Source organism: Actinoplanes sp. 13, assembly GCF_056134165.1.
This window is the reverse complement of the sequence record NZ_JBVYOQ010000023.1, coordinates 56,056-112,793: the sequence shown is the minus strand read 5'-3', so window position 1 is coordinate 112,793 and position 56,738 is coordinate 56,056. Positions and strand designations below refer to the sequence as shown.

General features: G+C 71.4%; 50 protein-coding genes and 2 pseudogenes (2 of these 52 only partly in view). 33 read left to right on the top strand and 19 right to left on the bottom strand.

Annotated features, from left to right (window positions below; translation table 11 throughout):
• Positions 1-1,752, bottom strand: the 5' portion of a protein-coding gene (locus tag AC0NH5_RS32855; RefSeq protein ID WP_474410819.1) for an SCO7613 C-terminal domain-containing membrane protein. Its footprint begins 3,426 nt before the window's first position; the window shows 1,752 of its 5,178 coding nt (coding positions 1-1,752); it begins with the start codon at positions 1,750-1,752; the stop codon falls past the left edge of the window.
• Positions 1,753-1,983: 231 nt separating this feature from the next.
• On the opposite strand from AC0NH5_RS32855, the gene AC0NH5_RS32850 reads away from it, so the two are divergent.
• Together AC0NH5_RS32850 and AC0NH5_RS32845 are read left to right on the top strand one after the other, a co-directional pair.
• A complete protein-coding gene (locus AC0NH5_RS32850) occupies positions 1,984-3,138 on the top strand; it encodes an acyl-CoA dehydrogenase family protein (RefSeq protein ID WP_474410818.1) in 1,155 nt (384 codons plus the stop codon).
• 289 nt (positions 3,139-3,427) lie between these two features.
• Positions 3,428-3,748 carry a hypothetical protein gene (locus AC0NH5_RS32845; protein WP_474410817.1) on the top strand — a complete coding sequence of 107 codons (321 nt, stop codon included), beginning with the start codon at positions 3,428-3,430 and terminating at the stop codon, positions 3,746-3,748.
• On the opposite strand, the gene AC0NH5_RS32840 is transcribed toward AC0NH5_RS32845, so the two are convergent.
• Complete coding sequence (locus AC0NH5_RS32840) at positions 3,712-4,794, bottom strand: FAD-dependent oxidoreductase (protein ID WP_474410816.1); 1,083 nt, start codon at positions 4,792-4,794, stop codon at positions 3,712-3,714. The genes AC0NH5_RS32845 and AC0NH5_RS32840 overlap by 37 nt on opposite strands.
• A gap of 130 nt (positions 4,795-4,924) precedes the next feature.
• Here AC0NH5_RS32840 and AC0NH5_RS32835 point away from each other — a divergent pair, with 130 nt between their 5' ends.
• On the top strand, positions 4,925-5,767 hold the full coding sequence (locus AC0NH5_RS32835) for a helix-turn-helix domain-containing protein (RefSeq protein ID WP_474410815.1): 843 nt from the start codon (positions 4,925-4,927) through the stop codon (positions 5,765-5,767).
• A 6-nt stretch (positions 5,768-5,773) separates the two neighbouring features.
• Here the strand turns inward: AC0NH5_RS32835 and AC0NH5_RS32830 are convergent, their stop codons facing one another.
• From AC0NH5_RS32830 to AC0NH5_RS32820, 3 genes are all read right to left on the bottom strand, one after another.
• Entirely contained in the window at positions 5,774-6,508 is a 735-nt protein-coding gene (locus AC0NH5_RS32830; protein WP_474410814.1) for a hypothetical protein, read from the bottom strand.
• Between the two features lie 170 nt (positions 6,509-6,678).
• Entirely contained in the window at positions 6,679-7,368 is a 690-nt protein-coding gene (locus AC0NH5_RS32825; RefSeq protein WP_474410813.1) for a class I SAM-dependent methyltransferase, read from the bottom strand.
• Positions 7,365-8,408 (bottom strand): alpha/beta hydrolase, encoded by a 1,044-nt coding sequence (locus tag AC0NH5_RS32820; RefSeq protein WP_474410812.1) that lies wholly within the window; start codon positions 8,406-8,408, stop codon positions 7,365-7,367. The genes AC0NH5_RS32825 and AC0NH5_RS32820 overlap by 4 nt, the downstream gene beginning before the upstream one ends.
• A gap of 96 nt (positions 8,409-8,504) precedes the next feature.
• Between AC0NH5_RS32820 and AC0NH5_RS32815 the strand changes: the two genes are divergently transcribed.
• The 3 genes from AC0NH5_RS32815 to AC0NH5_RS32805 all read left to right on the top strand — a co-directional run bounded on the left by AC0NH5_RS32815 (position 8,505) and on the right by AC0NH5_RS32805 (position 13,691).
• On the top strand, positions 8,505-9,533 hold the full coding sequence (locus AC0NH5_RS32815) for a LacI family DNA-binding transcriptional regulator (RefSeq protein ID WP_474410811.1): 1,029 nt from the start codon (positions 8,505-8,507) through the stop codon (positions 9,531-9,533).
• A gap of 124 nt (positions 9,534-9,657) precedes the next feature.
• Positions 9,658-11,520 (top strand): ricin-type beta-trefoil lectin domain protein, encoded by a 1,863-nt coding sequence (locus AC0NH5_RS32810; RefSeq protein ID WP_474410810.1) that lies wholly within the window; start codon positions 9,658-9,660, stop codon positions 11,518-11,520.
• Complete coding sequence (locus AC0NH5_RS32805) at positions 11,520-13,691, top strand: carbohydrate-binding protein (RefSeq protein WP_474410809.1); 2,172 nt, start codon at positions 11,520-11,522, stop codon at positions 13,689-13,691. Before AC0NH5_RS32810 ends, AC0NH5_RS32805 begins: the two co-directional genes overlap by 1 nt.
• Positions 13,692-13,768: 77 nt before the next feature.
• On the opposite strand, the gene AC0NH5_RS32800 is transcribed toward AC0NH5_RS32805, so the two are convergent.
• Complete coding sequence (locus AC0NH5_RS32800) at positions 13,769-14,770, bottom strand: hypothetical protein (RefSeq protein WP_474410808.1); 1,002 nt, start codon at positions 14,768-14,770, stop codon at positions 13,769-13,771.
• 59 nt (positions 14,771-14,829) lie between these two features.
• Here AC0NH5_RS32800 and AC0NH5_RS32795 point away from each other — a divergent pair, with 59 nt between their 5' ends.
• The gene (locus AC0NH5_RS32795) at positions 14,830-15,354 is read left to right on the top strand and encodes an acyl-CoA thioesterase (protein WP_474410807.1); all 525 of its coding nucleotides are present in this window, start codon (positions 14,830-14,832) and stop codon (positions 15,352-15,354) included.
• Between the two features lie 20 nt (positions 15,355-15,374).
• Positions 15,375-17,330: an acetoacetate--CoA ligase gene (locus AC0NH5_RS32790; RefSeq protein ID WP_474410806.1), complete on the top strand. Its 1,956-nt coding sequence runs from the start codon at positions 15,375-15,377 to the stop codon at positions 17,328-17,330.
• On the opposite strand, the gene AC0NH5_RS32785 is transcribed toward AC0NH5_RS32790, so the two are convergent.
• Positions 17,313-18,041, bottom strand: a complete 729-nt coding sequence (locus AC0NH5_RS32785; RefSeq protein WP_474410805.1) for a TIGR03089 family protein — start codon at positions 18,039-18,041, stop codon at positions 17,313-17,315. The genes AC0NH5_RS32790 and AC0NH5_RS32785 overlap by 18 nt on opposite strands.
• Positions 18,042-18,230: 189 nt before the next feature.
• Between AC0NH5_RS32785 and AC0NH5_RS32780 the strand changes: the two genes are divergently transcribed.
• Both AC0NH5_RS32780 and AC0NH5_RS32775 read left to right on the top strand, forming a co-directional pair.
• Positions 18,231-19,376, top strand: coding sequence for a glycosyltransferase family 4 protein (locus tag AC0NH5_RS32780; protein ID WP_474410804.1), 1,146 nt, complete (start codon positions 18,231-18,233; stop codon positions 19,374-19,376).
• Positions 19,377-19,398: 22 nt separating this feature from the next.
• Positions 19,399-20,520 (top strand): mannose-1-phosphate guanylyltransferase, encoded by a 1,122-nt coding sequence (locus AC0NH5_RS32775; protein WP_474410803.1) that lies wholly within the window; start codon positions 19,399-19,401, stop codon positions 20,518-20,520.
• On the opposite strand, the gene AC0NH5_RS32770 is transcribed toward AC0NH5_RS32775, so the two are convergent.
• The 3 genes from AC0NH5_RS32770 to cofD are packed head-to-tail and all read right to left on the bottom strand — an operon-like array spanning position 20,511 to position 23,016.
• Complete coding sequence (locus tag AC0NH5_RS32770) at positions 20,511-21,071, bottom strand: NUDIX hydrolase (RefSeq protein ID WP_474410802.1); 561 nt, start codon at positions 21,069-21,071, stop codon at positions 20,511-20,513. The genes AC0NH5_RS32775 and AC0NH5_RS32770 overlap by 10 nt on opposite strands.
• Positions 21,068-22,069, bottom strand: a complete 1,002-nt coding sequence (locus AC0NH5_RS32765) for a coenzyme F420-0:L-glutamate ligase (protein WP_474410801.1) — start codon at positions 22,067-22,069, stop codon at positions 21,068-21,070. The genes AC0NH5_RS32770 and AC0NH5_RS32765 overlap by 4 nt, the downstream gene beginning before the upstream one ends.
• Positions 22,066-23,016: a 2-phospho-L-lactate transferase gene (cofD, locus tag AC0NH5_RS32760; RefSeq protein ID WP_474410800.1), complete on the bottom strand. Its 951-nt coding sequence runs from the start codon at positions 23,014-23,016 to the stop codon at positions 22,066-22,068. The genes AC0NH5_RS32765 and cofD overlap by 4 nt, the downstream gene beginning before the upstream one ends.
• Before the next feature lie 105 nt (positions 23,017-23,121).
• Between cofD and AC0NH5_RS32755 the strand changes: the two genes are divergently transcribed.
• The 3 genes from AC0NH5_RS32755 to AC0NH5_RS32745 all read left to right on the top strand — a co-directional run bounded on the left by AC0NH5_RS32755 (position 23,122) and on the right by AC0NH5_RS32745 (position 27,352).
• On the top strand, positions 23,122-24,156 hold the full coding sequence (locus AC0NH5_RS32755) for a hypothetical protein (protein ID WP_474410799.1): 1,035 nt from the start codon (positions 23,122-23,124) through the stop codon (positions 24,154-24,156).
• A 107-nt stretch (positions 24,157-24,263) separates the two neighbouring features.
• Entirely contained in the window at positions 24,264-26,765 is a 2,502-nt protein-coding gene (locus AC0NH5_RS32750) for a bifunctional FO biosynthesis protein CofGH (protein WP_474410798.1), read from the top strand.
• Between the two features lie 329 nt (positions 26,766-27,094).
• Positions 27,095-27,352, top strand: a complete 258-nt coding sequence (locus AC0NH5_RS32745) for a WhiB family transcriptional regulator (protein ID WP_378029446.1) — start codon at positions 27,095-27,097, stop codon at positions 27,350-27,352.
• Between the two features lie 37 nt (positions 27,353-27,389).
• Here the strand turns inward: AC0NH5_RS32745 and AC0NH5_RS32740 are convergent, their stop codons facing one another.
• On the bottom strand, positions 27,390-27,896 hold the full coding sequence (locus AC0NH5_RS32740; protein WP_474410797.1) for a metallopeptidase family protein: 507 nt from the start codon (positions 27,894-27,896) through the stop codon (positions 27,390-27,392).
• Positions 27,897-28,052: 156 nt separating this feature from the next.
• Between AC0NH5_RS32740 and AC0NH5_RS32735 the strand changes: the two genes are divergently transcribed.
• Complete coding sequence (locus tag AC0NH5_RS32735) at positions 28,053-28,415, top strand: DUF3499 domain-containing protein (protein ID WP_474410796.1); 363 nt, start codon at positions 28,053-28,055, stop codon at positions 28,413-28,415.
• Positions 28,416-28,959: 544 nt separating this feature from the next.
• On the opposite strand, the gene AC0NH5_RS32730 is transcribed toward AC0NH5_RS32735, so the two are convergent.
• Entirely contained in the window at positions 28,960-29,796 is an 837-nt protein-coding gene (locus AC0NH5_RS32730; RefSeq protein WP_474410795.1) for a polysaccharide deacetylase family protein, read from the bottom strand.
• Positions 29,797-29,925: 129 nt separating this feature from the next.
• Here AC0NH5_RS32730 and AC0NH5_RS32725 point away from each other — a divergent pair, with 129 nt between their 5' ends.
• On the top strand, positions 29,926-30,447 hold the full coding sequence (locus tag AC0NH5_RS32725; RefSeq protein WP_474410794.1) for a GNAT family N-acetyltransferase: 522 nt from the start codon (positions 29,926-29,928) through the stop codon (positions 30,445-30,447).
• Positions 30,448-30,495: 48 nt separating this feature from the next.
• Here AC0NH5_RS32725 and AC0NH5_RS32720 read toward each other — a convergent pair whose 3' ends face one another.
• From AC0NH5_RS32720 to AC0NH5_RS32710, 3 genes are read right to left on the bottom strand one after another with little or no spacing between them, the layout of a single operon-like run.
• On the bottom strand, positions 30,496-30,867 hold the full coding sequence (locus AC0NH5_RS32720) for a DUF779 domain-containing protein (RefSeq protein ID WP_474410793.1): 372 nt from the start codon (positions 30,865-30,867) through the stop codon (positions 30,496-30,498).
• A gap of 2 nt (positions 30,868-30,869) precedes the next feature.
• Positions 30,870-32,393, bottom strand: a complete 1,524-nt coding sequence (exaC, locus tag AC0NH5_RS32715) for an acetaldehyde dehydrogenase ExaC (RefSeq protein ID WP_474410841.1) — start codon at positions 32,391-32,393, stop codon at positions 30,870-30,872.
• A gap of 44 nt (positions 32,394-32,437) precedes the next feature.
• Positions 32,438-33,697: a GAF domain-containing protein gene (locus tag AC0NH5_RS32710; RefSeq protein WP_474410792.1), complete on the bottom strand. Its 1,260-nt coding sequence runs from the start codon at positions 33,695-33,697 to the stop codon at positions 32,438-32,440.
• A 48-nt stretch (positions 33,698-33,745) separates the two neighbouring features.
• Here AC0NH5_RS32710 and nfi point away from each other — a divergent pair, with 48 nt between their 5' ends.
• The 13 genes from nfi (at position 33,746) to hpf (ending at position 48,075) form a co-directional block, all read left to right on the top strand.
• Positions 33,746-34,402: a deoxyribonuclease V gene (gene nfi / locus AC0NH5_RS32705; RefSeq protein WP_474410791.1), complete on the top strand. Its 657-nt coding sequence runs from the start codon at positions 33,746-33,748 to the stop codon at positions 34,400-34,402.
• Positions 34,403-34,452: 50 nt separating this feature from the next.
• The gene (locus AC0NH5_RS32700; RefSeq protein WP_474410790.1) at positions 34,453-35,832 is read left to right on the top strand and encodes a phosphomannomutase/phosphoglucomutase; all 1,380 of its coding nucleotides are present in this window, start codon (positions 34,453-34,455) and stop codon (positions 35,830-35,832) included.
• Positions 35,833-35,875: 43 nt separating this feature from the next.
• A complete protein-coding gene (locus tag AC0NH5_RS32695) occupies positions 35,876-36,055 on the top strand; it encodes a Trm112 family protein (RefSeq protein ID WP_474410789.1) in 180 nt (59 codons plus the stop codon).
• A 59-nt stretch (positions 36,056-36,114) separates the two neighbouring features.
• Positions 36,115-37,257 carry an SIS domain-containing protein gene (locus AC0NH5_RS32690; protein ID WP_474410840.1) on the top strand — a complete coding sequence of 381 codons (1,143 nt, stop codon included), beginning with the start codon at positions 36,115-36,117 and terminating at the stop codon, positions 37,255-37,257.
• A complete protein-coding gene (gene manA, locus AC0NH5_RS32685) occupies positions 37,254-38,438 on the top strand; it encodes a mannose-6-phosphate isomerase, class I (RefSeq protein ID WP_474410788.1) in 1,185 nt (394 codons plus the stop codon). Before AC0NH5_RS32690 ends, manA begins: the two co-directional genes overlap by 4 nt.
• Before the next feature lie 937 nt (positions 38,439-39,375).
• Positions 39,376-40,842, top strand: coding sequence for an adenosylhomocysteinase (ahcY, locus tag AC0NH5_RS32680; protein WP_474410787.1), 1,467 nt, complete (start codon positions 39,376-39,378; stop codon positions 40,840-40,842).
• Between the two features lie 182 nt (positions 40,843-41,024).
• The gene (locus tag AC0NH5_RS32675) at positions 41,025-41,873 is read left to right on the top strand and encodes a helix-turn-helix domain-containing protein (RefSeq protein WP_474410786.1); all 849 of its coding nucleotides are present in this window, start codon (positions 41,025-41,027) and stop codon (positions 41,871-41,873) included.
• Between the two features lie 50 nt (positions 41,874-41,923).
• Complete coding sequence (locus AC0NH5_RS32670; RefSeq protein WP_474410785.1) at positions 41,924-42,127, top strand: DUF397 domain-containing protein; 204 nt, start codon at positions 41,924-41,926, stop codon at positions 42,125-42,127.
• A gap of 110 nt (positions 42,128-42,237) precedes the next feature.
• The gene (gene mtrA, locus AC0NH5_RS32665) at positions 42,238-42,927 is read left to right on the top strand and encodes an MtrAB system response regulator MtrA (RefSeq protein WP_014688036.1); all 690 of its coding nucleotides are present in this window, start codon (positions 42,238-42,240) and stop codon (positions 42,925-42,927) included.
• 53 nt (positions 42,928-42,980) lie between these two features.
• On the top strand, positions 42,981-44,651 hold the full coding sequence (gene mtrB, locus AC0NH5_RS32660; protein ID WP_474410784.1) for an MtrAB system histidine kinase MtrB: 1,671 nt from the start codon (positions 42,981-42,983) through the stop codon (positions 44,649-44,651).
• Positions 44,651-46,447: an LpqB family beta-propeller domain-containing protein gene (locus tag AC0NH5_RS32655; RefSeq protein WP_474410783.1), complete on the top strand. Its 1,797-nt coding sequence runs from the start codon at positions 44,651-44,653 to the stop codon at positions 46,445-46,447. Before mtrB ends, AC0NH5_RS32655 begins: the two co-directional genes overlap by 1 nt.
• Before the next feature lie 10 nt (positions 46,448-46,457).
• Complete coding sequence (locus tag AC0NH5_RS32650; protein WP_474410782.1) at positions 46,458-47,177, top strand: ComF family protein; 720 nt, start codon at positions 46,458-46,460, stop codon at positions 47,175-47,177.
• A 283-nt stretch (positions 47,178-47,460) separates the two neighbouring features.
• Positions 47,461-48,075, top strand: a complete 615-nt coding sequence (gene hpf / locus AC0NH5_RS32645; protein ID WP_474410781.1) for a ribosome hibernation-promoting factor, HPF/YfiA family — start codon at positions 47,461-47,463, stop codon at positions 48,073-48,075.
• Here the strand turns inward: hpf and AC0NH5_RS32640 are convergent, their stop codons facing one another.
• Positions 48,076-49,146 (bottom strand): GNAT family N-acetyltransferase, encoded by a 1,071-nt coding sequence (locus tag AC0NH5_RS32640; RefSeq protein WP_474410780.1) that lies wholly within the window; start codon positions 49,144-49,146, stop codon positions 48,076-48,078.
• A gap of 185 nt (positions 49,147-49,331) precedes the next feature.
• Here AC0NH5_RS32640 and secA point away from each other — a divergent pair.
• Together secA and AC0NH5_RS32630 are read left to right on the top strand one after the other, a co-directional pair.
• Positions 49,332-51,852, top strand: a pseudogene (gene secA, locus AC0NH5_RS32635) (preprotein translocase subunit SecA); the annotation flags it as partial.
• Positions 51,853-51,932: 80 nt separating this feature from the next.
• Positions 51,933-52,238: pseudogene (locus AC0NH5_RS32630) on the top strand (SEC-C metal-binding domain-containing protein); the annotation flags it as partial.
• 263 nt (positions 52,239-52,501) lie between these two features.
• On the opposite strand, the gene AC0NH5_RS32625 reads toward AC0NH5_RS32630, so the two are convergent.
• Positions 52,502-53,086 carry an Rv3235 family protein gene (locus AC0NH5_RS32625; RefSeq protein ID WP_474410779.1) on the bottom strand — a complete coding sequence of 195 codons (585 nt, stop codon included), beginning with the start codon at positions 53,084-53,086 and terminating at the stop codon, positions 52,502-52,504.
• Positions 53,087-53,196: 110 nt separating this feature from the next.
• Entirely contained in the window at positions 53,197-53,406 is a 210-nt protein-coding gene (locus tag AC0NH5_RS32620; protein WP_474410839.1) for a helix-turn-helix domain-containing protein, read from the bottom strand.
• Between the two features lie 198 nt (positions 53,407-53,604).
• Here AC0NH5_RS32620 and AC0NH5_RS32615 point away from each other — a divergent pair, with 198 nt between their 5' ends.
• The gene (locus tag AC0NH5_RS32615) at positions 53,605-54,066 is read left to right on the top strand and encodes a DUF6912 family protein (protein WP_474410838.1); all 462 of its coding nucleotides are present in this window, start codon (positions 53,605-53,607) and stop codon (positions 54,064-54,066) included.
• Here the strand turns inward: AC0NH5_RS32615 and AC0NH5_RS32610 are convergent.
• Complete coding sequence (locus AC0NH5_RS32610) at positions 54,018-55,184, bottom strand: hypothetical protein (protein ID WP_474410778.1); 1,167 nt, start codon at positions 55,182-55,184, stop codon at positions 54,018-54,020. The two genes, AC0NH5_RS32615 and AC0NH5_RS32610, sit on opposite strands and share 49 nt — an antisense overlap.
• A gap of 393 nt (positions 55,185-55,577) precedes the next feature.
• Between AC0NH5_RS32610 and AC0NH5_RS32605 the strand changes: the two genes are divergently transcribed.
• Both AC0NH5_RS32605 and prfB read left to right on the top strand, forming a co-directional pair.
• Complete coding sequence (locus AC0NH5_RS32605) at positions 55,578-56,093, top strand: PadR family transcriptional regulator (RefSeq protein WP_474410777.1); 516 nt, start codon at positions 55,578-55,580, stop codon at positions 56,091-56,093.
• Between the two features lie 51 nt (positions 56,094-56,144).
• Positions 56,145-56,738 carry the 5' portion of a peptide chain release factor 2 gene (prfB, locus tag AC0NH5_RS32600; RefSeq protein ID WP_474410776.1) on the top strand. The gene runs 519 nt beyond the window's last position, so only the first 594 of its 1,113 coding nucleotides appear in the window; its start codon is at positions 56,145-56,147; its stop codon lies beyond the right edge, outside the window.

Genomic DNA, 56,738 nt, shown 5'->3' with positions numbered 1-56,738 from the left:
CCGGGCCGCGGCGACCGGCGCGATCGCCGCGCGCAGCGCGTCCACGGCCACGATCAGGCCGATCAGGGAGAGAGCCCCGGCCGACGCGTACTGCGGGCCGCGGCGGATCGGCTCGGCCAGCAGGCTGACGACGGCGCCGGTGACGGCGACCGTCGCAGCGGCCGCGACCAGGGTCCAGCGCGGGTCGATCACGTGCGCGATCCGGGCGATCGCGCCGATCACCGCGAGAGTGAGGATCGCGCCCGCGACGTTCATCGCCCGCGGGTGCTTGAGCAGCCGGGCGGCGGCCGTCGCGGTCGCCGCGGCAGCGATCAGGATGAGGCCGGAGCGCACCGCGTCGCCGGCCACCCGGGCCTGCAGGAGCGCCACCGACGAGTAGATCAGCGCGCCCGCGCAGGCCACGCAGAGCAGGAAGAACGTCAGCTCGCGCAGCCAGCCGGCGGACGGCGGGCTGGCGGGCGGGGCGAGCGGCATCGAACCGGCGGGCGGTGCGCCCTCCGGCCGGGGACCGGGGAAGATCCGGGTGGGCAGCCAGCGCCGCCGCGGCCGGGTCAGCCCCGGGATGATCAGATCCGGCTCCTCCGGGCGGGACTCCGGGCGGGGCGGGGCGTCCGGCGCGTACGCCGCCGGGTCGGCCGGGTCGGGCGCGCCCTCGCGGCGCGCGAACCGCTCGCCGTCGGCGTCCGCCTCGGCGAGCGACTCCCGGTCGGCGGCCACCGGCCGGCCCACCGGCCACCGGGGGACCAGCCGGCCGGTGCGGATCACGGTGGTGAGCAGGAGCAGGTCCAGCAGGGCCACGGTGGTCAGGGCCAGGCCCCAGCCGGCCGGGCTCTCGATGAACTGGTACGCCAGCAGTGGCGCGACCGGCTGGGTGGCGATGACAGTCGCGTACCGCGGCGCGGCGAGGCGCGTGACGCCGGCATAGATGAAGCCGGCCACCGCGGTCAGCGCGAACGTGATGCCCAGGTAGAGCGGGACCGGCACGTCCGAGCCGCCGGTCAGGTCGCTGCCGTGCAACGCGTACAGCGTCATCGGCAGCAGGATCAGGCCGATCGCGGCGATCGCCTCACCGGTCGAGGTCAGGCCGCGCCGGGCCACCCCCGGGGCGACCGACAGCGCGATCCCGGTGGCCAGCGCCAGGATCAGCGTGCGGGCGAACGGGTTCTCCACCGCGACACCGGCGAAGACCACGGCCGCCACTCCGAGCAGCAGCGCGCCGAGCACCAGCAGGATGTTCTGCACCGACTGGGTGGAGGCCTCGGGCGGATGCTCCATCGTGGCCAGCGGCGGGCGCCGCGGCCCGGGCGCGACGACCCGCTCGGTCGGCGGCGGGTCGTCGACCAGCATGGTGGCGCCGTCGGAGGCCACACCGGGAGCACCGGTGTACGCACCACCCGGCTCGGCCCAGTCCGGTGGCGGTGGGTCTGGGCGCCGCCGGGCCGGCCCGCCCCGGGGCGGCGCGTCACCACCGCTCTCCGCACGCTGGGCACCGGCCGTCTCCGCACGCGCGGCGCCGGGCGGGGGCGGCGGCGGGAACTCGTCGGTCCGCTGCCGGCGCACCCGGCGGCTCTTCACGCCCTTGGACTTGGTGGCGTGCGCCAGGATGTCCCGCTGGAACTGCGCAGCCTGGATCTTGGCCGCGATCTGCGTCCGCTCCTTGGCGGCCTGCATGTCACGTATCTTCAGATCCGCGATGGAGGCATCTATCCGAGCCAGTTCGTCGGCGTAGTCGGGCTCGTCAGCCTTCGCCACAAGACCTCCTTGACCAGCCGGCGGCGCTTGGTATTTGAAGCATGCCGGTACGACACCTCATTAGAACAGTCTCAAGCGGGTGGAGATCTGTGGAAACGACCCCGAACCCGGCACTTTTCCAGCATGACCCGACGGGGGCGGGGATATTCGGCACACCGGCCGCCTGTTGCCAGGAGCACGCTACGCGCCGGTAACATTGCGGCGGGACCGCCTGAGGGAAGGTTAAGGAGCATGGCTGATTTCGACGTGTACCGGCTTCCGGAGGACCACGAGACGATCCGCGCCGCGGTGCGCGAGGTCTGCGACGCGCGGGTCGCCCCGCACGCCGCCGAGGCCGACGAGACCGGCGACTTCCCCAAGGCGTCGTACGACGCACTCCGCTCGTCCGACTTCCACGCCCCGCACATCCCGGCCGAGTACGGCGGAGCCGGCGCCGACGCCCTGGCCACCGCGATCGTGATCGAAGAGGTCGCCCGGGCCTGCGCCTCCTCCTCACTGATCCCCGCGGTGAACAAGCTCGGCACCATGCCGCTGCTCATCGCCGGATCCGAGGACCTCAAACGTCGCTACCTGAGCAAGGTCGCGTCCGGCGAGGCGATGTTCTCCTACTGCCTCTCCGAACCGGAGGCCGGCTCCGACGCCGCGTCGATGACCACCCGCGCCGTCCGCGACGGCGACCACTGGGTGCTCAACGGCGTTAAGCGGTGGATCACCAACGCCGGCGTGTCGGAGTACTACACCGTCTTCGCGGTCACCGACCCGGCCGCCCGGTCCCGCGGCATCTCCGCCTTCGTGGTGGAGAAGTCCGACGAAGGCGTCAGCTTCGGCGCCCCGGAGAAGAAGCTCGGCATCAAGGGCTCACCCACCCGCGAGGTCTACTTCGACAACGTGCGCATCCCCGCCGACCGCATCATCGGCGCGGAGGGCACCGGCTTCGGCACCGCGATGCAGACCCTCGACCACACCCGGGTCACCATCGCCGCCCAGGCCATCGGCATCGCCCAGGGCGCGCTGGACTTCGCGCTGGCGTACGCCAAGGAGCGCAAGCAGTTCGGCAAGCCGATCGCCGACTTCCAGGGCCTGCAGTTCATGCTCGCCGACATGGGCATGAAGCTGGAGGCGGCCCGCCAGCTGACCTACACGGCGGCCGGCAAGAGCGAGCGCGGCGACGCCGACCTCACCTACTTCGGGGCGGCCGCCAAGTGCTTCGCCTCGGACGCGGCCATGGAGATCACCACCGACGCGGTGCAGATCCTGGGCGGATACGGCTACACCCGCGACTACCCGGTCGAGCGCATGATGCGCGACGCGAAGATCACCCAGATCTACGAGGGTACGAACCAGGTGCAGCGCATCGTGATGGCCCGCCAGCTCCTCAAGGACTGACGGCTGGAGCTTCGACGCTTCGTGGGATCGCCCGCACGATCATCGATGCGGGCGGCCCGCCTGCCGACACGTCAACCGTTCCAGGCCGGCCCCGGCCGCGCGGGCGTCAGCTTCGGCCGGGAGGGTGAACCAGAAGCGCCTCCCGCTGCACGGGTCGGCGTCCACACCGACGTCGCCGCCGTGGCGTCGCACGATGCGCTGGACGGCGGAAAGGCCTGGTTACCCCTGCTGGGTCGCTATCCGGGATCTTCCCGATGCACCTGGCCTGCGATGTTCCTACGTTCGATATATGAAGCGATTCGCCATCGGCGCACTCCGGGCCCTCGGCATCCTCGTCGGGCTGTACCTGGTGGCCCGCGCGGTCGCCGAGCCGTTCGTCATCGATGTCACCGACCCCGCCACCTACCGTGACGACTGGGGTGGCCCGGCCTTGGCCGGCGTGCTCGCCGTGCACATCGGCCCGGGCGTCCTCGCCGGCCTCGCCCTGTTCGGCGCGGCCCGGCGGAAGCTGGCCGCCCACCGTGACGCCGTCACCGCGGGGGACCGGGCCGGCGGCATCCCGGCGGTCGGTGCTCAGGCGGACGCCGGGACGCCCAGCAGCTCCCGGTAGTGCTCCACGAAGAACGTGCTCTTGAACTGGGCGGTCATCTCCGCCCCCAGCACACCCATATCCGGGTCGTAGCTGACCCCTCCGGCCGGCCCGAGCGGCAGGACGATCGCATCAGGGGCGGCGTGGTACTCCGCTTCCGGCGGGCCGCCGGCGATCATCGACCGGATGTTGGCCGCCACCACCTCGGCGTGCTGTCCCGCGGCCCGCGCCATCTTGAGTTCCGGCACCGCGGTGACGTCACCCACCGCGAACACCGTCTCCTGCCCGGCGAGGCGCAGCTGCGGTGTCACCGTCAGGCGCCCGTCCGGCTGCCGGGCTGCGGCGAGCGCGGGGTCCAGGTAATCGGTGCGGACCTCGCTCCCGAAGCAGGGGAACCACAGGTCCGCGGCGAGCACGTCACCCGCGTCGGTGGTCACGGTGAAGGGGCGCGGGCTTCCCGGCTCCGGCGCCGGCAGGGCGCGAAGAGACGTTCCCAGGCGCAGGCGTACGCCCAATGCCGCCAATTGTTCCCGCAATCCGGTCCGGAACTCGCCGGGGAAGCGACCGCCGATCAGGTCCGTGCCGCGATCGAGCACGGTGACCGCCTTCTCCGGCCAGGTCGTCTTGATCTCACCGGCGAACTCCAGCCCGATCGCGCCCGCCCCGAGCAGCAGCACGTGTGAGGAGCGCAGCAGCGCGTCCCGCGCCCCGGACAGCCGGGCGGCGGCCGCGTCCCGGTCCAGGGTGTCGATCTTCGCGGGGAACGGCGCGGTCGAGCCGGTGGCCAGCACCACGAAGTCGGCGGGGAGCCGGGCGCCCGAGGCCAGTTCGACCTCGGTGGCTCCGACCCGGTACGCCCGGTCCCGCACCACCCGGCCGCGGGACAGCAGTCCGTCGTACCCGATGAAGATCTGCTCCTGCCAGGCCGGGTCGACCGTCGCCCGCAGCGCGGCGACGTTGTGCACGAAGGTCTCCCGGGGTTCGACAAGCGTGACGTCCGCGACGTCGTCCAGCGCCCCGGCCACCGTGATCCCGCCGTAGCCGCCGCCCACCACAACCACGTTCATGTCATTGCCTTCCTCGCCGTCGATGTCGTCGGGTCGACCCTGGCCCGCGGGCGGGGCGGTGGGGAGGCCGTGGTCAGGGTGGTAGCGCCGGGGACACCCTGGCGGGCCGCGACGTTGTTACCGTCGGTGGGTGAGCGACAACGAGCTCGGCCTGTTCCTGCGCAGCCGCCGGGAGGCGGTGACCCCGGCCGACGCGGGCCTGCCGGCCGGATCCCGGCGGCGTACGCCCGGGTTGCGCCGTGCCGAGGTCGCGATGCTGGCCGGTGTCAGCATCGAGTACGTGATCCGGCTCGAGCAGGGCCGGGACCGGCATCCTTCGGCGCAGGTGCTCGCCGCGCTCGCCGGGGTGCTGCGGCTCAGCCCGGCCGAGCGGGTCCACCTGCACCGGCTGGCCAAGTCCGGCGATCCGGGCTTCTCGTGTCGCGGCGACGCCGGGCCGGCCCGGACCGTGCGTCCCACCGTGCGGGCGCTGCTGGATCAGCTGGAGCCGGCCGCCGCGGTGCTGGTCAACCAGCTCAGCGACGTGCTCGCGCACACCACCGGGTTCGCCCGGTTCGCCGGCCCGCTCGGGCTGCTGGACGGCGACCCGCCCAACCTGGCCCGGTTCGTCTTCACCGATCCGCGGGCCCGGACCGCCTATCCGGACTGGGCACACGTCGCCGACCAGCAGGTCGCGGCCCTGAAGCAGGGCCCGTTCCGGGCGGACCCGCACGTCGCGGCGCTCGCCGACGACCTGACTGTGCTGGCCGGCACGGAGTTCACCCACCGGGTCGAGACCGTGCCCGGCCTGCCCCGGGCGAACGGCGTGCTGCGTGTTGTGCACCCGGACGCCGGGGCGCTGCGCCTGGCGTACGAGACTCTGGAACTGTCGGCGGACGACGACCAGCGGCTGATCGTGCACCTGCCGGCCGACGAGGCGACGGCCACGGCCCTGAGCCGGCTCAGTGAGCCGCTGCGCCTCGTCGCGGGGTGACCGCCTCTACTTCCTGGTCAGCTGGTCGAGGTCGATGACCTCGTCGGCCGGGGGCCGGGTGATGCCGGTGGCCGGCTCGCCGACGCCACTGATCACCAGCTCGGCGTTCGACTTGGCGTTGGTGAGACGCAACGGGTACGGCTCGCCGGTCGTCGCGATCCAGAAGACCCCGTCCGGGTCGGCGGAGTCCTTGAGGCCGATCGCCGGGACGCCGCCGATCTCCTTCTCCTCACCCTTGGACAGGGTGCCGGTGGGCCGGAGGATCTCCTCGACGGTGCCGATGGTGAACAGGGACGAGAACGTCGGGTCGTTGTCGGCGCCGGCGATCCAGCGCCGCGAGAGTGCCTCGCCCACCGCAGCGCCCTGTTCGGGGCCGAGGCCTTGGACGAAGAACTGCTCGTTGCCGCGCAGGAACTTGTCGCTGCCGACGGCGAGCAACTCCACCTCCATCGCTCCGAAGGCCATCTTGCCGGCCAGGTCGGCTCCGTCGACCGAGAAGTCGAGCTGGGAGGTCTGGTCGCCGTCGATCATGGTGCCGTTGATCCGGTAGGACCTGGCCGCGGTGAGTGAGGTCTTCGCACGCTGGAGGATCTCGTCCGCGCTGAGCGCTGCGACGCCGTTGTGGGCCGGGGCGGGCGAGGTGACCTGCTCAGGCTTGTCGCTGTTGCCTGATTGGCAGCCGGTCAGCGCCAGGAGCGCCACGGCCGCGGCCGCCGCGCTCTTGAGGAAGATGGGTGGCAAGTGTCTGTCCTGTCCTGTTCGGCCCCGAGTCCGGACATCCTCACACACGGAGGTCTGTACCGACCCTGCGGCTGGTCCCGAGGGCTGTTTCAGGTCGTTGCAACGGGCCGGTTCCCCGGCAGAGGCCGAGCGCACAGCGGCTCCGGGAGCCGGCCGCCGGAGTCGGGGTGTCAGGGGGCGGCGCAGAAGAGCATCGGGTTGGGTGCGGGGCGGTGGACGACGTCGTCCAGGGCGAGAAGGCGCTTGGCGACGGAGAGTTCGGCGTACTCCTGCGGCGCTGCGGCGGCGGACACGGTGAAGTGCGGGGCGTCGTGCGCGGCGAGCCAGTCGAGCACCACCCGGCCCTCCCGGGACGGGGTGGTCGCGGAGTGGAAGACGTCGTGCACGGCGACCGGGGTGCCGGGGCGCAGCCGGTCCAGCAGGTGGGTGCGGTACCAGCGGGCGAACGGCGCGGTGTGCACCGAGTCGATGAACAGCAGGTCGATGCTGCCGGGATCGAGGTCGCCGGTGGCTCGCACGTCGCACTGGTGGAACCGCCAGCGCCCGGCCGCCAGCGACTCCGGGATCCGGTCGCGGGCGTGACCCGTGGTGTCGTACGTGTCGAGCGTCCCGTGCCCGTTGTCGGCCAGGGCACGCAGCAGCCAGGTGGTCGACCAGCCGTACTCCGCGCCGATCTGCACCACCCGCTGCGGGCGGGCGTCCCGGATCAGCAGGTAACTGATCTCGGTCTCCGCGTCGTCGAGACGCGGCTTGATATTCGGGCCTCCGGTCAGCAGCGCTGCCTGAGCGTGCCGGGCGGCGCGCAGGGCGTCGGCGTGCTTGAAGTAGAGGCCGACGACCGTGTCCATGTCGATGGTCATGCGGCACCTCCGGCCTTCTTAGTTCCCGCGAAACGGCTGCTCATGCCCAGAGTGATCGCCGCCATCGCGCGCAGCGAGGACGTGCCGGGCCGGAAATATCCGTCGTGGCCGGCGGTGTCCGCGCAGGGCAGCGGCAGAGCCCCGAAAGCCGGGTCGATCGGCAGGCGGCCGTGACCGAGTCCGAGGATCTTCACCCCGGGCAGCCGCCGGGTCCAGTCGTCCGGCGCGCTGCCGGCCCAGACCCGGGCGCCGGTGCGCAGCGCAGCCCGGTCCGGCACGCCCATCCCGGGGCTGCCGATCGCCACGATGTCGGTGACCTGGGGCCCGAGGTGGGCGGCGGCGCGGGCGGCGACGATCGACCCGTAGCTGTGGCCGATCAGCGTGATCTGCCGGTCCGGCCGGTCCTGCGACAGGCCGGCGACCAGACGTTCCAGGGCGAGCGCGCCGGACGCGGCCCGGTCCTCGCGCAGGGCCTCCCGTCGTACCCCCTCGGGTGTGTCGTATCCCAGCCAGGCGATCACCGCGACCGGCGCGCCCGGAGCGAGCGACCGGATCTGATCATGTAGTTGCTGTGCCTGCCAGGCCGGCGCCCGGTGGCGCAGCCCGCCGAGGCCGGTGTCGAAGTTCGCCAGGTCGGTCTCGACGCCGGGGATCAGCACCGCCACCCGGGTCGCGGTGGTGAGATCGCCCAGCACCTCGGCGACCAGGCCGTCGCCGCGCCGGTCCAGGGCGAGGAGTTGCCGGCCGGCCCGGGCCGGATCCTGGTTGGCCGCGTAACGCCGGGCCGGCGGCACGCCGTCGAGGTTGCCGACCACCTCCGGATAGCGGCGGGCCAGTTCGTCCGCCTCGGCCGGCGGCAGCTTCGCGAACCAGTCCGCGATCTGGGCGGCGGTGGTGGTGGCGGGGTCGGGCAGCCCGCGGGGGTCGGCGAGCCATTCGGTCTGCCGGGGCAGGGGCGTGGTGGTCGCTCCGGTGGGCCCGAAGAGCCACAGCGCCGGGGCGGTGAGCAGCAGTGCCGAGAGGATCCACAGGCGATTCATGGTCGGTGAAGGTAGGTTCGCGGAATCGTCGGGTTCATCAATCCCGGGAGCGAGAAGACCCCTAGCACCGAGGTATCAGCGTCTATGCTCGCGGCGATGAAACAGGGGGATGAAACAACAGCGCGCCGGGCCACCGTCCGTGACGTGGCCGCGCAGACCGGGCTCTCCATCGCCACGGTCTCCCGGGTGCTGAACGGCCGGTCAAATGTCGCGCCGCACACCCGGGACCGGGTGCTCAGCGCGATGGGCCGGCTCGGCGGGCAGGCGCCGCGGCGGCGCGGCAGCCGGGCCGAGCGGGCCACCGGCGTCTATGTGCGCTGTCCGTACGTGCTGACCGACTACTTCGGACTGATCGTGTCCGCGGTGGCCGAGGCACTCGAGCCGCACGGCCTCGAGGTGGTCCTGAACGCCGGGGTGTCCGCCCAGCGTGACCGGGTGCTGGAGGGCCTGCACACCCGGCGGGACACGGCCGGCGCGGTGCTGATCCTGCCGCCCGAGCCGGGCGCCGAGCTGATCCGGCTGCGGGACCGCGGGTTCCCGTTCGTGGTGGTGGACCCGCGCACCCCGCCGCCGCGCAACATCGCCGCGGTCTCCGCCGCGCACTTCGCCGGCGCCCGCCTGCTCACCGCGCACCTGGTCGAGCTGGGACACCGCCGGATCGGCATCATCGGCGGGCCCCGGGACTGGCTGGCCAGCGAGAACCGGTTCGCCGGCTATCTCTCGCCGCTGGCTGACGCGGGCGTGCTGCAGGCGCCGGAGCTGACCCGGTTCGTGGCCGAGCCCACCACCGAGCTGGGGCACCGGGCCGCGGCCGAGCTGCTCGACCTGCCGGACCGGCCGACCGCGCTGGTCGCCTTCAACGACAAGATGGCGGTGGGCGCGTTGCGCGCGGCGGCCGAGCGGGGCCTGCGGGTCCCCGCGGATCTGTCGGTGGCCGGCTTCGACGACAGCGAGCTGGCGGAGGCATGTCACCCGATGCTGACCACCGTGCGGCAGCCGCTCGGCGAGATGGGGCGGATGGCGGTCAACCTGTTGCTGCGGATGCTCGGCGGGCATCGGCTGGACGCGTTGCACGTGGAGCTCGCCACCGAACTCGTGGCCCGCGACTCCACCGGCCCTGTCTGACGTGTTTCACGGTTCCGGAACCGGAACGATGCTTTCCGGAACCGCATCTCATTGACTGGTCTTAATTGCCGAAGGTTTCCTTCCTGTTACATCGTCCCCCGTTTCGATGCACCAGGAGGTCCCCATGTCCCTCCGCAGGATGCTGCTGGCGGCAGCTCTGGGAGTGTCCGCCGGCACTGTCGCGGCCGCTCCGCCGGCCCTCGCCGCCGGCGAGACCGTCAGCGTCCACCTCACCACCACTTCGGACAGTGGCGGCCGCACCGTCACTCGCGGCCTCCAGCAGCAGCCGAACATCGCCTTCGGGCCGGCCGGTGGCACCGCGAACCAGACCATCACCGTCAACGAGGGCGTGACCTACCAGACCTTCTCCGGTGGTGGCGCGTCGATCACCGACACCACCGCGTACCTGCTGCGGGGCGGCCCGGTCAGCGCGGCCACCCGGGACAGCGTGATGCAGAAGCTGTTCAGCCCCACCCAGGGCATCGGCCTCTCGTTCGTCCGGAACCCGATCGGCGCCTCCGACCTGTCCCGGCCCGGCAACGTGTCGCTCGACGACACCTGCTGCGACCTCGGCGACTTCGGCGCCAACGGGTACGACACCGACGTGCGGCTGCTCACCCAGCAGGCCCGGCAACTGAACCCGGCGCTGCGGGTGAAGGGCGTACCGTGGAGCGCGCCCGGCTGGATGAAGGACAACGGCCGGATGGACCAGATGGGCTGGCTCAAGTGGGAGCACTACCCCACGTACGCCCAGTACCTGGTCAAGTACATCCAGAGCTACCAGGCGGCGGGCGTGCCGGTGAACTACATCTCGGTGCAGAACGAGCCGAACTGCTGCCAGGCGGCGAACCCGGCCGCGATGAACTACCCGGGCATGGCGTGGAACCCGTCCGGCCTGGTCGAGTTCACCAAGAACCACGTGTACCCGGCGTTCCGGGCGGCCGGCATCACCACGAAGGTGATGGTCCACGACTGGAACTACGGCGACTACGCGAACTTCGGCGCGGCCGTCCTCGGTGACGCCGGTGTCCGCAACGACCCGCTCTTCGGCGGCATCGCCTGGCACGGGTACTTCGGCGACCCGGCAGTCGGCAGCCAGGTGCACGCCCAGTACCCGTCGGTGCCCCAGTTCAGCACCGAGCACTCCGGCGGCACCTGGATCGGCAACCAGCACGACGAGGACCTGAACGACATCGTGAACTACGCCCGGAACTGGAGCAGCAGCCTGGTCAAGTGGAGCCTCGCGCTGAACCAGAACATGGGCCCGCACAACGGCGGCTGCGGGACCTGCACCGGCCTGATCACCGTGCAGGAGGGCGGCAGCCGGGCCGGCCAGGTCGATTACACCGTCGAGTACTACACGACCGGTCACCTCACCAAGTTCGTCAAACCGGGCGCGGTGCGGATCGAGTCGAACAACACCGCTGTGCAGAACGTCGCCTGGCGCAACCCGGACGGCTCGAAGGCCCTGATCGCGCACAACGGCGGCACCTCGGCGCAGTCGGTGCGGGTCAACTGGTCCGGACAGTCCTTCGTGTACACCCTGCCGGCCCGCACCACCGCCACCTTCACCTGGTCCGGAACCGGCACCGGGCCGCAGCCGGCCGGCGGCACGATCACCGGGCTGGCCGGCAAGTGCGTGGACGTGGCCGGCGCGGCCACCGCCAACGGCACCCCGATCCAGCTCTACACCTGCAACGGCAGCACCGCCCAGCAGTGGACCCGGGCCGCCGACGGCACGCTGCGGTCGCTCGGCAAGTGCCTGGACATCACCGGGCCCGGCAACGCCGACGGCACGGTCACCCACCTCTGGGACTGCCACACCGGCAGCTCGCAGAAGTGGACGTACGACAGCGCGACCCAGCGCCTGGTGAACCAGTACGCGAACAAGTGCCTCGACGTCACCGGCAACACGTCCGCGGACGGCACGCGGCTGCAGATCTGGACCTGCACCACCGGCGCCAACCAGAAGTGGGTGCTCAACTGATGCTGTTCAAGTCACTCGTCGTGGCCTCGGTCGCGGCAGCCTCCCTGACCGGCCTGCCGGCGCACGGCACCCGGGTCGAGGGCACCTATTCGACGGCCTCCGTGCACTGGGGTGCGCTGCCGGACGCGCGCTGGACCCGGGGCGACAAGCCGGCCGACACGACCGTGGTCATCGACCCGGCCCGGACCCGGCAGGAGTACACCGGCATCGGCTTCTCGATCGACGAGACCAGCGTCTCCAACCTGTGGAAGCTCACCCCGGCCGAACGCGAGCGGGCGATCCGGTTGCTCGCCGACCCGCGCACCGGGGCCGGACTCGACCGGTTCCGGCTGACCATCGGCAGCCCCGACCTGATCGAGCACCGGCCGTTCTGGTCCTACGACGAGCTGCCCGCGGGCGTCACCGAGGACTGGGATCTCCGGTACTTCTCCATCCAGCGCGACATCGACCTGCACATGGTCGAGACGGTCAAGCTGATCCAGAAGTACAACCCGAAGGCCACCTTCCTGGCCTCGGCGTGGAGCGCGCCGGCCTGGATGAAGACCAACAACCGCTTCCTCGGCGAGGTGGCCCTCAAGCCGGGCAGCACCACCGAGTACTACCAGGTGGGGAAGCTGCGGGACGACTGCATCGAGGTGTTCGCGCGGTACTACGTGAAGTACCTCCAGGCGTACGCGCGGCACGGCATCAGGATCGACGCGATCACGATGCTCAACGAGCCCGGCATGGACGTCGTCTACCCGGCCATGGACATCACCGTGGAGCAGCAGAAGAAGCTGGCCGTGGCGATCAAGCGGGAGTTCCGGAAGGCGGGGCTGCGCACCGGCCTCTACGTGCACGATTTCAACTTCTGGGACTGGCGGGACCCGAACAGCACCGCTACCAAGAACTATCACCGGATCTTCGAGGACCCGGCCACCCTCCGCGCCTCCGACGGGATCGCGTTCCACCCGTACTGGGGTGACCCGGCGGTGATGCGGGAGGCGTACGAGGAGTTCGGCAAGCCGGTGCACCTCACCGAGACCAGCGACCTGTCACCGGCGACCGTGCTGGCCGACCTCCGCCTGGACGCCGGCTCCTACATCCTCTGGGCGCAGGCCACCGACCAGGACGGCGGAACCCTGCACTGGACCGACAAGCGGGACAACGACGTGGACTGGGACGAGGTCGCCCGCACCAGCAAGTGGCCGAACCGTCTGGTCAAGGTGGACACCACGACCCGGACCTTCACGGTGCGGGACGAGCTTTACCAGCTGGGACAGTTCGCCCGGTACCTGCGGCCGGGGCACGTGCGGGTGCAGTCCAGCGGGACCGGGGACGGGATCAGCAACGTGGCGTTCCGGGACGGGAACGACCATGTCGCGGTGCTCAGGAACGCCAACGCGGTGGACACGTCGGTCGAGGTGGTGATCGGCGGGCGGTCCTTCGTGACGACGGTGCCGGCTCACGCGTACGCCACCTATCGGTGGACCGACGACAAGCGCCCGTCGCGGCACAACCGTGCGCCGGTCCTGGCCGGCGTGCCCGGCGTGGTGGCCGACCAGTACACCACCGTGACCCTCCCGCTGCGGGCCGGCGACCGGGACGGCGACCGGCTCTCCTACTACGCCACCGACCTGCCCGCCGGGGTGCGGCTCGATGCGAAAACCGGTGTCCTCACGCTCACACCGACGGCTGCGGGCGAGATCGACCTCACGGTCGCGGTCACCGACGGGCGGCGGTACGACGAGACGACCGTCCACGTGACAGTCCGCCCCAAGGGCGCACCCGCCGGCGTGACGGTCGAGGCCGAGGGCTACGCGGAGCAGCACGGCTGGACCGAGGGCGGGGCCACCTTCATCGAGACCAACGCCGCGGCCAGTGGCGGGCGCAACGTCGGCTGGACGGCGGCCGGCAACTGGCTCGCCTACCGGTTCGACCCGGCCGAGTCCGGCACCCATCAGCTGGAACTCGGGGTCGCGACCGGTCTCGGGGCCGAGGTGCCGCAGGCGATCTCGATCCGGGACGCGGCCGGGCAGGTGCTCGCCACGGTCACGGTCCCGGACACCGGCGGCTGGGGGACGTACCAGCCGGTGCGGGTTCCGGTCACGCTGTCCAGTGGAGATCAACTCCTCACCGTCTACTGTGAGGCGGGAGGGTTCAATCTGGATTACCTCCGGCTGACTAGGTAGGGGCTCTGGTCAGCCGCTCGACTGCCGGAGGCGGGCCACAAGCCCGGCCTCCGGCAGTTCTGTGTCCGCCCTCGGAGTCAGTCCTTGGCGGGTACGGCCAGCGCCTCGGTCTTGTCGTCGGCGAGCTGGTGGGTCTCCTCGTCAGCCGCGGTGACCTTCAGCTCCGGAGTCTTCCCGGTGGGGAGAACAGTCGTCGGCTCGGACTCCGGCTCGGGCTTCGCAATCTTCTTCGCCGCCGGGACGGCGAGCACAGTGGTGGGCTCGGCGGCTGCCTCGGCCGGCGCGGCGGGGAGGGTCACGGTGGGCTCGGCGGGTGCGGCGGATGCGGCGGGTGCGGCCGGGACAGCGGGCAGGGCCACGGTCCGGTCGGCAGCCGGCACCGGGACAGCCGGGGGCATCGCCACGGTGCGGTCGGCGGCATCCGCCGGGGTGGCCGGTGGAATGGCGATCGTGGGGTCAGCCGGGACGGCCGGCGGGATGGCGACCGTGCGGTCCGCGGGGACGGCCGGCGGGATGGCGACCGTGCGGTCCGCTGCCGCGCCGTTCATCGGGACGGTCAGGTCGGCCGCCCGGCTCGCGCCGGTGCGCAGGACCGTCGTCTCGGCGATCGACGCCGGGATCCCGGCCACCTTCGCCGAGCCGCGGAACCGGATCTCTCCGATGATCGGCAGGACCGGCGGCTCGTACCGGGCCCAGCGGCGGGCGCTCAGCGCCGTGCCGAGCAGCGGGATGGCGAGCAGCGCGGCGAGTCCGTACCCGGGCCGGCTCAGGTCGAAGCCCTCCTTGGCCACCTCCGGCGCCCACAGTGCGGCGTACGCCTGCGGGGAGTTCCACGCCCAGATCGTCACGCCCAGATAGGCGGCGCCGGCGAGGACCGGGCCGGCCGGGGACACCGGGGCGAACGCGAGGATCGCGAACAGGATGCCGGCGAAGATCAGCAGCAGCAGGCCGGTGATCGACTCGGCGGCGAACAGCTCCCGGCCGCGGCTGGACAGATCGTGGGTGAAGCCCACTCCGGCGAGCACCCAGACGGACGGGGCCAGCACGAGCGCATAGAGGATGGACCTGAGGTGACGCATGATCCGGCACGCTACCCGGCCCGGGCAATGGCGCCGAACGACGTCGTAACGTACCCGCCATGGAAGAACAGCAAGCCGGACGTCCCATCTCGCACTCCAGGGTCACGCTGAGCCGGATCATGACCGCGGTCGACGTGAACCTCTACGGGACGGTGCACGGCGGCGTGCTGATGAAGTTCGTGGACGACGTGGCCGGGGCGGCGGCAGCCCGGCACAGCGGCGGCACCGCCGTCACGGCCGCGATCGACGAGATCGTGTTCCTGGAGCCGGTGCGGGTGGGTGACCTGGTGCACGCGTACGCCCAGGTCAACTGGACCGGCATCAGCTCGATGGAGGTCGGTGTGAAGCTGGCCGCCGAGCGCTGGGACGAGGTCGGCGCCACCCCGATCCCGGTGGCGACGGCCTATCTGGTGTTCGTGGCGGTGGACGTGGCCGGCCATCCGCGCCGGGTGCCGCCGGTGCTGCCCGAGGACGTCGCCGATCAGCGGCGGTTCAACGAGGCGCTGATCCGCCGGGATCACCGGCTGGCGCGCCGCCGGGCGATTCAGAAAGCACGTGCCGAAGACCATCCGGCGGCCGACTGATCGACCGTTAGGGTGTGGTGATGACGACAGGAGAGGTGACGGCGGGCACAGTCCTCCGGGAGCCCGCGGCGGACGCCCGGGAGACCACCCGGATCGGCCACTATCTGACGTGGCTGGAGCGCGAGCGCGGGCTGACGTTCGGCGACTACGCGGCGCTGTGGGAGTGGTCGGTCACCGACCTGTCCGGCTTCTGGCAGTCGATCTGGGACCACTTCGGTGTGGTGGCGCACGAGCAGCCGACGGCCGTGCTGGGCGACGCGACCATGCCGGGCGCGACCTGGTTCCCGGGCGCGACGCTGAACTATGCCGAGAACGTGCTGCGGATGCCCGGGCGCGGAGCTGACGAGACCGTCGTTCTCGCGTACTCCCAGAGTCGTGAGCCGATCCGGCTGACCGCCGCGCAGCTGCGCGATCAGGTCCGCCGGGTCCGTGCCGGGCTGCGGGCCCGGGGCGTCGGCAAGGGTGACCGGGTCGCGGCCTACGCCCCGAACATCCCGGAGACCTATGTGCTGATGCTCGCGACCGCGAGCCTCGGCGCGATCTTCTCGTCCTGCGCGCCGGAGTTCGGCGCCCGCAGCGTCATCGACCGCTGGAGCCAGATCGAGCCGAAGGTGCTGGTGGCCACCGACGGCTACCGCTACGGCGACAAGCCGATCGACCGTGGCGCGGAGATCGCCGCGATCACGGCGGCGATCCCGTCGATCGAGCACGTCGTCACGATCGGCTATCTGCACGGTGGTGGCGACTGGCACGAGCTGGACGGCGACGAGCCGCTCACCTTCGAGCCGGTCCCGTTCGGCCACCCGCTCTACGTGCTCTACAGCTCCGGCACGACGGGACTGCCCAAGCCGATCGTTCACGGACACGGCGGCATCCTGTTGGAGCACCTCAAGATCCTGGCGCTGCACCACGACCTGGGCCCGGCCGACCGCTTCCTGTGGTTCACCACCACCGGCTGGATGATGTGGAACTACCTGGCCAGCGGCCCGGCCGTCGGCGCTTCCACAGTGCTGTTCGACGGGCACCCCGGCTGGCCGTCGCTGTCCGCGCTGTGGGACCTGGTGGACACCGCGGGAGTGACCTATTTCGGCACTTCAGCGCCGTTCCTGATGGCCTGTCGCAAGGCCGGCCTGGTGCCCGCCAAGACGCTGAAAGGCGTCGGCTCCACCGGCGCGCCGCTGCCGCCGGAGGGCTTCGCCTGGGTCTACGAGGCGGTCGGCCGGGATCTCGCGCTGCACTCGCTCTCCGGGGGCACCGACGTCTGCACCGGCTTCGTCGGCGGATCGCCGCTGCATCCGGTGCGGGCCGGGGTGATCGCCTGCCGCGCCCTCGGCGCGCGGGTCGAGGCCTTCGACGGCGCCGGCAAACCGGTGGTCGGGGAACTGGGCGAGCTGGTGATCACCGCGCCGATGCCCAGCATGCCGGTCGGCTTCTGGAACGACCCGGACGGCAGCCGGTACCGCGAGGCGTACTTCGACGTCTTCCCGGGCGTCTGGCGGCACGGCGACTGGATCACCATCGGCGAGGACGGCTCCTGTGTGATCACCGGGCGCTCGGACGCCACGCTCAACCGGGGCGGCGTGCGGCTCGGCACGGCCGAGTTCTACTCGGTCGTGGAGAGCCTGCCGGAGGTGGCCGACTCGCTGGTCGTCCACCTCGACAAACCCGGCGACCCCAACGGCGAGCTGCTGCTGTTCGTGGTGCCGGCCGAGGGCGCGTCGCTGGACGACGCGCTGCGCGGCCGGATCGCACGTGAGCTGCGTGCCGCGCTCTCCCCACGGCATGTTCCCGACGCCGCCTATCAGGTACGCGCGGTGCCGCGCACGCTGTCCGGCAAGAAGCTGGAGGTGCCGGTGAAACGGATCCTCACCGGCACCCCGGTGGAGTCGGCGGCGGCCAAGGGCGCGCTGGCCAACCCGGAGTCGCTGGAAGGCTTCGCCGAGCTGGCCCGCACCCGCTCAGACCAGGGTCACTGAGACCTTCTCGGTGCCGGCGCGCGACTCCAGCTTTGCCCGGTCCAGATTGGCGCAGAGGACCACGGACGCGCCGGCCACCAGCGGGGCGAGCAGCCAGTCCGCGAGACGCGGGTGGGCGGCGGTGTCGATCAGCACCCGGTCGCCGGCGCCGACGCCCAGCTCGGCGGCCCGCTCCCGGGCCGCCTCGACCGCCTCGGCGTGGCTCAGCTCGTACGGCCCGGCGACGGCCAGGTCGGCGGGGGAGACCGGCGCGCCCCGGTAGTGGTCGCCGTGGTTGCGGACCTCGGTCACGTAGTCGGCGTACCCGTCGGGGAGGGTGCGCAGCGGCATCGCCAGCGGGAGCAGGCCGGTGGCGTACCGGTCCGGGGTGGCCCAGCCCGCCGCCGCGTCGACGCGGTCCGGGGTGGTGAAGAGCGCCTCGACCGGTTGAGCGGCGTCGTCGCCCAGATCGGCGGCCACCCCGGCGGCCGCCGCACCGAGGAAGAGGGCCGCGGTCTGCCAGTGCGGCGGCAGCAGCAGTGCCACTGTGTCGCCCGGCCCCAGGCCGACACCGTCGATCAGCAGGTTCGCGGTCTTGGAGACCCAGTTGTCCAGGGTCGCCCCGGACAGTTCGGTGCGGTCGCCGGTGGCGTCGTCGTACCAGGTGAGCAGGGGCGCGGCCGGGTCACGGCGGACCGCCTCCGCGAACGCCTTCGGGATCGTGTTCGTCACCGTCCTCACGATAGATGGATCACTGTCCGTGAGCGGTTCGGAGCGCCGTCGGGGCGCCGTCGGCGTGCCGGTGTCGCGGTCCCTCTCCGACAGGCTTCCAGGCGTACCCTCGACAGTGACGTTGGCGACCCGCAACGTCCTCAGTCCCACCGCAGCTTCGGTACGTCAGAGACGCCAAGGAGATGCCTCGTGACCCCCGGTCGCCCCCCGCGAGTGCTGGTCGACGCCACAAGTGTCCCCGCCGACAGAGGCGGTGTCGGCAGATACGTCGACGGCCTGCTCGGAGCCCTCGGACAGTTCAGTCCCGACCGCGTCCAGCTCGTCGTCGTGGCACAGCGTTCGGACGCGGAGCGTTACCGCCGCATCCTCCCCGACGCCGAGGTGATCCCCGGCCCGGCGGCGATCGCGCACCGCCCGGCCCGCCTGGCCTGGGAGCAGACCGGCCTGCCGCTGCTCGCCCAGCAGATGGGCGTGCAGGTGCTGCACTCGCCGTTCTACACGTGCCCGTTGCGGGCCGGCTGCCCGGTCACCGTCACGGTGCACGACGCGACGTTCTTCACCGAGCCGGAGCACTACGACAACACCAAGCGGACGTTCTTCCGCAGCGCGATCAAGACGTCGCTGCGCCGGGCGGCCCGGGTGATCGTGCCCAGCAAGGCGACCCGGGACGAGCTGATCCGCCTGCTCGACGCCGACCCGACCCGGATCGACGTGGCGTACCACGGGGTCGACCAGTCCGCGTTCCACATGCCCAGCGAGGGCGAGAAGGCCCGGGTCCGGGCGCGTCTGGGGCTCAGCGACTCGGGATACGTCGCGTTCCTCGGCGCCAAGGAGCCCCGCAAGAACGTGCCGAACCTGATCCGGGGCTGGGCCCGCGCGGTCGCCGACTGGCCGAACCCGCCGGCCCTGGTCCTCGCCGGCGGCCAGGGGCACGACGACGACATCGACCGGGCCGTCGCCGAGGTGCCCTCGCATCTGCGGCTGCTGCGCCCCGGCTACCTGCGCTACGCGGATCTGCCCGGCTTCCTCGGTGGCGCGCTGGTGGCCTGCTACCCGTCCTTCGGCGAGGGCTTCGGCCTGCCGATCCTGGAGGCGATGGCCTGCGGCGCCCCGGTCCTCACCACCCCGCGGCTCTCGCTGCCCGAGGTCGGCGGCGACGCGGTGGCGTACACCACCGAGGCGCCCGAGCGGATCGCCGAGGACCTGGCCGACCTCCTGCACGACGCCCGGCGCCGCGAGACGCTCGCCAAGGCCGGTTTCGACCGGGCCAAGGAGTTCACCTGGCAGTCCAGCGCGGAGGTGCATGTGACGACGTGGAACCGGGTCGCTGCCTGATCCTGAACTAAACTTTCCGCACATGAGCGACGAACAGGCTGTGCTGTACGGGGTGGTACTGGCCGGGGGCACCGGAACCCGCCTCTGGCCACTGTCACGCGCCGGTCATCCCAAGTTTCTGCATCAACTGACCGGTACCGAAGCCTCCCTGTTGCAGGCCACGGTGGACCGGCTGGACAAGCTGGCCTCCCCCGAACGGACCTTTGTGGTGACCGGCGTGGCCCACGCCGCAGCGGTGTCCCGGCAGCTCACCGCCGTGCCGGCCGACAACGTCCTGATCGAGCCGTCGCCGCGCGACTCGTGCGCCGCGATCGCGCTGGCCGCCGCGGTCATCGCCCGGCGCGACCCGGAAGCCGTCATGGGCGCGTTCGCCTCCGACCACCTGGTCGCCGACAAGGCCCAGTTCGCCGACGTGATCCGCAAGGCGGTCGTCGGTGCGCAGCAGGGCCTGTTGATGACTCTCGGTATCACCCCGACCCGCCCCGAGACGGGGTACGGCTACCTCCAGTGCGGCGGCGAGGCCGGCGAGGGCGGGGTCCTGAAGGTCGAGGAGTTCAAGGAGAAGCCGACGTTCGAGGTGGCCGAGAGCTACGTCAAGTCCGGCAACTACCTGTGGAACGCCGGCATGTTCGTCTGGCGGGTCGACGCGTTCCTGGCCGAGCTGTCCCGGCAGCAGCCGCAGCTGGCGGCCGGGGTCAACCGGATCGCGAAGGACTGGGACACGGCCGGCCGCGAGGAGGTGCTCGGCGAGGTCTGGCCGACGCTGCCGCGGATCTCGGTGGACTACGCGGTCATGGAAGGCGCGGCCGCGGTCGGCCGGGTCGGCACCGTCCCGGGCGACTTCGGCTGGAACGACGTCGGCGACTTCCACACCCTCGGCGAGGTGCTCACCGCGGATCCGGCCGGCAACGTGGTGGTCGGGCGGGCCGGCGACGACATCGAGCGGCCGACCGTGCTGCTGCGCGACTCGGAGAGCCTGGTCGTGCTGCCGAACTCGGGCCGGCTGGTGGCGGCCCTGGGCGTCCGCGATCTGATCATCGTGGACACCCCGGACGCGGTCCTGGTCTGCCCGCGGGAGCGCGCGCAGGAGGTCAAGCACCTGGTCGACGAGCTCAAGGAGCTCGGCCACCACGGTTACATCTGATTCCTGGCCAGGGCCGGCGCGATCTGCCGCACGGTCCCTGCGGCCAGCGGGGCGGGCAGGTCGTCCGCGGTGAACCAGCCCAGGTCGGCGGACTCGTCGCTGATCCGCTCCACGGCGCCGGCCGGGCTGCGCACCAGGAACCGGACGTCGAAGTGCACCGAGGGCTCCGCCGGCGCGCCGTCAGCCGCCCCGCACCGGACCTCGTGGACGTCCACGTCGATCGGGTCCGGGTCCACGGTCAGCCCGGCCATCCCGGACTCCTCGGTGGCCTCGCGCAGGGCGGCGGCGGCCAGCGTGGTGTCACCGGGCTCGCAGTGCCCGCCGAGCTGCATCCACATGCCGAGCCGGCCGTGCAGGCAGAGCAGGACCCGGCCGGCCTCGTCGACGACCAGGGCGCTGGCCGTGACGTGACCGGCCCGGTGCGCCCGGGTCATCGCGGCCGGGCCGTCGGCCAGCAGGTCGAGGGTGCGCTTGCGGGCCAGGTCGGCCTCCTCCGAGGTGGCCGTCCAACCGGCCAGGACGCGGACGGCGTCCTGATAGAGGGCGCTCATCCGGCGAACCTCAGCGTCACACCGTGCTCGTCGATCTCGGCCGTGGTGGCGATGTCCTCGGCGGCCAGGGCCGCCCGCAGCCGGTGCGCGTCGGAGCCCAGCCGGATCAGGGCGGCCGGGCCGTCCGCGCCCGGGGTCAGCCGGATGCCGTCGGTACGCATCTCCAGGAGGGCGTCGAGCAGGCCTTCCACCACGCCGAGAGCACGGCCGACCGCCGCCGGGGTGGCTGTGCTGCCCGAGGTGGTCCCGGCCAGCCGGGCGGCGTCGCGCCGGCCCTCGGCGCGCGCCTCCGCGGTGCCCAGGCTGAACATGTCGCTCTCGGCGTCGCGGATCAGCACGGCGGCGCCGGATCCCGCACCCGATCGCGGATAGCCGCGCACCACCGCCACCGGCACCCGGTCACGCTTGCCCTTCACCAGCTCGGCGGCGGCGGAGAGCTCGTCGACCACCGCCATCTGGGTGAGGCTCAGCTCGTTGCCGTACGGGTCGATCTCGCCCCGGTGGTCGCGCAGCGCCTCGATGCCGGCCGCGCCCAGGGCCACGTCGGTCAGCCCGTTGCGCCACGCCCGGCCCATCGTGTCCGAGACGATCACGGCCACGTCCAGACCGCGGCGCCGGAACCCGTCACGCAGCGCGCGGGCCGAGCCGTCCGGGTCGGCCGGGAGCAGCACCAGGTGCGTCTTGTCGACGTTCGAGGCGTCGATGCCGGCGGCGGCCATCACAAAGCCGTGGTGGGTCTGCACGATCGTGGTGGCGCCCCGGCGGGCCACCACCCGGGCGGTCTCGCCGGCCAGCGCCCGCTGCCGGGCGTCCTCCCGCTCCTGCCCGTCGGCCGGCACCTCGACGAGCCGGCCCTCGGCCTTGGAAACGATCTTGCTGGTCACCACGAGCACGTCGTCGTCGGCCAGCCACGGCGCGGCGCTCATGATCGTCTCGACCAGGTCGTCGCCGGCGACGACCTCGCCGATGCCGTGCACCGGGAGGATCTCCAGGCTCATCGGGCCAGCTCCAGCGCCGCGGCGACCATCCGGGCGGTGGCCTGCTCGTCGGTCATCCAGAGCGGCACGGCCCTGGTGCGCACGCCGGTGATCTCGGTGCCCGCGTCCGACTCGTCGACCAGCCAGCCGTCCAGCAGCCCGCCCTCGGCCCGGGGGCCGTACATCCGGCCCACGCCGGCCGCGGTGACCTCGACATCGAGCGTGGCCAGGCACTTGTCGGCCATACCGCGCACCGCCGCACCGCCGATGATGGGCGACACCCCGATCACCGGCGCCGGGCCGTCCGCCACAGCGTCCTTCAGCTGAGGTACGGCCAGAATCGGCGCGATGCTGACCACCGGATTGCTCGGGGCGACCAGGATCACGTCGGCGCCCGCGATCGCGTCCAGGACACCGGCGGCCGGCTTCGCCGCGTCGGCCCCGCGGAAGACGAAGTTGTGCGTCGGCACCTCACCGCGGTACCGCACCCACCACTCCTGGAAGTGGATCGCCTTGCGTTCGCCCTCCACATCGGCGACCACGTGCGTCTCCAGCCGGTCGTCGGTGGCGGGCAGCATCGTGATGCCGGGCTGCCAGCGCTCGCAGAGGGCGGCGGTGACCGCGGACAGCGGGTAACCGGCGTTGAGCATCGTGGTTCGTACCAGATGGGTCGCGGTGTCCTTGTCGCCCAGCCCGAACCAGGACGGCTCCACGCCGTACTTCGCCAGCTCCTCCTTGACCACCCAGCTCTCGCCGACCCGGCCCCAGCCGCGCACCGGGTCGGCCGCGCCGCCCAGCGTGTACATGACGCTGTCCAGGTCGGGACAGATCTGCAGGCCGTGCATGCGCACGTCGTCGCCGACGTTGACCACCGCGGTGACTTCCGCTCCGACGGCGCGGGCGTGCGCGCGCACGCCGAGGAGGAACCGGGCGCCGCCGATTCCCCCGGTAAGGACCACGATCCGCATCCCCTCATCCTCGCGCACCCGCGTCACGCCGGCGGGTTGCGGGTCTCGGTTTACGCTGTGCGGACCTCGACGGGCCCATCTCGATCACCGCACCGGGAGCACAACGTGACCACTCCACCGCAGCCCACGCCGACCGGCGAGAAGCCGATCGGGCAGTTCCTCCGGCCGCTGCGCGACCTCGCCGTGTACGCCTTGATCGGGCTGCCGGCCGTGCTGCTCTTCGTCGCCGTCATCGATCTGTTCGGCACCGAGCTGATCGCGCGCACCCGGTACAGCTTCGCGAGCTTCGTGAACCTGGTGACGATCTTCTTCCCGCTGGCGGCCGTACTGCTGGCCCTCGGCGTGAAGCCGGCGCACCCGAAGTCGCGCCTGATCGTGCTGACCGCCCTGATCGAGTACGGGGTCGCGGCCTTCTTCGGCCTGATCTTCGGGGTGCTCTTCGGGATCAGCGGCATCGCCTCGGACGACCCGGGCGGGGCCTTCACCGAGCTGCTGGCCCGGATCACGTGGCTCGCCGTGTTCGGTCTGGCCGGGTACGCGATCGTGCAGATCTGGCGGGGCCTGTTCTCGGCGCCCAAACCGCCGCCCGGTGTCTACGGCCAGCCGCAGTACGGGCAGCAGCCGTACGGACAGCAGCCGCCGTTCGGGCAGCCTCCGTTCGCCCAGCAGCCGCCGTTCGGGCAGCCTCCGTTCGGGCAGCCGCAGCCCGGGCCGCAGTACGGGCAGCCGTACGGCCAGCAGCCGCCGCCGGGACAGCCGCCGTTCGCTGCGCCGCAGCCCCCGTTCGCCGCGCCGCAGCCCCCGTTCGCCGCGCCGCAGCCTCCGTTCGGGGCGCCGCAGCCGGGACACCCGGCTCCGGTCTACGGCCAGCCCGTCCCGTCGGCCCCGCCCGCTCAGCCTGCCGGGCAGCCGGCCTGGAACCAGCCGGCGGTGCCCGCCCCGCCGGTCGGCGCGCAGCCGCCCACCTCGGGTGCTCCGGCCCCCGGCTCGCCGGCCCCGGCCGCGCCGGGCTCGCCGGTCGCCGCCGCGCCGTACTCCGAGCCGACCCAGGTCGTGCCGCAGGCCGAGGACCGCACCGCGACGCTCCCCGACGACCGGCCCGGCTTCGGCCCGGCCGGCCAGGACCCGCCCCGGCAGTGATCTCACGCCGGTGATTCGATGCCGGGCACGGGCAGCGTGTCCCACGACACTTCCCGTGCCCGGCGACCACAGGGGCAACCGACACGATTCCGGCCTAGGCTGCTCACGTGGTAGAGGTCAACGTGGAACCGGTACCGACCCAGGCGAGCATCCGCCGCGCACTGCGCCGTGCCGCTGACGGGAAAGCGATCGACGTCGAAGAGGCGACCGCGTTGCTCGCGGCCACCGGAGACCAGTTCGACGAGCTGCTGGCCATCGCCGGCAGCGTGCGCGACGCGGGCCTGCGCGAAGCCGGCCGGCCAGGCGTCGTCACGTACTCCCGCAAGGTCTTCATCCCGCTGACCCGGCTCTGTCAGGACCGGTGTCACTACTGCACGTTCGCGACCGTGCCGCACCGCCTGCCGGCCGCCTTCCTGGAGCGCGACGAGGTCCTGGAGATCGCCCGTCAGGGCGCCGCCCAAGGCTGCAAGGAGGCGCTCTTCACGCTCGGCGACCGGCCCGAGGAGCGCTGGCCGGCCGCGCGGCAGTGGCTCGACGAGCGTGGTTACGACTCGACTCTGGATTATGTGCGGGCCTGCGCGATCGCGGTGCTCGAAGAGACCGGCCTGCTCCCGCACCTCAACCCGGGCGTGATGAGCTGGGCCGAGCTGCAGCGGCTCAAGCCGGTCGCGCCGAGCATGGGAATGATGCTGGAGACCACCGCCACCCGGCTGTGGTCCGAGCCGGGTGGCCCGCACTACGGCTCGCCGGACAAGGAGCCCGCGGTCCGGATGCGGGTGCTCGACGACGCCGGCCGGGTCGGCGTCCCGTTCACCACCGGCATCCTGATCGGCATCGGCGAGACCCCGGCCGAGCGGGTGGACTCGCTGTTCGCGATCCGGCGGGCCGGCCGGGAGTACGGGCACATCCAGGAAGTGATCATCCAGAACTTCCGCGCCAAGCCGGACACCGCGATGCGCGGCATGCCCGACGCCGAGCTGCGCGAGCTGGCTGCCACGGTGGCGGTGGGCCGGATCATCATGGGCCCGCGGGCCCGGCTCCAGGCGCCGCCGAACCTGATCGACGACGAGTTCGCGCTGCTGCTGCGGGCCGGTATCGACGACTGGGGCGGCGTGTCGCCGGTGACACCGGACCACGTCAACCCGGAGCGACCCTGGCCGCAGATCGATGTGCTGCGGGAGAAGTCGGCGGCGTCCGGCTTCGAGCTCAAGGAACGGCTCACGATCTACCCGGAGTACGTGCGCCGGGCCGAGGAAGGCTGGCTGGACCCGCGTCTGGCCGCCCACGTGTCCGCGCTGGCCGGCCCGGACGGCCTGGCCCTGCCGGTCTCCCCGGCCGGGCGGCCCTGGCAGGAGCCGGACGACGCGTTCGGCACCGGGCGCACCGATCTGTTCGCGGCGATCGACACCGAGGGCCGCACCGGCGACCGGCGGTCCGACTTCGACGACGTCTACGGCGACTGGGACGAGGTGGCCGCGCACGTGAAGAGCGCGCCCGCCACGATGCCGACCGACGTGGTGGCGGCGTTGAAGCTGGCCGCCGAGGACCCGGCCGCGCTGCTGCTGCCGAAGCACGAGGACAAGGCCATGGCGCTGTTCAACGCCGACGGCCCGGCCCTTGACGAGCTGGCCCGGATCGCTGACGACCTGCGCAAACACGTCAACGGCGACGACATCACGTACGTGGTGAACCGCAACATCAACTTTTCGAACGTCTGTTACGTGGGCTGCCGCTTCTGCGCGTTCGCCCAGCGCGAGCGGGACGCCGACGCGTACCGGCTGTCGGTCGAGCAGGTCGCCGACCGGGCGGAGGAGGCGTGGCGGGACGGCGCCTCCGAGGTCTGCATGCAGGGCGGCATCGACCCGAAGATGCCCGTCACGGCCTATGCGGACCTGGTGCGGGCGGTGAAGCAGCGGGTGCCCGGGATGCACGTGCACGCGTACTCGCCGATGGAGATCGTGACGGCCTCGGCGAAGGCCGGCGTGCCGATCCGGGAGTGGCTGACCGAGCTGCGGGAGGCCGGGCTCGGCACCATCCCGGGTACGGCCGCGGAGATCCTCGACGACGACGTGCGCTGGGTGCTGACCAAGGGCAAGCTGCCGGCCCAGACCTGGGTCGAGGTGGTCACCACGGCCCACCAGGTCGGCATCCGATCAAGTTCGACCATGATGTACGGCCATGTCGACCACCCCCGGCAGTGGCTCGGCCACTTCCGGGTGCTCGCCGGCATCCAGGACGAGACCGGCGGGCTCACCGAGTTCGTGGCGCTCCCGTTCGTGCACACCAACGCGCCGATCTACCTCGCCGGCATCGCCCGTCCCGGTCCCACCTGGCGGGAGAACCGGGTGGTGCACGCGATGGCCCGGATCCTGCTGCACGGCCGCGTCCACAACATCCAGTGCTCGTGGGTGAAGCTCGGTGACGAGGGCACCCGGGTGATGCTCAACAGTGGATGCAACGACCTCGGCGGCACCCTGATGGAGGAGACGATCTCCCGGATGGCCGGGTCGGAGCACGGCTCTGCGCGGACGGTTGCCGAGCTCAAGGAGCTGGCAGCGGCGGCCGGCCGGCCCGCTGTCGAGCGCACGACGGTGTACAGCCGCAGGTGACGGCGTGATCCATTCGGCGGACCCGAGTCGGGGGACCCCCTGCCCCTAGGTCACAAAACGGGTTAAATTGGACGCGAGGGGTCGGGCCTGCGTTACCTTCCGGTGGCTCCGGGAGATATGGCAGGAACGGGACCGTGGAGCGTCCTCGACGCTTGAGGAAACGGGCCTATTTAGCAGGTTCGGCTTGACGACGCACGTCTTACACGCGTGTAATTTTGGTGGGGTTGTGGGGACGATGTGGGATTTTTACGTCGAACCCACAGAAACACGCCGCGTGCGTGGGGGGTCAGCGTCGGCTTCGGCCGACGCGGGAAAATGGAGGCACGCCGATGGAAGCGCAGGTTGAAGGGGTCGACCTGCTCGGGGACGCGCCCGAGTGGCAGGAGCGGGCATTGTGTTCGCAGACCGATCCCGAAGCATTCTTCCCGGAGAAGGGCGGCTCGACGCGTGAGGCGAAACGCATCTGCGGCCGCTGCGACGTGAAGGCTGACTGTCTGGAGTACGCGCTGGGCCACGACGAACGGTTCGGAATCTGGGGTGGACTGTCCGAACGTGAACGTCGCAAGTTGAAGCGCCGGGTGGCCTGAGCCAACGACCGGCCGGCTCCGGGGGGCGCCACGCCGGTCAGGCCAGCTCGTCCGGATCCACCCCGAGCAGGTTGGCAACCTGCTCGATGATCACGTCGTGAACGAGGTCGGCGAGGTCCTCGCGATCCATCGCCCGGAACTCCAGCGGGCGCCGGTACAGCACGATCCGGGGCGGCAGCTCATGCCGTCCCGGACGGCCGGGCAGCAGCCGGGCCAGGGGCACCTCGCCGTCCTCGAGCACGTCGGAGTCGTAGACGTTCAGCTCCGGCGGCACATCCTCGACCGCGAACTCGACGCCGGCCAGCTCCTTCGCGTACCGCCGCTCCAGGCCCTCGACAGTGTCCAGCACCAGATCGTCGAAGATCTCCGCCTTCGTGCGGGCCAGCGGCACAGTTGCCGGCACCAGGCGGCCGCGCAGGCCACGCCCGTGCCGGTCGCGCCGGGCGGGACGGCCCGGGCCGGTCGCACGCGTCGCCTTCGGGTCCGTCCGGCGGCGTTCGGGGCTGGTGGTCACGCGGCCAGCGTATCCCCACCAGCACGACATGCGTGGTCAGGCCGGTCGCCTCGTGTGTCCGTGCCGCTAATTCGCCCCAACGGGGCGGCGTGTCTAACGACCATGGCCGAATCGTGATGCGCTGCGGGTCGGCGTGTCGCGGGGCAACACTCCCCAGAATGGCGAGCGGAGAGATAACGTGCCGCCGTGAGGTCACCACGGCGCTGCTCCCGGAACGGCTGTCCCCGACAGGCGGTCGCCACGCTGACCTACGTCTACAGCGACTCGACGGCCGTGGTCGGCCCCCTCGCCGCTTTCGCCGAGCCGCACACGTACGACCTGTGTGAACCGCACGCCCGCAGCCTCACCGCGCCGCGCGGCTGGGAGCTGGTCCGCCACGACGGCGACTTCGCGCCCCCGCCGCCCACCACCGACGACCTCGTGGCGCTCGCCGAGGCCGTCCGTGAGGCCGCCCGCCCGGTCCATCCGCGGCCGGAGGGGGCCGACCCGGGCCCCGGCCACCAGACCGGTCGCCGCGGCCACCTCCGCGTAATCCCCCCTTCCCACTGACCCGTGTGAAGTTCGGGCTCAATACGCACCCCAACTCCACACACTCCCAGCCACCCCACCCCACCCCGCGCCGCGCCGCCCGCCGACCCCGCGCCGCCCGCCGACCCCGCGCCGCCCGCCGACCCCGCGCCGCCCGCCGACCCCGCGCCCGCGCCCGCCGACCCCGCGCCCGCGCCCGCCGACCCCGCGCCGCGCCGTCACCCCACGCCGCGCCGTCACCCCACGCCGCGCGGTCCCCGGCACCGCGCTGAGCCTGTGTGTGAAGTTCGGGTGCGTATCGAGCCGCAAGTTCACACACTGTCGGGCGCGCCACGCCGCGTCGCGCTGACCGCGCCGCGGTCGTCAGCGTTGCGGTTGCCGCGCGTTGCGGTTGGGTTGTGTGTGAAGTTGGGGTTTGAATCGAGCCGCAACTTCACACAGGGGGTGAGTGGGCAGCTCAGCCCGGCGGGCGCGGCAGAGGCTGGACCACCCGCTCAGGTCGCGCGGGACGGGCGGTACGCGATGGCGGAAGGCTGGGCGTGAATGCGCGTACTGAAGCGGGGTCCTAGAGGGAGACCAGCCGATAGCGATGCTTGAGCCACGGCAGAAGCTCGCGGTAGGCGGCGATCGTGTCCGGCTGCGCGTAGTCGTGGGAGAGCACGATGGCGCCCGGCCGGGTGTGCCGCTTGACCAGCTTGATGATCTTGTTGCAGTGGTCGCGGTGGGACTTCTTCTCGTCGTGGTCCCAGTCCCGGGGATCGACCTTCCAATAGATGGACTCCATGCCCATCCCGCGGGCGGTGGAGACCAGCGCCGGCGTGAAGTTGCCGCCGGGCGCGCGCATCAGGCTGATCTTCGCCTTCGGCTCGGCGGCGTGGATCGCGGCGTTGACCCGCTCCAGGTCCGCCTTGATCTTGGCGATCGGCTTCTTGCCGAGCTTGAGGTCGTGGTTCCAGGAGTGGTTGCAGAGCGCGTGACCGGCCCGGACGATGTCGCGGATCAGCTGCGGATGCCGCTTCGCCTGCACACCGACCACGCAGAAGGTGGCCTTGACCTGGTGCTTGGCGAGCAGGCGCAACAGCTTCGGGGTGTAGTCCGGGTCCGGCCCGTCGTCGAAGGTCAGCGCGACGCCCCGGGTGCCGGTGGTGAGGCGGCTGCCGGCCGGGCCGGTGCGGCGCTTGCCCTGGCGCTGGTCGGCAGTGGCCTTCTCGATGCGGCCACCGGGCGCCTGCGTCTCCGTGGCCGGCGGTGGCGCCGAGGGTGATGGCGAGGCGGCGACCACCGACTGGGCGGGATCGGCTCGCGGCGCCGTCGTCTGAGCCGCGGCCGCCTGGCCGAGAAGGCCGGTCATGATCAGAAGAGCGCTGACCGTGAAGGCCTTCCGGGTGTGCGACAGCGGCATCGATTTTCCTCCCCAGGTCGTCGGCGACTGCCGACGATGCCTGGGGAAGGCGGGGAATGCCAGTCCTGAACTGAATATGTGGCAGGAATCGGGTACAAAATTCCGCCTGTAAGCGTACAATCACCGGCCGTGGCGGATCTTCGATTGCGGCCGATAAATGCGGATGACCTCGACATGTTGCGCCGCTTCATGGTGGAGCCGGGGCTCGTGGGGCTCGACTGGAACGGCTTCCGTGATGCCGGCGCCGTGACGCGCCGCTTCGAGACCGACGGCTATCTGGGGCCGAGCGACGGATGGCTGGTCGTCAAGCACGAGACCGCGGCCGCCGGGGTGGTGACCTACCGCGAGATCCAGTACGGCAATGCCGGCGTCTGCCTGGAGATCGGCATCCTGCTGTTGCCGGAGTTCCGGGGGCGCGGTCTCGGCTGGCGGGCGCAGGCCGTGTTCGCCGATTACCTGTTCCAGCACCGGCCGGTGCAGCGGATCCAGGCGGGCACCCACCCGGAGAACATCGCCGAGCAGAAGGCGCTGGTCAAGGCGGGATTCCAATTCGAGGGCGTGCTGCGGTCCTGCGAGTTCCGGGCCGGGCAGTGGCGCGACGGCTGGCTCTACAGCCGGCTGCGCGACGATCCGGCGCCGGATCTCGGATGACCGGTCCGGCCGGCCGCCGGCGGGCGGGACGGACCGGCCGGACCTGTCCTATCCGAGTTCCTGCAGCTCGGCCTCGGTGAGCAGGCGCGAGCGGATCAGGAACCGCACGCCCTCGGGCGCCTCCAGCGAGAAGCCGGCGCCACGCCCGGGGACCACGTCCACCGTCAGGTGCGTGTGCTTCCAGAGTGCGAACTGACTGGCCGACATCCAGAACGTGATCGGCTCCGGCACCCCCTCGATCGCCAGAGACTCCAGCAGGACGTCGGAGCTGCCGGTGCGGAACTCACCCTCCAGGTAACACATCGGCGAGCTGCCGTCGCAGCAGCCGCCGGACTGGTGGAACATCAGTGGGCCGTGCTGCTCCCGCAGCTGCCGCATCATCGCGGCGGCCGCGGGGGACACATCGACGCGGGCGGCCATCTCTAGAAGAAGCCCATGGCCTTGGGGGAGTAACTGACCAGCAGGTTCTTCGTCTGCTGGTAGTGGTCGAGCATCATCCGGTGGTTCTCCCGGCCGATGCCCGACTGCTTGTAGCCGCCGAACGCCGCGTGCGCCGGGTAGAGGTGGTAGCAGTTCGTCCACACCCGGCCCGCCTTGATCGCCCGCCCGGCCCGGTACGCCTGGTTGATGTCCCGCGTCCAGACGCCGGCGCCGAGGCCGTACAGGCTGTCATTGGCGACGGTGATCGCGTCGTCGAAGTCACCGAACGGCGTCACCGACACCACCGGCCCGAAGATCTCCTCCTGGAAGATCCGCATGTTGTTGCGGCCCTCGAAGATGGTCGGCTGCACGTAGTAGCCGCCGGCCAGGTCGCCGGGCATCTCGGCGCGGGCGCCACCGGTCAGCGCGCGGGCGCCCTCCTGCCGGCCGATGTCCAGGTACGACAGGATCTTCTCCAGCTGGTCGTTGGAGGCCTGCGCGCCGACCTGGGTGTCGGTGTCCAGCGGGTTGCCCTGCCTGAGGTTCTCCACCCGCTTCACGCCGGCGGCCAGGAAGTCCGAGTAATGGCTCTGCTGGATCAGCGCGCGGGACGGGCAGGTGCACACCTCGCCCTGGTTCAGCGCGAACATCGCGAAGCCCTCGAGCGCCTTGTCGTAGAAGTCGTCGTCGGCGCGGCTGACGTCGTCGAAGAAGATGTTCGGGCTCTTGCCGCCGAGCTCCAGGGTGACCGGGATCAGGTTCTCCGAGGCGTACTGCATGATCAGGCGGCCGGTGGTGGTCTCACCGGTGAAGGCCACCTTGGCGACCCGGTTCGAGGAGGCGAGCGGCTTGCCGGCCTCCACCCCGAAGCCGTTGACGATGTTCACCACGCCCGGCGGGATCAGGTCGCCGATCAGCGAGAACAGGTAGTGGATCGAGGCCGGGGTCTGCTCGGCCGGCTTCAGCACCACCGCGTTGCCGGCGGCCAGGGCGGGCGCCAGCTTCCACACCGCCATCAGGATCGGGAAGTTCCACGGGATGATCTGGGCGACCACGCCGAGCGGCTCGTGGAAGTGGTACGCCACGGTGTCCTCGTCCAGCTGCCCCGCGGTGCCCTCCTGCGCCCGGATCACGCCGGCGAAGTAGCGGAAGTGGTCGATCGCCAGCGGGATGTCGGCGGCCAGGGTCTCGCGTACCGCCTTGCCGTTCTCCCAGGCCTCGGCGACGGCGATCTTCTCCAGGTGCTGCTCCATCCGGTCGGCGATCCGGTTCAGGACGACCGAGCGTTCGGTGGGCGACGTCCGTCCCCAGGCCGGGGCCGCGGCGTGCGCGGCGTCCAGCGCCTTCTCCACGTCCTCGGCGGTGCCGCGAGCGATCTCGGTGAACGGGCGGCCGGTCACCGGGGAGGGGTTCTCGAAGTACTGGCCCTTGGCCGGCGGGACGTACTCACCGCCGATGTAGTGGTCGTAGCGAGACTGGTAGCTGACGATGGCGCCCTCGGAGCCGGGCGGGGTGTAGATGGTCACGGTCACGCCTCCGTACCTGTCAGGGGGTCAGGCCGGGACGTTAGTCACCGTGACGTTGCACGGACGTTGCACAGCGCGTATTCACGTGACAGCTCGGCGACGCGACGGGCGGCGACCGGGTCGGCCGGGACCGAGGCCGCGTACGCCTCCCACATCTCCAGGTCGTCGCTGCCCCACGGACTGTCCAGCCAGCCCTGCAGCAGCCGCCGGTCGCCGGTGGCCAGCACGGCGGCGCGCAGCCGGTGGTCGATGCGGCGGCGCAGGCGTACCACCCCGGGTGCGTCGCTCGCCGGCAGCAGCGGGCCGGGATAGGCGGCCAGTGCCTCGGGCACCCGGCCGTGGTCGAGGAGCCCGGCGATCGTGCCGAAGTCCACCTCCACCTCGGCGCGCAGCCGGTAGGGCCGGGAGTCGAGCAGCTCCGGGCCCAGGATGCGGCGCAGCCGGGACAGCTCGGCCCGGACCGTCACCGGGTTGACGTCGTCGCCGTAGAGGTCGAAGCCCAGCTGGTCGCCGGTGCGGCCCTCGGGGTGCACGGTGAGCAGGACCAGCAGCTCGGAGTGTCGCCGGCCCAGCCGGATCCGCTTGCCGCCGAGGCTCAGCAGCGCCTCGTCGCGGCCGAGCGCCGTGATCACCGGTCGCCGGCCGGCCGGCGCGAGCACCCCCAGCAGCGCCTCGGCGGCCAGAGCCGTCGCCCGGACCAGTGCCAGGCTGTGCGGGTTGGCCAGGTGGTCGCCGCCGGTGACGTCGATCGCGCCGAGCAGCCGGCCGGTGCGGGGATCGTGCACGGGTGCTGCCGCGCAGGTCCAGCTCTGCACCGGGTGGGTGAAGTGCTCGGTGGCGAAGATCTGCAACGCGTGGTCGACGGCGAGCGCGGTGCCGGGCGCGTTGGTGCCGGCGTGCGCCTCGTCCCACCGGGCGCCGGGCACGAAGTTCATCGACGCCGCTTCGCGCAGGGTGGCCGGGTGCCCCTCGACCCAGAGCATGCGGCCGTGCTCGTCGCAGACCGCGAGGATGTGGTCGCCGTCCTCGGCCAGCCCACCCAGCAGATCCCGGAAGATCGGCATGACCCGGGCCAGCGGGTGCGCCGCCCGGTAGGCCTCCAGGTCGGCGTCGGCGAGGTCGATGGGAGCCCTGCTGTCCGCCCCGATCCACGCGGCCGACCGCGCCCAGGAGTCGGCGACCACCGAGCGCATCCGGCCCGGCTGCGGATCGCCGGCCAGGAACCGCTCATGGGCGTGGCCGACCTGACGGATCCGCTCGGTCGGGTCGTCGCCGGGAGTCAGGGCGAGCCAGGGGTTCCCCACCCGCCCATCGTGACCCGCGTCACGTCAGGAGACAACTATTCTTCTGCGGTGCTCCGGCCCCGTACCGAAGAAGAAGCTTTTGCCGTTCAGGACGCCCTCCGGTCGCGGGTGATCCTCGGCGAGGCCCCGTCGTCCACGGCGCTCGTGGCGGGACTCGACGTCGCCTATGACGGTGACCGGCTGGCGGCCGCCGTCGTGGTGCTCGATTCGTCGGATCTGTCGGTCCGGGACACCGTTGTGATGCCCAGCCGCACGACTTTCCCGTACGTCCCGGGGCTGTTCGCCTTCCGTGAGGTGCCCGCCCTGCTGGACGCGCTGGAGAAGCTGACCCTCCGGCCCGACGTGCTGATCTGCGACGGGCACGGTCTGGCCCACCCGCGCCGGTTCGGTCTCGCCTCGCATCTGGGTGTGCTGACCGACCTGCCGTCGTTCGGGGTGGGCAAGACCCGCCTGGTCGGCGCGCACGACCCCGTCGGAGCGGATCGCGGCGACCGCGAGCCGCTGATCGTCGACGGCGAGACCGTCGGCGCGGTGCTGCGCACCCGGACCGGGGTGAAACCGGTGTTCGTCTCGGTCGGGCACCGGATGGATCTCGGCACCGCCTGTGCGCTCACGTTGCGCCTGACGCCTCGTTACCGGCTGCCGGAGACGACGCGTGCGGCTGACCACGCCTGTCGTCTCGCGGTTGAAACCTTTCGGAGGTGATCGCTCCGATACCCTCGGCCCAGTAGGGAATTCGGGTGAGGAGTAGGTAAGTGTCGGATCTGTCGCAGATCATCAAGGCGTACGACGTCCGGGGCATCGTCCCGGATCAGTTCAACGAGGCGGTGGCGCGGGCGATCGGCACGGCTTTCGTCGAGATGCTGCGGGAGTCCGGTGACGAGCCGGACCAGATCGTGATCGGGCACGACATGCGCGAGTCCGGCCCCGGCCTGGCCGCCGCATTCGCCCGTGGGGCCAACGCGGCCGGCACCGGCGTCATCACCATCGGGCTGGCCTCGACCGACCAGCTCTACTACGCCTCCGGCTCGCTCGGCCTGCCCGGCGCGATGTTCACCGCCAGCCACAACCCGGCCCGGTACAACGGCATCAAGCTCTGCCGCGCCGGCGCCCGCCCGGTCGGCCAGGACAGCGGACTGGTGATCGTGCGCAAGCGCGCCCAGGACCTGCTCGCCGACCTGAACGCCGGCGCCGACGGCCCGTCCCGGGTGGAGCGGCGTGACCTGCTGAAGGACTACGCCGCGCACCTGCGCTCGCTGGTCGACCTGACCGGCATCCGGCCGCTCAAGGTGATCGTGGACGCCGGCAACGGGATGGGTGGCCACACCGTCCCGGCCGTGCTCGGCGACCAGGTCCTGCCCGCCCTGCCGCTGGAGATCGTGCCGCTCTTCTTCGAGCTGGACGGCTCCTTCCCGAACCACGAGGCGAACCCGCTCGACCCCAAGAACCTCGAGGACCTGCAGAAGGCCGTCCGCGAGCAGGGCGCCGACCTGGGTCTTGCCTTCGACGGCGACGCCGACCGCTGCTTCGTGATCGACGAGAACGGCGACCCGGTCTCGCCGTCCGCGATCACCGCGCTGGTCGCCGCCCGCGAGCTGGCCAAGTTCCCGGGCAGCACGATCATCCACAACCTGATCACCTCGGCCGCGGTGCCGGAGATCATCACGGAGCGCGGCGGCAAGCCGGTGCGCAGCCGGGTCGGCCACTCCTTCATCAAGGCGGAGATGGCGCAGACCAACGCGGTCTTCGGCGGCGAGCACTCGGCGCACTACTACTTCCGGGACTTCTGGTTCGCCGACACCGGCATGCTCGCCGCCATGCACGTGCTCGCCGCGCTCGGTGGACAGTCCGAGCCGCTCTCCCGGTACGCCGCCGAGTACGAGCGCTACGCCGCCTCCGGTGAGATCAACTCCACGGTGGCCGACGCGACCGCCAAGATCGCCGAAGTGCGGGCCGCGTTCCCGGGCGCCGCGGTGGACGAGCTGGACGGCATGACCGTGCAGGTCGGCGACGGCGCCTGGTTCAACCTGCGGGCCTCGAACACCGAGCCGCTGCTGCGCCTCAACGTGGAGGCGCGGGACGCCGCGCGGATGGCGGCGCTGCGCGACGAGGTTCTGACCATCGTTCGTGGATAGGATCGCCACGACCCTCGTACGGCGGCATTTAAGGAGTAGCTCGGTGGCGCTCGATCAGCAGTTGCTGGAGATTCTGGCCTGCCCGGACACGCATCACGCGCCCCTCGACCACGACGCGGAGGCGCAGACGCTGACCTGCACCGAGTGCGGGCGGATCTTCCCCATCCGGGACGACATCCCGATCCTGCTCCTGGACGAGGCCATCGAGAGGGACGCCAAGTGACCGCCGGGGTCAACGGGCACCGCGTCGCGGACGAGTCGCTGCTCAACGACGAGAAGTCGATGCTCGCCAACGACCCGGGCGGCATGCTGCGGGCCACCGCCTCGGCCGGCGCGCAGGTGCGCGAATCCGCCGCGCTCGCCGGCGAGGTCGACCTCACCATGCTCGCCGACGAGGGCCGACCACGGGCGGTCGTGGTCGCCGGCATCGGCACCGCCGGCCTCACCGGCAACGTCCTGTCCACCGTCGCCGGGCCGCGCTGCCCGGTCCCGATCATCGGCCACCGCAGCGCCGGCGTGCCCGGCTGGGTCGGCGCGGCGGACGTGGTGATCGCGGTCTCCGCCTCCGGGCGCAGCCCCGAGGCGCTCGCCGCCGCCGAGGCCGCCGCCCGTCGCGGCGCCCGGCTGGTCGCCATCGGTAACCCCGGCTCCGAGCTGGAGGCGATGGCCGAGCGGGCCCGCGCGCCGTTCATCGGCGTGCCCCGCCGCGCCCCGGCCCGGGCCACGCTCTGGGGCCTGACCATCCCGGTGCTGCTCGCCGGCCGGGCGCTCGGCCTGGTCAAGGTCACCGAGGCGGACATCGCCGAGACCGCGACCCGGCTGGACAACGACGCCGAGCGCTGCCGCCCGGCCGCCGACTCGTTCGTCAACCCGGCCAAGGAACTGGCCCTCGGCCTGGCCGGCTCGGTCCCCGTCATCTGGGGCTCGTCGCCGCTGGCCACCGTCGCGGCCCGGCGGTTCGCCGACACCCTGGCCGCCAACGCCCGTTACCCGGTGATGGCCGGCGCGCTCGGCGAGGCCGGCCGGGGCCGGGTGGGCCTGCTCGACGGCGTCTTCGGCGGGCTCGCCGAGTCGTCCCGGGACATCTTCGCCGACCCGGACGAGGTCGAGGAGGAGGTCACCCGGCTGCGCCTGGTGGTGTTCCGCGACGGCGGCCTCAACCCGGAGGACGACGCCGACGAGCCGGTCGCCGTCGAGGAGCGCCGGGCCGACGCCATCCAGACCCTCGCCGACCGCCGTGGCGTGCGCTGCGACGTGCTCACCGCCGAGGGCGGGTCGTCGCTGGAGCGGTTCGCCTCGCTGGTGGCGGTGCCCGACTACGCCTCCCTCTATCTCGCGCTGGCGCACGGGCTCGACCCGATGGCCGTGCCCGCGATCAGTGAGATGAAGGAGCTCTCCAACCCGCTGCCGGAAGGCCTCACGTGACCGTCCATCCCCTCACCGGGGTCATCAGGCCGTACGCCTGGGGATCCCGGACGGCGATCGCCGAGCTGCAGGGCCGTCCCGCGGCCGAGGGGCCGGAGGCCGAGTTGTGGCTCGGCGCGCACCCCGGCGACCCCTCCACGGTGCCCGGCCCGGACGGCCCGGTCGCGCTCACCGAGCTGATCGCCGGCGACCCGGCCGGTCAGCTCGGCGAGTCCGTGGCAGCCGTGTTCGGGCCCCGCCTGCCATATCTGATGAAGGTCCTGGCCGCGGACGCCCCCCTGTCGCTGCAGGCGCACCCCGACGCGGACTACGCGGAGGTCGCCTTCGCGAAGCAGGAAGCCGACCCGTCCGCGCCGAAGAACTACACGGACGCCCACCACAAACCCGAGATGCTGGTCGCGCTGACCCCGTTCGAGGCGCTCTGCGGCTTCCGCCCGCCCGACGTCGCCGCCGACGTGCTCGCCGCTCTCGGTCTGCCGCGCCTGGACCCGGTGATCACCGCACTGCGCGCCGGCGACCTCACCGAAGCCGTCCGCCTGCTGCTCACCTGGCCGGGCAACGACCGCCCCGCGCTGATCGACGACGTGGTGACAGCCGCGGGCCGGTTCACGCCGGGCCACGCGCACGCGGACAGCTTCCAGCTCGCCCAGCGCCTGGCCGCCCACTATCCCGGCGACCCCGGCGTGCTGGTCGCGCTCCTGCTCAACCTGGTCCGCCTCGCCCCCGGCGAAGCCATCTGGATGCCCGCCGGCAACCTGCACGCCTATCTGCGCGGCCTCGGCGTCGAGCTGATGGCCGCCAGCGACAACGTGCTGCGCGGCGGTCTCACGCCGAAGCGGGTCGACGTCGACGAACTGCTGCGGGTGCTGCGCTTCGAAGTCCTCGACGACCCGCTGCTGCACCCCGCGGCCTCCTCGGACGAGGTCACGGCCTGGCACGTACCGGTCCCGGACTTCCAACTCCACCGCGTCGCCCTGCGCGCCGACCGCCCGCCCGTGCGCCTTCCGGGCAGCGGGCCGCGCGTCATCCTCGGCGTGGCGGGCGAGGTCAATGTGGGGGAGGGGCACGGGATCCCCGTCGCGGTCCAGCCGGGGACGGCGGCTTACGCACCTGCCTCGGCGGGAGACCTCACCGCGGCCGGCGTCGGGGAGATCTTTGTGGCCTCGGTTCCTTCTTCTTGAGGTACGCGTGATCGAACGGCTCTCGAGAGTTGCAGCGAGCTTGCTGCGACTCCGGCCTTTGCCGCCACCGCCGGGCTGAGCTGCCGTCCCGGCCTCAACCCACCCCGCTCCGCCGCCGGCCGCGCCCCGCCCGTCAGCCGCCCTGGCCCACCGCGCCGCCCGTCCGTAATGCCGCCCGGCCCACCGCGCCGCCCGCTCGACCCGGCCCACCGCGTCGCCCGCTCGACCCGGCCCACCGCGTCGCTGCCCGGCTCACCGCGTGTCCGCCCTGTCCCACCGCGCGGCCCGCTGGGCTCGGCCCGGCCTGCCGTCGCCCGTGCCACTACCGCCCCGTCCCGCCGTCCGCCCCGTGGCGCCGCCCAGCCACGCTGTCCGCCCGGTCGCGCCGCTGCACCGCTCAGTGTGTTGATTTGAGGTGCGTATCGGACCCCAAATCAACACGCTGCTTGTCGGCGGTCGGAGTGTGCGGACTTTGGGTTCGCCGCGCGTCTTGAGTCACCACACTGGTGGGGGGTGGGCGGGAGTGAGGGCTCCTGCGGGGGCTTATCGGCCACACGAGTCCGAAATATCGTGAAATGCCTTGACATGATGGTTGCAGAGTGTGAATCTAGAAGTACGCAGCGTCATTGGTGATCGGGGGGTCCCACGGACGCGCGCGGTACCAAACCGGGGGGATGAACGGGGCGGCGGGCTCAGGCCTGTCGCCCCGTTCGCTATTCCAGCTCCGAAGGCTCCCGACTCCCGTGGAGCTTGCTGCCTTCGCGGCGCTGAACGCGCTGGTTCCTGGGGAGGCGGAGCGGGAGCGCTGCGAGCGTGGCTGAGTGGCAAGGGGCTCGCGCACCATCGCCAGAGAACGCGACTGCCGCTTCTGAGGCAGCCATAGGTCGTACGGTGAATAGGTTTTGTGATGAAATTTCCGATGGGCAGGAGCTGAAGGATGAGCAGCACGGGTCGTCCCGCAACGCTTGCTGAGGGGGACTTCAAGGTCGCGGACCTGTCGCTCGCGGCGTTCGGTCGCAAGGAGATCGAGCTGGCCGAGCATGAGATGCCGGGCCTGATGGCGCTGCGCGCGGAGTTCGGGTCCGCTCAGCCGCTGCGCGGGGCGCGGATCACCGGGTCGCTGCACATGACGATTCAGACCGCGGTGCTGATCGAGACGCTGACGGCGCTGGGTGCGCGGGTGCGCTGGGCGTCCTGCAACATCTTCTCGACCCAGGATCACGCGGCCGCGGCGATGGTGGTTGGCCGGGACGGTACGCCGGAGGAGCCGCGCGGGGTGCCGGTCTACGCGTGGAAGGGCGAGAGCCTCGACGAGTACTGGTGGTGCACCGAGCAGGTGCTGCTCTGGCCGGACGGCGAGGGGCCCAACATGATCCTCGACGACGGTGGGGACGCGACGCTGCTGGTGCACAAGGGCGCGGAGTTCGAGCGGGCCGGTGTGGTGCCGCCGCCGGACACGGCCGGCTCCGAGGAGTACGCGGTCATCCTGGGCCTGCTCGCGCGCAGCCTGAAGGAGGACGGGAAGCGGTGGACGCGGGTCGCGGCCGGCATCAAGGGTGTCACCGAGGAGACCACGACCGGCGTGCACCGGCTGTACGAGATGCAGCACAACGGCACCCTGCTCTTCCCGGCGATCAACGTGAACGACTCGGTGACCAAGTCGAAGTTCGACAACAAGTACGGCTGCCGGCACTCGCTGATCGACGGCATCAACCGGGCCACCGACGTGCTGATCGGCGGCAAGGTGGCGGTGGTGTTCGGGTACGGCGACGTCGGCAAGGGGTGCGCCGAGTCGCTGCGCGGGCAGGGCGCCCGGGTGATCGTGACCGAGGTCGACCCGATCTGTGCGTTGCAGGCGGCGATGGACGGCTACCAGGTCGCCACGATCGACGACGTGGTCGCGTCCGCGGACATCTTCATCACGGCGACCGGATGCTTCGACGTGATCACCCATGAGCACATGGCCCGGATGAAGCATCAGGCGATCGTCGGGAACATCGGCCACTTCGACAACGAGATCGACATGGCCGGGCTGGCGCGGCGCCCCGACGTCACGAAGATCAACATCAAGCCGCAGGTCGACGAGTGGCGCTTCGCCGACGGGCACTCGATCATCGTGCTCTCCGAGGGGCGGCTGCTGAACCTCGGCAACGCGACCGGGCACCCGTCGTTCGTGATGAGCAACAGCTTCTCGAACCAGACGATCGCGCAGATCGAGCTCTTCACGAAGACCGAGGAGTACCCCGTCGGGGTGCATGTGCTGCCGAAGAATCTGGACGAGAAGGTGGCCCGGCTGCACCTGGACGCGCTCGGGGTGCGGCTCACCGAGCTGACCAAGGAGCAGGCCGCCTATCTCGGCATCGCGGTCGAGGGGCCGTACAAACCGGAGCATTACCGGTACTGATCGGCCGACGACGTGCCTGAGCCCCCGCTCGCCCGCCGAGCGGGGGCTCACATCCGCCGGCGGTTGCCGCCACCGGCTTCGGCCTTCGCCTCTCATTACGTCACGCCGATCGACCGCACTGCAAGTGCATTGCCTTCTCTGCAACTTGCAGTGGCGGACGGACGCGCCGATATGGTGGCCTCGTGGCGAGGCCGACATCGACTGCGCGCCGGGAGCTCGGGGGCGAACTGCGCCGACTCCGCGGTGAGCGCCGTGCTGTCGACGTAGCCACCGCACTGGGCTGGTCCGAGTCGAAACTGAGCCGGATCGAGACCGCGCACACCGGGATCAGCGAGCCCGACCTCGACCGCCTGCTCACGCTGTACGGGGTGGCCGTCGAGGACCGCGGCCGGCTGCGCGACCTGGCCCGCCGTGGCCGGACCCGGGCCTGGTGGACGCCGTACAGGTCGTCGGTCCCGGATCCGTACGACGAGTACCTCGCCCTGGAGGCCGAGGCGGTCCTGATCTCCGAGTGGGAGGCCCAGGTCGTGCCGGGCCTGTTGCAGACCGACGAGTACGCGCGAGCCGTGATCGAGACCGGCGCCGACATCGAGGAGATCTCCACCATCCAGCGCCGGCTCGCGGTGCGGATGGCCCGGCAAGCGGTGCTCACCCGCGATCCGCCGCCGACGCTGCGGATCGTCCTGGACGAGGGCGTGCTGTTGCGCCAGGTGGGCGGCCGCGAGGTGCAGCAACGGCAGCTCAACCGGCTGTACGAGGCGAGCACCCGCCCCGGTGTCGAGCTGTTGATCCTGCCGTTCCAGGCCGGCGCGCACGCCGGGCTGACCGAGTCGTTCCTGGTGCTGGAGTTCGCTGCGGGCACCCGTAACCCGGTGGTGCACATCGAAGGACTGACCGGCGGCCACTTCCGGGTGAAGCCCGAGGAGATCGACGTTTATCAGGATGCCTTCGATGACCTGCTGGAACGCGCATTGTCGCCAGAAGAGAGCCGAACGGCCATCGCTGAGACGAGGGATCGTCTCGCCCGGTGAACGGCCCCGGTGGGTTCCAATGGAGGGGCATTCCACGGAAGGAGATGATCATGAAGAACGCCACGCCCACCTGGCGCAAGAGCAGTCGCAGTGGCGCTGCCGGACACTGCGTCGAAGTCGCCAATGTTCCGGCGGCGGTGCTGGTGCGCGACTCCAAGGACGTCACCGGGCCGGTGCTCAGCTTCGGCGCTGTCGACTGGACCGGCTTCCTGGCCGGTGTCCGAGCAGGGGAGTTCGACCGGCCCGGCGTGTGAGGAACGCTCCGCGCACCACGGGCGGTCCCGGACCGGGGCCGCCCGTTTTTCTCACAAGATCGACCCCCAGGTAGCGCGAAGGCTGGGACGACAGTGCAATATTGGACCGCATGAGAGCCCGGGTACTGGTCGTCGACGACGATCCCGCGTTGGCCGAGATGCTCGGCATCGTCCTGCGCAGTGAGGGCTTCCTGCCCTCGTTCGTGGCCGACGGGGAGCGAGCCCTGGCCGCCTTCCGGGAGAACCGTCCGGACATCGTCCTGCTGGACCTGATGCTCCCCGGGATGAGCGGTATCGACGTGGCGCGGGCCATCCGCGCCGAGTCGGGCATCCCGATCGTCATGCTGACCGCCAAGAGCGACACCGTGGACGTGGTGCTCGGCCTGGAGTCCGGCGCCGACGACTACGTGGTCAAGCCGTTCAAGCCCAAGGAGCTGGTGGCCCGGATGCGGGCCCGGCTGCGCCGGGGCGAGGACGCCGCGCCGGAGATGCTCACCATCGGGCCACCCGGCAACCAGATCACCATCGACGTGCCCGCGCACACCGTCTCCCGCGACGGCGAAGAGGTGAAGCTGACCCCGCTGGAGTTCGACCTGCTGGTCGCGCTGGCCCGCAAGCCGCGCCAGGTCTTCACCCGCGAGGTGCTGCTGGAACAGGTTTGGGGATACCGGCACGCCGCCGACACCCGCCTGGTCAACGTGCACGTCCAGCGGCTGCGCGCGAAGATCGAGCCGGACCCCGAGCGGCCGGAGATCATCCTGACGGTTCGTGGTGTCGGCTACAAGGCGGGCACCGGCTAGTCGGTGCCAGCGGCTAACCTTGCCGCGTAATGCGTGCTCCGGCCTGGCTCCCGATGCCCGTGCGCCGCGCCCTCCGGGTGGTGCGGCGCTACTGGCGCATGTTCGTGCGCCGCTTCCAGCAATACACGGCGCCCGCCCGCCGGGCCTGGCGCCGGTCGCTGCAACTGCGGGTGGTGACGCTCACCCTCGTCGCGTCCAGCCTGCTGGTCGGCACCTTCGGGTGGTTCATCGCGGACCGCAGCGCCGAGATCCTGCTCAGCCGGACCCAGGACGACACCGCCACCGCGCTGAGCACCAAGGTGGAGTGGGCGTCCAACCAGCTGACCGTGCATCCGCAGGCGCAGGACCCGGAGCTGCCGAACACCATCAACGCCACGGTCAACGAGCTGTTCGACGGTGACCCGGCGGAGGACGGCGGCTCGGTCGTCTCGATCCGGGCCGCCAACTACCCGGGCATCACGCCGGTGACGCTGCCGGCGGACGTGGACACCCGCGGCCTGGTCACCCCGGAGATGGTCCGGACCGTCGCCGAGTCCAGCCGGGTCGCACACCAGATCCGGACTGCCGAGATCAACGGCACCCCCGTCAAATACCTGGTGTACGGCTCCCCGGTGCCCACCAAGTTCGGTCACCTCGAGCTTTATTACATGGTGCCGCTCAGCTCCGAGGACCAGGACGCCAACCTGATCCGCACCACCGTGCTGGCCACCGGCCTGGCCCTGGTGATGCTGCTCGGTGTGGTGGCCGGCCTGGTCACCCGCCTGGTGGTGACCCCGGTCCGGGTCGCCGCGCGGACCGCCCAGCGGCTCTCGGCCGGCCTGCTCGACCAGCGGATGAAGGTCGACGGCGAGGACGACCTGGCCCTGCTGGCCGCCGCGTTCAATCAGATGGCGGCCAACCTGCAGCGGCAGATCGTCCGGCTCGAGGAGATGTCCCGGCTGCAGCGGCGATTCACCTCGGACGTGTCGCACGAGCTGCGGACACCGTTGACGACCGTGCGGATGGCCGCCGACCTGATCTTCTCGGAGCGCGACGAGTTCGATCCGGCGGTGGCCCGCAGCGCCGAGCTGCTCCAGGCCGAGCTGGACCGGTTCGAGGACCTGCTCACCGACCTGCTGGAGATCAGCCGGTTCGACGCCGGCTTCGCCGCGCTGGACGCCGAGCACACCGACCTGGTGCCGATCGTGCAGCGGGTCGCCGAGCGCCTGGCCGGCCTGGCCGAGCGGGCCGGCGTCGAGGTGGAGCTGCGCCTGCCGGACATCCCGGTGATCGCCGAGGTGGATCCGCGCCGGGTCGAGCGGGTGCTGCGCAACCTGGTCGGCAACGCGGTCGAGCACGCCGAGGCGAAACCGGTCGTGATCACCATGGCCACCGACGAGGCGGCCGTCGCCGTCACGGTGCGCGACTACGGGATCGGGCTGAAACCCGGCGAGGAGCGGCTGGTCTTCAACCGGTTCTGGCGGGCCGACCCGTCCCGGGCCCGGCAGACCGGCGGCACCGGGCTGGGCCTGTCGATCAGCGTGGAGGACGCCCGGCTGCACGGTGGCTGGCTGGAGGCGTGGGGCGCGCCGGGGGAGGGTGCCCAGTTCCGGCTGACCCTGCCGGTGCGGGCCGGTGACCGGCTGGTCGCGGCGCCGCTGCCGCTGATCCCGCGGGACCGCCCGGCGGCCGTCGAGGCCGGCGCCGGTGATGCCGCGTCCGTCGAGCCCGCGGAGGTGGGCTGATGCGCCGTCCGCTGCCGCTGATCGTCCCGGTCGCCGCCCTCCTGCTCGTGGTGGGGCTCGGTGGCTGCGGCATCCCGGACGGCACCGGGGTGACCGACGCCGGGCCGGGGCCGTCGACCGGCATCTCCAGCGGTAACGACGGCACCTGGTCGCGGCCCGACCGGACCAGTTCCCGCGACTGGGGCCAGTTCATCACCAACTACCTGGGCGCGGCCGCGGGCGACTACGACACGGCAGCCGACCGGGTGAAGGACTTCATGACCCCGCAGGCGCAGGCGAAGTTCAAACCGGCCAGTGCCCCGCGGGTGATCCGGCTGACTGCCGACCCTCTGGTCACGCCGGGTGAACAGCGCGTCAAGGTGCCGTACGAGTTGATCGGCACGCTCGGTAAGAACGGCATCCTGGAGCCGTCGCCCGAGCCGGTCGAGGGCAACTACGAGATCATCCTCGAGGAGAGCGACAGCGACGGGCTCTTCGTCGCCGACGCCCCCGACTTCCTGCTGATCACCAACACCGCGCTGAACGTGAACTACGTCGAGCGGACCATCTATTTCTGGAACAGCGAGCGCACCGGCCTGGTTCCGGACGTGCGCTACATGCTCGACGAGGTGCCGGACGAGCAGGAGCCGACGATCATCCTCAGCTGGCTGATCGACGGGCCGTCGCCGTGGCTGCGGAACGCGGTCGAAGTGCTGCCGCAGGAGACCGCCATGATCGGCAAGGTCTTCTCGGTCCGGGACCGTCTTCAGATCAACCTGAACGCGCAGGCGCTGCCGACCGAGGGCACCCCCGAGGCGCTGGACCGGCTGCGCCGGCAGCTCCAGTGGTCCCTGCGGCATCTGCTCCCCGGCGTCCTGGAGCTCAAGATCGGGCATCAGGAGAGCCAGCAGTTCTCGTCGAACGACTACTGGTCCAGCAACGCGGCCTATCAACTGAGCTCGGCGCCGGAGCGGTTCGCGGTCTACGACGGCCGGGTGGTCCGCCTGGCCGACTCGCTGCGCCCGGAGGCGGCGGTGCCGGCGATCCCGGCCGCGGCGAACAAGGACGTGCGCACCGCCGGGCTCGCGGCGTCCACCACACACGCCTTCGTGGCCATGGTGACCGGCGCCGGCCTGCGGGTCGGCGCGGCCCCGTTGAACCAGGACGCCACCCTGCGCCCGGTCACCGGCCTGCCGTCCGGCGCGGCCTACCCGACCTGGGCGATCACTCCGGATGACGCGGTGGAGGGCTCGGTCGGCCTGGTCGTCGCGGACGGCCGGCTCTACAGCTTCCGTGCGGAGGGCGGCCCGGCCCGGCTGGTGCCGTGGACCGGCGGCACCGGCCGGATCAGTTCGGTGGCGGTCGCCCCGGACGGGCACCGGGTGGCGCTGGTCGCCGGCGACCGGCTCTACCGGGCGTCCCTCGTGGTGAGCGGCGACGGCGTCTCGCTGGTCGACGCCGAGCAACTGCACCCACCGCTCGTCACCGTCACCGCGGTCGGCTTCAGCAGCGAGAGCTGGCTGACGGTGGCGGGCACCCGGCGGGCCGGCCGGGTCGCGATCATGGACGTCTCGATCGACGGCGCGCTCGAGTCGCAGCGGCTCCCCGACATCGGTGACACGCTGGTCAGCTATCTGGCGGTCTATCCCGCCAACCCGGTGACAAACGAATACCATGCCCGGTCGGTTACGTTCATGACCACCACGGCCTGGGACGCGTTCTCCAGCGCCAACCCGATCGAGGTGGGCGACCTGGCGGACAAGCCGGCCGAGCCGCCGCCCGGACGGCGCCCCACCGCGCCGTTCTTCCTCAGTTAGCGCCGCCGCGATGGTGGCCGCGCTCCTCGGCGAACTGGCCGACCTGGTGCTCCCGGGCGCCTGCGCGGGATGCGGCGCCGAGCGGGTCCGGCTGGCCCGGGGCGCCTGCGCGGACTGTGTGCTGGCGCTGGAGGCGCTGCGGCCGCGTCCGGCGGCTCCGAGCCCGCCGCCGCCCGGCTTTCCGGACTGCGTGACGGTGGGGGAGTACGCGGGGCCGTTGCGCGGGGCGCTCCTGGCGTACAAGGAGAAGGGCCGGCACCGGCTGGCCCGGCCGCTCGGCGCCCTGCTGGCCGGCGCCGTCGCGGCGATCGCCCCGCCCGATCGCCCGGTGACGCTGGTCCCGGTGCCGTCGACGGCCGCGGCCCGGCGGGAACGCCACGGTGATCACATGGCCCGGATCGCCCGGCACGCCGCGCGACGTCTGGCCTCCTCGGGGTACGCGGTAAGCGTTCTGCAGCCGCTGCAGGCCCTGCCGCGTCCTGACTCCACGTCGCTTGACGCTGCCGAACGGTTGATCGTTGCTGGCAATTCCCTGCGAATGGTGCCGCGTATCAGCGTTCCCCGACGCGGCAGCCGGATCAGGAGCACGCTGGTGGTGACGGACGACATCGTCACCACCGGGGCGACACTGACCGCGGTGGTTCGCCGTCTTGAGGAGGCGGAGATGCAGGTCACAGGTGCTGCGGTGCTCGCTGCCACGCGACTGCGCGGGAGCGGCCCCCGCGGGTGACCGCGCCGCCGTCCGGGACACCGCCAGAGGCGAACGTCAGCCTTCCGGTATCCCGAACGAGGGGTGACGGGCGGGCGGACGCAGGTTAGCGTCTAGGTGACGAGGGTAAGCGCGCGAACTTGCCCGCCACCGGAGGCGCCGGAACATCTGTTCGCCGCACCGGAAAGGAGTCGTCTCACCCTTTCGGCCGCGTCGGTGGCTAGTCACGCGGCTGGTTTCCCTGAGCTGCACGAGGCGCCGTGTCACGGCGCCGGCACGAAGAACACGTTGGGGGAGGGCACGAGTGGACATTGTCGTCAAGGGCCGCAACGTAGAGGTTCCCGACCACTATCGAGAGCATGTCGCCGACAAGCTGAGCAAGGTCGAGCGTTACGACCAGAAGCTGATGAGGGCCGACGTGGAGTTGTTCCACGAACGCAATCCGCGACAGTCCGACACCTGCCAGCGCGTCGAGATCACGGTTCTCACCAAGGGCCCGGTGATCCGCGCCGAGGCACAGGCACAAGACTTCTATGCAGCCCTGGACTGCGCCATCAACAAACTCGACGGCCGGTTGCGGCGTTCCGCCGACCGCCGTCGCGTCCACCGCGGGCGGCACGCGCCGGTCTCCGTCGCAGCGGCCACCGCGAACCTGCCGACCGACCTGACGAGCCGCACCGCCACGCTGACCGCCGAACCATCTGTCGAAGAGCTGGCCGAGCACGACGAGGACCAGCCGTGGCGCATCGTCCGGGAGAAGGAACACGCGGCTGAGCCGATGACCGTCGACGATGCGCTCTTCCAGATGGAGCTGGTCGGCCACGACTTCTATCTGTTCCTGGACAAGGAGAGCGGCCGGCCCAGCGTCGTGTACCGGCGTCGTGGCTACGACTACGGCATCCTGAGTCTCGCTGTCTGATCAGCCCTCGCCGGAGGCCTGTTTCAGCAGGTCTCCGGCGAGGAGGACGAACTGCACGTCGTCGTTGCGGGCGCCGTCCGCGCCGGGCAGCCGCGACCGCAGGTACGCCTCGCGCTGGAAGCCCGCCTTCTCCAGGACGCGTTGCGAACCGATGTTGGTGGGCAGCGCGCCGGCGATCAGGCGGACGATGCCGGTCTCCGCGAACGCCCACAACGAGAGAAGCTGGGTGGCCCGGGTCGCCATGCCACGCCCGCGGAACGCCGGCAGCATGCTGTACCCGATCATCGCCTGACCGGTCGGCGGCTCCTGGTAATAGAGCGAGATCTCGCCGGCGTCCGCGCCCGTGGCGGCGTCGACGATGACCAGGTCGGCGCTGTTGCCGGCCAGCCACTGCGCCGCCGCCCGGTAACAGCGCCGGTGGATCTCGGCGGCGCTCTTGCGCACCGGCGGAACGCTGGTGTCGATCACGTCGCGCAGATTGTGCAGCTCGGTGTAGAAGTCGACATCCCGCTCGCCGATCGGGCGCAGCGTCACCACGCCGTCGCTGAGCTCCCCACCCGGCAGGTCCGGGAGCAGCCGGGTCGCCGGTTCGCCGGAGTCGCCGGTCAGGCGGGCGTAGACCAGCAGGTCGTCCCGGCCGCCGGCCGGGTTGGGGACGGCGCCGCGGCGGACGCCCTCGCGGGTGTACCCGGCCGACAGCGCCACCCGCTGGGCCACCGGGTTGTCCCACTGGATCAGCAGCTCCAGCCGCTCCAGGCCGGTGCTGAACGCGTACCCCGTCAAGGCTTTGAGCGCCGCTGTGGCGACGCCGCGCCGGCGTGCCTCCGGGGCGACCCAGAACGTCACCTCGCCCTGTCCGCGCCCGGTCCCCGCAGGTTCCAGGCCGGCCCCGCCGAGCGGCTCGTCGGTCTCCGCGTCGGCGATGACGTGACCGCTGTCGTTCTCCGGGCTGCCCTCGGCCACCCGGCTCAGGAACCGGCGCAGGGCCGGGTCCTGCCGTGCGCCGGCGAGGGCCGCCGTGTCTGCCGGGCGGCGGTCGCGCAGCCGGATTCCGTCCTGGATGTGATCCACAGGGACCATCCTTGCCGGGACGCGCCCGACCTTCAAACGAGTTGGAACGTGTCGAGGGCTGCGCTATCAGCGAACTAACCAACACGTTTCACGCTTTTTGGGCGATTAGCTGGAGGCTGGGGTCACCGGTCTCGGGCGAAGGTGCCTACGATGGTTCGGCAGACTGTCTAGGGGAGCGTTGACCCGTGTCGATTTTGGAAAAGATCCTCCGCGCCGGCGAAGGCCGCATGGTGCGCCGGCTCAAGGCGATCGCTGACGCGGTCAACTCGATCGAGGACGACTACGTCGACCTGACCGATGACGAGTTGCGCGAATGCACCCAGCAGTTCAAGGAACGGTACGAGGAGGGCGAGTCGCTGGACTCGCTGCTCCCCGAGGCGTTCGCGGTGGCCCGGGAGGGCGCCAAGCGGGTGCTCGGCCAGCGGGCGTACGACGTTCAGCTCATGGGTGGCGCCGCCCTGCACTTCGGCAACATCCCGGAGATGAAGACCGGTGAGGGCAAAACCCTGACCGGTGTGTTCCCGGCCTACCTCAACGCGTTGAGCGGCAAGGGCGTGCACATCATCACGGTGAACGACTACCTCGCCCAGCGTGACGCCGAGTGGGTCGGCCGGGTGCACGTGTTCCTCGGCCTGTCGGTCGGCGTGATCCTGCCGAACCGGCCGGCCGCCGAGCACCGCGCGGCGTACCAGTGCGACATCACGTACGGGACGAACAACGAGTTCGGCTTCGACTACCTGCGCGACAACATGGCGTGGTCGAAAGCCGAGCTGGTGCAGCGCGGGCACCACTTCGCGATCGTCGACGAGGTCGACTCGATCCTCATCGACGAGGCCCGGACCCCGCTGATCATCTCCGGCCCGGCCGAGCACTCCGCCCGGTGGTACGGCGAGTTCTCCCAGATCGTCAACCGGCTCCAGCCGGGCAAGGACGGCGAGGGCGACTACGAGGTCGACGTGGCCAAGCGGACCGTCGCGATCACCGAGCGGGGCGTCGCCAAGGTCGAGGACCGGCTCGGCATCGACAACCTGTACGAGTCGGTCAACACCCCGCTCGTCGGCTACCTGAACAACGCCATCAAGGCCAAGGAGCTCTACAAGCGCGACAAGGACTACATCGTCAGCCCCGAGGGCGAGGTCCTGATCGTCGACGAGTTCACCGGCCGCATCCTGCACGGTCGCCGCTACAACGAGGGCATGCACCAGGCGATCGAGGCGAAGGAGGGTGTGGAGATCAAGCAGGAGAACCAGACTCTTGCCACGATCACCCTGCAGAACTACTTCCGCCTCTACGACAAGCTCGGCGGCATGACCGGTACGGCGCAGACCGAGGCCGGCGAGTTCAACAGCGTCTACAAGGTCGGCGTCGTCAGCATCCCGACCCACCGCCCGATGATCCGCATCGATCACCCGGACGTCATCTACAAGACCGAGAAGGCGAAGTTCGACGCCGTCATCGAGGACATCGCCGAGCGGCACGCCACCGGCCAGCCGGTGCTGGTCGGCACGGTCTCGGTGGAGAACTCGGAGATCCTGTCCACGCTGCTGCGGCGGCGCGGCATCCCGCACAGCGTGCTGAACGCGAAGTTCCACGCGCAGGAAGCCACGATCATCGCGCAGGCCGGCCGCAAGGGCGGGGTCACCGTCGCCACCAACATGGCCGGCCGTGGCACCGACATCCTGCTCGGCGGCAACCCGGACTTCCTCGCCGCGGCCGAGCTGGCCCAGCGCGGTCTCGACCCGGTGGAGAACCCGGAGGAGTACGCGAAGGCGCTCGAAGAGGTCATGCCGGCCGTCAAGGAGGCCTGCGAGTTGGAGGCCGCCGAGGTGCAGGCCGCCGGCGGGCTCTACGTGCTCGGCACCGAGCGGCACGACTCCCGCCGCATCGACAACCAGCTCCGCGGTCGCTCCGGCCGGCAGGGTGACCCGGGCGAGTCCCGGTTCTACCTGTCGCTGCAGGACGACCTGATGAAGCGGTTCCGGGCGGGCGCGGTCGAGGCGGTCATGGAGCGCTTCAACATCCCGGACGACGTGCCGATCGAGTCCAAGATGGTGACCCGGCAGATCCGCAGCGCGCAGACCCAGATCGAGGCGCAGAACGCCGAGATCCGGAAGAACGTCCTGAAGTACGACGAGGTGCTCAACAAGCAGCGCCAGGTCGTCTATGCCGAGCGCCGTCGGGTGCTCGCCGGCGAGGACATGCACGAGCAGGTCACCCACATGATCGACGACGTGATCGTGGACTACGTCTCCGGCGCGACCTCCGAGGGCTTCGCCGAGGACTGGGACCTGGAGCAGCTCTGGACCAACCTGAAGCGGCTCTACCCGGTCACCCTCACCGTCGACGACCTGGTGGCCGAGGCCGGTGGCGAGCGGAACACCATCGACCACGACTTCCTCGTCGAGCAGCTCAAGCAGGACGCGCAGGCGGCGTACCAGGCCCGCGAGGACGAGCTGGGCGCCGAGGCGCTGCGTGAGCTGGAGCGTCAGGTGCTGCTCGCGGTGATCGACCGCAAGTGGCGCGAGCACCTCTACGAGATGGACTACCTGCAGGAAGGCATCAGCCTGCGGGCGTACGCGCAGCGCGACCCGGTGGTCGAGTACCAGCGCGAGGGCTTCGACATGTTCAACCAGATGATGGAGGGCATCAAGGAGGAGGCCGTCGGCTTCGTCTTCAACCTGGAGGTCCAGGTCGAGGAGCAGCCCACCATCAACGTCGACCCCACCCAGGCGTACGAGATTCCCAAGGTCGGTGCCGACGACACGGACGGCGGCGAGCCGGAGCGGGTCGAGGTGCGCGCCAAGGGGCTCGGCGGTCCCGGCCGCCAGCAGAACCTGCAGTACACGGCCCCGGCCATCGACGGCGAGGCCGGCGCCGGCCGCCCGGTGATCCAGCAGCAGCCGCAGCCCGGCTCGGCGCCTCTCGGCCTCGGCAACTCACCGGTCCCGGCCAGCCCTGCCCACACCGGGGCCCGGTCCGCGCGCTCGGGTGCCGCCTCGGAGTCGAACGGCCCGTCCCGGAACGCGCCCTGCTACTGCGGCTCCGGCAAGAAGTACAAGCGCTGCCACGGCGCGCCGGGCGGCCCTGCCTGATCCTGTCCCGGCCCGCACGCCGGTGGCTCCGATCCGCCGCCGGCACGCAGCACTGAAGGTTCGTCCACCGGCGGCCGCGCAGCTTCCATCGCTGCGCGGCCGCCGGTTCTCGTCGGGGTGGAGCCGGGGGCGGCGCGCCGCGCGGGTGCTGGTTCTCGTCGGGGTCGGGCGTGGGGCGGCCCGGCGCGGGCGCTGGTTCTCGGGGTCGAGCCCGGGACGTCCGCCGCCTGTGTCGCTCACCGGCCGCCCCGGGGGTTTCCGGGTCAGATCAGGCGCATGGTCGTGGCTGCCCAACTCTGCTGATGAAGCTCCAGCCGCAGCGCCATCGCCCAGGTCCGCTCGCCGATGAGCAGAACGACCGCGGCCTCCACCGCTCCTGGCCGTGGCTCGCAGAGCCGGACCCGTAGCACAGCCACCGGCGCCGGCCGTCGTGGCCGCCGGCCACCTGCCCGGCCGGCGTTGCGCATCTCGGTCACCCGCCGCGCGCCCGCCAGCCCTTGGGCCACCACGTCCGCCGCGTCCGCCGGCCGCGCCAGCCGCCGCAGGTGACCGGCCGGCCGGTATCCGTTGAGGACCTCGACACAGAGGTGCACGAACCGCCGCACCGCCAGCTTGGCGTCGCTCGACGCGCCCGCGGCCACCGGCCGCAGCGGACCGCCGGTGGCCGGGTCGTCAGGACCGGCAGGCTCCGGACCCGGCGGAGGGACCGACCAGTCCAGCGGCAGTTGCCGTGCCGCCCAGACCTGGGGCGCCAACTCGTCGTCGAACGGCGGCTCGAACCGGGGGACCGGGCGCAGGCGGATCGCCGGCCGCGGCCCGCCGGGTGCAATCTCGACCGTCGACCGCATAGCCAATCCTTACGTTTGCCTCCGTTTGCTTCTGACAGCCTCGATAGTTCTCTCTCGCCGGACGGCTGGTCAATGCGTCGCCATCGATCCGGGAAGAGGCGCAAAACGGGTCACTCGGGCTCGCGTTCGGTCATCGGGTTCTCCCGCACCCAGGCCGCCGTCTCCGCATATTTCCGCTGGATGTATTCCTCCAGCCGGGCTCGCTCCACACGCCACTGACCGCGCCCGCCGATCTTGATGGCGGGCAGCTCACCGCTGCGGACCATGTGATAGACCTGCGAGTCCGAGACGTTCAGCTCGGCCGCGACGTCGGACAGCATCAGGAAACGAGGCTCCACAGCCTCAGTTTGCCACCGTTTGCCTCCGACAGGGACCGACGCTCGGTGGGCATCCTGCCCGCGTCAGCGGCGCCGTGAGTCGCCTGGTGCAATGTACTGGTCGTCATCCGAACTGGAGCACAGGAGAAGAAAGTGCCGATCACCGAGTTGGTCCGGGTCTACCTGCCGGCCACCGTGCCGATGCTCTCGGCGCTCAAGGCCTCCGGGCAGCTCGGCGAGGGCGCGACGGTCGCGCACGCGGTCACTCCCGCGCTGCGCGAGTGGTACGCGGAGGGCGACGAGGAGGAGCTCGAGTACGTCGCCTTCACCCGCGCTGCCCAGGGCGCCCTGCAGCTGCTGCGGCACGATCACGCGGCCCCGCGCCGCCGGGTCGTGGTCTCGGCCGACGTGCCGGCCGCCAGTCTCGTCCGCGAGGAGACCGAGCTGGGGTCGAGCACCGTGCGGTTGCCGCAGCCGGTGTCGTTGAAGGAGGTGGCGAGCATCCACATCGACAGCGCCGACGCGGCCGAGGCGGTCGCCGCCGCCGCCGAGGTGGTCGACGAGGCGCTGGCCGGTGACCCGGACGCCCAGTTCACCGTCGACGGCGCCGAGGATCACGAGTTGGAGTGGTACGCCGTCTCCGAGCTGGACGAGCTGACCTGACCTCTGCCGGTCCCGCCCCCGGCCGCATCGTCCCCGTCCCCGTCGCGCCGCACGCCGTCGCCCTCACGCCCGTCGGCCTCGCGCCCGTCGCCCCCACGCCCGTCGGCCTCGCGCCCGTCGCCCGCGTGCCCGTCGTCACCGTCCCCGTCGACCCCGCGCCCGTCGGCCAGGCGCGGGTTGCTCTCGGGCCCGTCGTTCTCCGTCTCGTCGTCGTCCTCGTCGTCGGTGGCCGAGAGGGTCCGCCCGACCGCGAAGATCGCCGTGATCGCCCCGACGAAGAGCACGATGAGCCCGCTGTTGAGCCGCGCGTTGCTGAGGATCTGCTGCGCCAGCAGGTCCATCGGGCTGACCCGCCCGGCCAGCTCGAGGACCTCGGAGCCGGCCGTCCGCGACAGCATCTCGCCGATCACCACGATCAGGCCGGGCCCGGCGCCGGCCAGCGCGTACATCGGCCAGCGCAGGTCGTCGCCACCGGTGCGACGGTGGACGCGGCGCAGCATCACGTAGGCGATCAGGCCGGCCGCCAGACCGCCGACCGCCGCCTGGCCGTAGGTGAACCACTGTGCCGCCTGCGCCGACGACTCGGTGTCGTCCGCGCCGAGCAGGTCGAGCACCGGTCCCTGGAAGAGGTTGAGCACGAAGCCGATCACGAAGACCGCGACGGCGGCGGTCGCGGCGGAGGCGATCACCGGCGGAATGCGGAAGCCGCCGATCGCGCCGCCGATCGTGGCGGCCGCGGCCACGGTGCCGGCGACGATCGCATAGAGCGAGCCGGCCGTGTTGATCGTGATGATCGGCACCGCGCAGAGGAGGCCGACCAGCAGGCCGGCGGCGGTGGCGACGGCGAACCGGGTGGTGGCCCCGAGGGCTCGGCGGCCGCTGAGCAGCGAGAGCGCCAGCAGCGCCACGGCGGCGCCGGCGACCAGACCGGCCGAGACGGCGCCGGGCAGTGCGTACGCCGTGGAGGTGACCTCCATCTCGGCGCTCGCGCGACCGGTGATGGTGACCCGGGCGGACCAGATCATCGCCGCCGTCCAGGCGAGGGCGGCCGCCGCGAGAAGCGCCGCGGAGATCCGGGACTCCTCGACGGACTCCGGGGCGGTCGGGCGCTCAGTCATGGGGGTCAGGGTAACCGGCGAAGCTGCGGCGCCCGGACCGGCCGCCCGTGAGGTGCGACGATGGACAAATGGGGCCGCGCAGTGGGGGACAAGTCCGAATCGATCTTGAAACGCCGCGGTTGCACGGTCCGCTGGCAGTATCCGCACATGAGCTGATTGTCTTATTGTGCATGACCGGTTCGCCGGTTTTTCGGTGTTTCCTGCCTCGGATGCGTCGTCTGACCGTTTAACTGCTCCATTTTACCTGGTCAACTCGCTCCCGGAGAGCAAATCGCCCGGGAGGCACGCTCGTTGTCGGACTGTCTGTGCGGGACAGTCGTTTGTGGAGACGCAAACTGGACGGATCAGGCGAAATCCTGGACGGCGGAGCCACAAAGTGGCAGCTTAGAAGGCATGCCCGACTTCCAAATCAACCCGACGGCGGCTGCACTTCTCGGCCTCCTCCACGAGGGGCCGATGACCGGTGGCCAGTTGATGGCGGCCGCCGAACGCCGCCTCGGGCCCTACTGGTCGATGACGCGGAGCCAGGTCTACCGCGAACTTCCCGTACTGGCCGAAATGGGGTATGTCCGCCTCGGCAAGCCGGGTCCCCGATCCAGTCAGCCCTACGCCATCACCGCCGCCGGCAAGCGCGCCTTCAGCCGGTGGCTCGCCGAGTCTCCCGGCCGGGACGCTCTGCGCAATCCGATAGCGCTTCGGGTGGCCTTCGGCCAGCAGCACAGCGGAGACCAGTTGCAGGAGCTCTACACCAGCGCCAACTCCTACCACGCGGAGGCCATGGCGATGGCCAAGGAGCAGGCCAAAGAGGCCAAGAAGAACGGCGACCCGTACGGCGCCGCGGCTCTCGAGTTCGCGGTGGCCTATCACAAGGCCGCGCTCAGCTGGCTCAAGGCCGTTCCGTCGAGTTGACATGCGCCCGCCCGGGCGGTGAGCCGACCGGGCGGCGTAGTCTTGATTGTCGTGACAGCTGCCGACTTCCCCGAGCAACTCAAGGCCCTTGACGCCATCCTCCGGAACATCGAGAACGTCCTGGACGTCGACAAGCTGCGCAGGGACAAGGCCGACCTCGAGGACCAGGCCTCCGCGCCGGACCTCTGGGACGACCAGGCACGTGCGCAGGAGGTCAACAGCCGTCTGTCGTACGTCTCGGGTGAGATCTCCAAGCTGGAGCGGCTGCGCTCGCGTCTCGACGACGCCGCGCTGCTCCTGGAGATGGCCGAGGCCGAAGGTGACGCCGGCTCGGTTGCCGAGGTCGGCGATGAGATCACCACGCTGACCAAGGCCATCGAGGAGATGGAGGTCCGCACCCTGCTCTCCGGTGAGTACGACTCCCGCGAGGCCCTGGTGGCCATCCGGGCCGGCGCCGGTGGTGTGGACGCGGCCGACTTCGCCGAGATGCTCATGCGGATGTACCTGAGGTGGGCCGAGCGGCACGGCTACCCGACGGAGGTCTACGAGACCTCCTACGCGGAGGAGGCAGGCCTCAAGTCCGCCACCTTCACCGTCAAGGTGCCGTACGCGTACGGCACCTTGAGCGTCGAGTCGGGCACCCAC

Coding starts and splice junctions, on each gene's coding strand:
- AC0NH5_RS32850 (WP_474410818.1), top strand. CDS start 1,984: ATGGCTGATTTCGACGTGTACCGGCTTCCGGAGGACCACGAGACGATC.
- AC0NH5_RS32845 (WP_474410817.1), top strand. CDS start 3,428: ATGAAGCGATTCGCCATCGGCGCACTCCGGGCCCTCGGCATCCTCGTC.
- AC0NH5_RS32840 (WP_474410816.1), bottom strand. CDS start 4,794: ATGAACGTGGTTGTGGTGGGCGGCGGCTACGGCGGGATCACGGTGGCC.
- AC0NH5_RS32825 (WP_474410813.1), bottom strand. CDS start 7,368: ATGACCATCGACATGGACACGGTCGTCGGCCTCTACTTCAAGCACGCC.
- AC0NH5_RS32820 (WP_474410812.1), bottom strand. CDS start 8,408: ATGAATCGCCTGTGGATCCTCTCGGCACTGCTGCTCACCGCCCCGGCG.
- AC0NH5_RS32815 (WP_474410811.1), top strand. CDS start 8,505: ATGAAACAGGGGGATGAAACAACAGCGCGCCGGGCCACCGTCCGTGAC.
- AC0NH5_RS32810 (WP_474410810.1), top strand. CDS start 9,658: ATGTCCCTCCGCAGGATGCTGCTGGCGGCAGCTCTGGGAGTGTCCGCC.
- AC0NH5_RS32805 (WP_474410809.1), top strand. CDS start 11,520: ATGCTGTTCAAGTCACTCGTCGTGGCCTCGGTCGCGGCAGCCTCCCTG.
- AC0NH5_RS32800 (WP_474410808.1), bottom strand. CDS start 14,770: ATGCGTCACCTCAGGTCCATCCTCTATGCGCTCGTGCTGGCCCCGTCC.
- AC0NH5_RS32795 (WP_474410807.1), top strand. CDS start 14,830: ATGGAAGAACAGCAAGCCGGACGTCCCATCTCGCACTCCAGGGTCACG.
- AC0NH5_RS32790 (WP_474410806.1), top strand. CDS start 15,375: ATGACGACAGGAGAGGTGACGGCGGGCACAGTCCTCCGGGAGCCCGCG.
- AC0NH5_RS32775 (WP_474410803.1), top strand. CDS start 19,399: ATGAGCGACGAACAGGCTGTGCTGTACGGGGTGGTACTGGCCGGGGGC.
- AC0NH5_RS32770 (WP_474410802.1), bottom strand. CDS start 21,071: ATGAGCGCCCTCTATCAGGACGCCGTCCGCGTCCTGGCCGGTTGGACG.
- AC0NH5_RS32765 (WP_474410801.1), bottom strand. CDS start 22,069: ATGAGCCTGGAGATCCTCCCGGTGCACGGCATCGGCGAGGTCGTCGCC.
- cofD (WP_474410800.1), bottom strand. CDS start 23,016: ATGCGGATCGTGGTCCTTACCGGGGGAATCGGCGGCGCCCGGTTCCTC.
- AC0NH5_RS32745 (WP_378029446.1), top strand. CDS start 27,095: ATGGAAGCGCAGGTTGAAGGGGTCGACCTGCTCGGGGACGCGCCCGAG.
- AC0NH5_RS32740 (WP_474410797.1), bottom strand. CDS start 27,896: ATGTCGTGCTGGTGGGGATACGCTGGCCGCGTGACCACCAGCCCCGAA.
- AC0NH5_RS32730 (WP_474410795.1), bottom strand. CDS start 29,796: ATGCCGCTGTCGCACACCCGGAAGGCCTTCACGGTCAGCGCTCTTCTG.
- AC0NH5_RS32720 (WP_474410793.1), bottom strand. CDS start 30,867: ATGGCCGCCCGCGTCGATGTGTCCCCCGCGGCCGCCGCGATGATGCGG.
- AC0NH5_RS32690 (WP_474410840.1), top strand. CDS start 36,115: ATGCTCGCCAACGACCCGGGCGGCATGCTGCGGGCCACCGCCTCGGCC.
- ahcY (WP_474410787.1), top strand. CDS start 39,376: ATGAGCAGCACGGGTCGTCCCGCAACGCTTGCTGAGGGGGACTTCAAG.
- AC0NH5_RS32670 (WP_474410785.1), top strand. CDS start 41,924: ATGAAGAACGCCACGCCCACCTGGCGCAAGAGCAGTCGCAGTGGCGCT.
- mtrA (WP_014688036.1), top strand. CDS start 42,238: ATGAGAGCCCGGGTACTGGTCGTCGACGACGATCCCGCGTTGGCCGAG.
- mtrB (WP_474410784.1), top strand. CDS start 42,981: ATGCCCGTGCGCCGCGCCCTCCGGGTGGTGCGGCGCTACTGGCGCATG.
- AC0NH5_RS32655 (WP_474410783.1), top strand. CDS start 44,651: ATGCGCCGTCCGCTGCCGCTGATCGTCCCGGTCGCCGCCCTCCTGCTC.
- AC0NH5_RS32650 (WP_474410782.1), top strand. CDS start 46,458: ATGGTGGCCGCGCTCCTCGGCGAACTGGCCGACCTGGTGCTCCCGGGC.
- AC0NH5_RS32625 (WP_474410779.1), bottom strand. CDS start 53,086: ATGCGGTCGACGGTCGAGATTGCACCCGGCGGGCCGCGGCCGGCGATC.
- AC0NH5_RS32620 (WP_474410839.1), bottom strand. CDS start 53,406: ATGCTGTCCGACGTCGCGGCCGAGCTGAACGTCTCGGACTCGCAGGTC.
- AC0NH5_RS32615 (WP_474410838.1), top strand. CDS start 53,605: ATGCTCTCGGCGCTCAAGGCCTCCGGGCAGCTCGGCGAGGGCGCGACG.
- AC0NH5_RS32610 (WP_474410778.1), bottom strand. CDS start 55,184: ATGACTGAGCGCCCGACCGCCCCGGAGTCCGTCGAGGAGTCCCGGATC.
- AC0NH5_RS32605 (WP_474410777.1), top strand. CDS start 55,578: ATGCCCGACTTCCAAATCAACCCGACGGCGGCTGCACTTCTCGGCCTC.